At 31.9% G+C, this 57671-nt stretch carries 52 protein-coding genes (1 of these 52 running past the window's edge); 23 read left to right on the top strand and 29 right to left on the bottom strand.

Translation table 11 applies throughout. The annotated features are described in order from the left end of the window. A partial coding sequence (locus tag Q4517_RS11740; protein WP_303509542.1) for an S-layer family protein occupies positions 1-3521 on the bottom strand: 3521 nt, incomplete at its 3' end. Between the two features lie 984 nt (positions 3522-4505). Between Q4517_RS11740 and Q4517_RS11745 the strand changes: the two genes are divergently transcribed. The 8 genes from Q4517_RS11745 (at position 4506) to Q4517_RS11780 (ending at position 13775) form a co-directional block, all read left to right on the top strand. Beyond that, positions 4506-4952: a protein-disulfide reductase DsbD domain-containing protein gene (locus tag Q4517_RS11745; RefSeq protein WP_303509545.1), complete on the top strand. Its 447-nt coding sequence runs from the start codon at positions 4506-4508 to the stop codon at positions 4950-4952. A gap of 18 nt (positions 4953-4970) precedes the next feature. Continuing rightward, the gene (locus tag Q4517_RS11750) at positions 4971-6971 is read left to right on the top strand and encodes a protein-disulfide reductase DsbD (RefSeq protein WP_303509548.1); all 2001 of its coding nucleotides are present in this window, start codon (positions 4971-4973) and stop codon (positions 6969-6971) included. A gap of 537 nt (positions 6972-7508) precedes the next feature. Then, entirely contained in the window at positions 7509-7946 is a 438-nt protein-coding gene (locus tag Q4517_RS11755; protein ID WP_115900044.1) for a GNAT family N-acetyltransferase, read from the top strand. Position 7947: 1 nt separating this feature from the next. After that, on the top strand, positions 7948-8811 hold the full coding sequence (locus tag Q4517_RS11760) for an RNA polymerase sigma factor RpoD/SigA (protein WP_303509554.1): 864 nt from the start codon (positions 7948-7950) through the stop codon (positions 8809-8811). 143 nt (positions 8812-8954) lie between these two features. Then, positions 8955-10388: a sodium:solute symporter gene (locus tag Q4517_RS11765; RefSeq protein WP_303509557.1), complete on the top strand. Its 1434-nt coding sequence runs from the start codon at positions 8955-8957 to the stop codon at positions 10386-10388. Then, positions 10376-11509: an amidohydrolase gene (locus Q4517_RS11770; RefSeq protein ID WP_303509560.1), complete on the top strand. Its 1134-nt coding sequence runs from the start codon at positions 10376-10378 to the stop codon at positions 11507-11509. Before Q4517_RS11765 ends, Q4517_RS11770 begins: the two co-directional genes overlap by 13 nt. A gap of 2 nt (positions 11510-11511) precedes the next feature. Beyond that, positions 11512-12666, top strand: a complete 1155-nt coding sequence (gene alr / locus Q4517_RS11775) for an alanine racemase (RefSeq protein WP_303509564.1) — start codon at positions 11512-11514, stop codon at positions 12664-12666. 2 nt (positions 12667-12668) lie between these two features. Further along, complete coding sequence (locus Q4517_RS11780; RefSeq protein WP_303509567.1) at positions 12669-13775, top strand: alanine racemase; 1107 nt, start codon at positions 12669-12671, stop codon at positions 13773-13775. A gap of 71 nt (positions 13776-13846) precedes the next feature. On the opposite strand, the gene Q4517_RS11785 is transcribed toward Q4517_RS11780, so the two are convergent. The 4 genes from Q4517_RS11785 to Q4517_RS11800 form a co-directional block, all read right to left on the bottom strand. Further along, positions 13847-15094, bottom strand: a complete 1248-nt coding sequence (locus Q4517_RS11785) for an FAD-binding oxidoreductase (RefSeq protein WP_303509570.1) — start codon at positions 15092-15094, stop codon at positions 13847-13849. Between the two features lie 51 nt (positions 15095-15145). Beyond that, complete coding sequence (locus tag Q4517_RS11790; RefSeq protein ID WP_303509573.1) at positions 15146-16153, bottom strand: 4-hydroxyproline epimerase; 1008 nt, start codon at positions 16151-16153, stop codon at positions 15146-15148. A gap of 156 nt (positions 16154-16309) precedes the next feature. Then, positions 16310-17896, bottom strand: coding sequence for an aldehyde dehydrogenase (NADP(+)) (locus Q4517_RS11795; protein ID WP_303509575.1), 1587 nt, complete (start codon positions 17894-17896; stop codon positions 16310-16312). Between the two features lie 32 nt (positions 17897-17928). Next, a complete protein-coding gene (locus Q4517_RS11800) occupies positions 17929-18849 on the bottom strand; it encodes a dihydrodipicolinate synthase family protein (RefSeq protein ID WP_303509577.1) in 921 nt (306 codons plus the stop codon). Positions 18850-19005: 156 nt separating this feature from the next. On the opposite strand from Q4517_RS11800, the gene Q4517_RS11805 reads away from it, so the two are divergent. Both Q4517_RS11805 and Q4517_RS11810 read left to right on the top strand, forming a co-directional pair. Further along, positions 19006-19857: an AraC family transcriptional regulator gene (locus tag Q4517_RS11805; protein WP_303509580.1), complete on the top strand. Its 852-nt coding sequence runs from the start codon at positions 19006-19008 to the stop codon at positions 19855-19857. Between the two features lie 97 nt (positions 19858-19954). Next, positions 19955-20935 (top strand): type IX secretion system membrane protein PorP/SprF, encoded by a 981-nt coding sequence (locus Q4517_RS11810; protein ID WP_303509583.1) that lies wholly within the window; start codon positions 19955-19957, stop codon positions 20933-20935. Here the strand turns inward: Q4517_RS11810 and murI are convergent. From murI to Q4517_RS11850, 8 genes are all read right to left on the bottom strand, one after another. Continuing rightward, entirely contained in the window at positions 20932-21729 is a 798-nt protein-coding gene (murI, locus tag Q4517_RS11815) for a glutamate racemase (RefSeq protein WP_303509585.1), read from the bottom strand. The genes Q4517_RS11810 and murI overlap by 4 nt on opposite strands. Before the next feature lie 72 nt (positions 21730-21801). After that, entirely contained in the window at positions 21802-22311 is a 510-nt protein-coding gene (locus Q4517_RS11820) for an OmpH family outer membrane protein (protein ID WP_303509588.1), read from the bottom strand. A 36-nt stretch (positions 22312-22347) separates the two neighbouring features. Further along, on the bottom strand, positions 22348-23151 hold the full coding sequence (locus Q4517_RS11825) for an OmpH family outer membrane protein (RefSeq protein WP_303509591.1): 804 nt from the start codon (positions 23149-23151) through the stop codon (positions 22348-22350). A 61-nt stretch (positions 23152-23212) separates the two neighbouring features. Further along, entirely contained in the window at positions 23213-25756 is a 2544-nt protein-coding gene (bamA, locus tag Q4517_RS11830; RefSeq protein ID WP_303509593.1) for an outer membrane protein assembly factor BamA, read from the bottom strand. Continuing rightward, a complete protein-coding gene (locus Q4517_RS11835) occupies positions 25749-26501 on the bottom strand; it encodes an isoprenyl transferase (RefSeq protein ID WP_303509596.1) in 753 nt (250 codons plus the stop codon). The genes bamA and Q4517_RS11835 overlap by 8 nt, the downstream gene beginning before the upstream one ends. Positions 26502-26504: 3 nt before the next feature. Further along, a complete protein-coding gene (locus Q4517_RS11840) occupies positions 26505-27185 on the bottom strand; it encodes a DUF6089 family protein (protein ID WP_303509598.1) in 681 nt (226 codons plus the stop codon). 104 nt (positions 27186-27289) lie between these two features. Next, complete coding sequence (locus Q4517_RS11845; protein WP_303509600.1) at positions 27290-28186, bottom strand: NAD kinase; 897 nt, start codon at positions 28184-28186, stop codon at positions 27290-27292. 31 nt (positions 28187-28217) lie between these two features. Then, a complete protein-coding gene (locus Q4517_RS11850) occupies positions 28218-28877 on the bottom strand; it encodes a CBS domain-containing protein (protein ID WP_303509602.1) in 660 nt (219 codons plus the stop codon). Positions 28878-28936: 59 nt separating this feature from the next. On the opposite strand from Q4517_RS11850, the gene Q4517_RS11855 reads away from it, so the two are divergent. After that, complete coding sequence (locus Q4517_RS11855; RefSeq protein WP_303509603.1) at positions 28937-29650, top strand: pyridoxine 5'-phosphate synthase; 714 nt, start codon at positions 28937-28939, stop codon at positions 29648-29650. Positions 29651-29652: 2 nt separating this feature from the next. After that, complete coding sequence (locus Q4517_RS11860; RefSeq protein ID WP_303509605.1) at positions 29653-30423, top strand: alpha/beta fold hydrolase; 771 nt, start codon at positions 29653-29655, stop codon at positions 30421-30423. Positions 30424-30506: 83 nt separating this feature from the next. On the opposite strand, the gene Q4517_RS11865 is transcribed toward Q4517_RS11860, so the two are convergent. Then, positions 30507-30764 carry a hypothetical protein gene (locus tag Q4517_RS11865; RefSeq protein ID WP_303509608.1) on the bottom strand — a complete coding sequence of 86 codons (258 nt, stop codon included), beginning with the start codon at positions 30762-30764 and terminating at the stop codon, positions 30507-30509. Between the two features lie 146 nt (positions 30765-30910). Here Q4517_RS11865 and Q4517_RS11870 point away from each other — a divergent pair, with 146 nt between their 5' ends. Continuing rightward, complete coding sequence (locus tag Q4517_RS11870) at positions 30911-31297, top strand: hypothetical protein (RefSeq protein WP_303509611.1); 387 nt, start codon at positions 30911-30913, stop codon at positions 31295-31297. Between the two features lie 23 nt (positions 31298-31320). Here the strand turns inward: Q4517_RS11870 and Q4517_RS11875 are convergent, their stop codons facing one another. From Q4517_RS11875 to Q4517_RS11890, 4 genes are all read right to left on the bottom strand, one after another. Further along, the gene (locus Q4517_RS11875; protein WP_303509614.1) at positions 31321-31770 is read right to left on the bottom strand and encodes a redoxin domain-containing protein; all 450 of its coding nucleotides are present in this window, start codon (positions 31768-31770) and stop codon (positions 31321-31323) included. Positions 31771-31870: 100 nt separating this feature from the next. Continuing rightward, on the bottom strand, positions 31871-32449 hold the full coding sequence (locus Q4517_RS11880; RefSeq protein ID WP_303509615.1) for an NAD(P)H-dependent oxidoreductase: 579 nt from the start codon (positions 32447-32449) through the stop codon (positions 31871-31873). Between the two features lie 62 nt (positions 32450-32511). Further along, positions 32512-33078: a Crp/Fnr family transcriptional regulator gene (locus Q4517_RS11885; protein ID WP_303509618.1), complete on the bottom strand. Its 567-nt coding sequence runs from the start codon at positions 33076-33078 to the stop codon at positions 32512-32514. Between the two features lie 77 nt (positions 33079-33155). Continuing rightward, entirely contained in the window at positions 33156-33614 is a 459-nt protein-coding gene (locus Q4517_RS11890) for a hypothetical protein (protein WP_303509621.1), read from the bottom strand. Positions 33615-33817: 203 nt separating this feature from the next. Between Q4517_RS11890 and Q4517_RS11895 the strand changes: the two genes are divergently transcribed. The 4 genes from Q4517_RS11895 to clpX all read left to right on the top strand — a co-directional run bounded on the left by Q4517_RS11895 (position 33818) and on the right by clpX (position 37679). Next, positions 33818-34165 carry a phage holin family protein gene (locus tag Q4517_RS11895; RefSeq protein WP_303509624.1) on the top strand — a complete coding sequence of 116 codons (348 nt, stop codon included), beginning with the start codon at positions 33818-33820 and terminating at the stop codon, positions 34163-34165. Positions 34166-34297: 132 nt separating this feature from the next. Continuing rightward, positions 34298-35620: a trigger factor gene (gene tig, locus Q4517_RS11900; RefSeq protein ID WP_303509626.1), complete on the top strand. Its 1323-nt coding sequence runs from the start codon at positions 34298-34300 to the stop codon at positions 35618-35620. Positions 35621-35737: 117 nt separating this feature from the next. Then, positions 35738-36397, top strand: coding sequence for an ATP-dependent Clp endopeptidase proteolytic subunit ClpP (clpP, locus tag Q4517_RS11905; RefSeq protein WP_303509628.1), 660 nt, complete (start codon positions 35738-35740; stop codon positions 36395-36397). 43 nt (positions 36398-36440) lie between these two features. Then, entirely contained in the window at positions 36441-37679 is a 1239-nt protein-coding gene (clpX, locus tag Q4517_RS11910) for an ATP-dependent Clp protease ATP-binding subunit ClpX (RefSeq protein ID WP_303509629.1), read from the top strand. 75 nt (positions 37680-37754) lie between these two features. On the opposite strand, the gene Q4517_RS11915 is transcribed toward clpX, so the two are convergent. Continuing rightward, the gene (locus Q4517_RS11915; protein ID WP_303509631.1) at positions 37755-38669 is read right to left on the bottom strand and encodes a leucine-rich repeat domain-containing protein; all 915 of its coding nucleotides are present in this window, start codon (positions 38667-38669) and stop codon (positions 37755-37757) included. 130 nt (positions 38670-38799) lie between these two features. Between Q4517_RS11915 and dnaG the strand changes: the two genes are divergently transcribed. After that, positions 38800-40803, top strand: coding sequence for a DNA primase (gene dnaG, locus Q4517_RS11920; RefSeq protein WP_303509634.1), 2004 nt, complete (start codon positions 38800-38802; stop codon positions 40801-40803). A gap of 215 nt (positions 40804-41018) precedes the next feature. On the opposite strand, the gene nadE is transcribed toward dnaG, so the two are convergent. Beyond that, positions 41019-41807 carry an NAD(+) synthase gene (gene nadE, locus Q4517_RS11925; protein WP_303509636.1) on the bottom strand — a complete coding sequence of 263 codons (789 nt, stop codon included), beginning with the start codon at positions 41805-41807 and terminating at the stop codon, positions 41019-41021. Positions 41808-41899: 92 nt separating this feature from the next. Here nadE and gldB point away from each other — a divergent pair, with 92 nt between their 5' ends. Continuing rightward, positions 41900-42862, top strand: coding sequence for a gliding motility lipoprotein GldB (gldB, locus tag Q4517_RS11930; RefSeq protein ID WP_303509638.1), 963 nt, complete (start codon positions 41900-41902; stop codon positions 42860-42862). Next, on the top strand, positions 42862-43200 hold the full coding sequence (gene gldC, locus Q4517_RS11935) for a gliding motility protein GldC (RefSeq protein ID WP_303509640.1): 339 nt from the start codon (positions 42862-42864) through the stop codon (positions 43198-43200). The genes gldB and gldC overlap by 1 nt, the downstream gene beginning before the upstream one ends. Positions 43201-43228: 28 nt before the next feature. On the opposite strand, the gene folK is transcribed toward gldC, so the two are convergent. The 6 genes from folK to Q4517_RS11965 form a co-directional block, all read right to left on the bottom strand. Next, positions 43229-44359, bottom strand: a complete 1131-nt coding sequence (gene folK / locus Q4517_RS11940; RefSeq protein WP_303509642.1) for a 2-amino-4-hydroxy-6-hydroxymethyldihydropteridine diphosphokinase — start codon at positions 44357-44359, stop codon at positions 43229-43231. Positions 44360-44648: 289 nt separating this feature from the next. Then, a complete protein-coding gene (locus tag Q4517_RS11945; RefSeq protein WP_303509643.1) occupies positions 44649-46871 on the bottom strand; it encodes a polyribonucleotide nucleotidyltransferase in 2223 nt (740 codons plus the stop codon). Between the two features lie 182 nt (positions 46872-47053). Continuing rightward, positions 47054-47323, bottom strand: coding sequence for a 30S ribosomal protein S15 (gene rpsO, locus Q4517_RS11950; protein ID WP_047788611.1), 270 nt, complete (start codon positions 47321-47323; stop codon positions 47054-47056). 130 nt (positions 47324-47453) lie between these two features. Continuing rightward, positions 47454-48311 carry an acetyl-CoA carboxylase, carboxyltransferase subunit beta gene (gene accD, locus Q4517_RS11955; protein WP_303509661.1) on the bottom strand — a complete coding sequence of 286 codons (858 nt, stop codon included), beginning with the start codon at positions 48309-48311 and terminating at the stop codon, positions 47454-47456. Between the two features lie 50 nt (positions 48312-48361). After that, the gene (gene fbaA, locus Q4517_RS11960; protein ID WP_303509664.1) at positions 48362-49420 is read right to left on the bottom strand and encodes a class II fructose-bisphosphate aldolase; all 1059 of its coding nucleotides are present in this window, start codon (positions 49418-49420) and stop codon (positions 48362-48364) included. A 94-nt stretch (positions 49421-49514) separates the two neighbouring features. Then, positions 49515-51968: a BamA/TamA family outer membrane protein gene (locus Q4517_RS11965; protein ID WP_303509667.1), complete on the bottom strand. Its 2454-nt coding sequence runs from the start codon at positions 51966-51968 to the stop codon at positions 49515-49517. A 71-nt stretch (positions 51969-52039) separates the two neighbouring features. Between Q4517_RS11965 and Q4517_RS11970 the strand changes: the two genes are divergently transcribed. Further along, on the top strand, positions 52040-52774 hold the full coding sequence (locus Q4517_RS11970; RefSeq protein ID WP_303509671.1) for an RNA methyltransferase: 735 nt from the start codon (positions 52040-52042) through the stop codon (positions 52772-52774). A 203-nt stretch (positions 52775-52977) separates the two neighbouring features. Here the strand turns inward: Q4517_RS11970 and Q4517_RS11975 are convergent, their stop codons facing one another. From Q4517_RS11975 to Q4517_RS11985, 3 genes are all read right to left on the bottom strand, one after another. Beyond that, on the bottom strand, positions 52978-53592 hold the full coding sequence (locus Q4517_RS11975) for a deoxynucleoside kinase (protein WP_303509673.1): 615 nt from the start codon (positions 53590-53592) through the stop codon (positions 52978-52980). Positions 53593-53683: 91 nt separating this feature from the next. Further along, positions 53684-54364: a response regulator transcription factor gene (locus Q4517_RS11980; RefSeq protein WP_303509675.1), complete on the bottom strand. Its 681-nt coding sequence runs from the start codon at positions 54362-54364 to the stop codon at positions 53684-53686. Further along, positions 54357-55949, bottom strand: coding sequence for a sensor histidine kinase KdpD (locus Q4517_RS11985; RefSeq protein WP_303509677.1), 1593 nt, complete (start codon positions 55947-55949; stop codon positions 54357-54359). The genes Q4517_RS11980 and Q4517_RS11985 overlap by 8 nt, the downstream gene beginning before the upstream one ends. Before the next feature lie 120 nt (positions 55950-56069). On the opposite strand from Q4517_RS11985, the gene Q4517_RS11990 reads away from it, so the two are divergent. Together Q4517_RS11990 and Q4517_RS11995 are read left to right on the top strand one after the other, a co-directional pair. After that, the gene (locus Q4517_RS11990) at positions 56070-56912 is read left to right on the top strand and encodes a GLPGLI family protein (RefSeq protein WP_303509680.1); all 843 of its coding nucleotides are present in this window, start codon (positions 56070-56072) and stop codon (positions 56910-56912) included. Between the two features lie 84 nt (positions 56913-56996). Then, positions 56997-57671 carry the 5' portion of a GLPGLI family protein gene (locus Q4517_RS11995; RefSeq protein WP_303509683.1) on the top strand. It continues 180 nt past the right edge of the window, so 675 of the gene's 855 nt are visible here — the first part of the coding sequence; its start codon is at positions 56997-56999; its stop codon lies off the right edge, out of view.

Raw genomic sequence — 57671 nt, forward strand, 5'->3', positions numbered from 1 at the left:
GTACTTCCTGCAATACTTCCCCCAACCGAAGTAGGATCTACGGTAATGGTTGCCGTAGCCGAAGTCGCTTCCGCACAGGCCCCACTTTGTACTACCGCACGGTATTGCGTGGTAGTTGTTAGGTTGGTAGCCGTTAAAGTAGTAGTGGTATTGGCGATATCGGTATCGGTGGTAAAGTTATCGGTAGAACTCTCCCAGCGGATGATATTTCCTGTCTGTCCACTTACTGTCAGTGTGGTTGAGTTGGTTCCGGTACACACATTGGTACTTCCTGCAATACTTCCCCCAACCGAAGTAGGTATAATTGTAAGAGATACTTCATCCGAAGTTAAAGTCTGACAGGTATTAAGTGTACTGGTTACTACTAATCTATATTTATTAGTAGAAGCTGTTACTGGCGGGTTGGTTAAGGTTAATGCAGGAGTAGTTGTGTTACTATATATTCCTCCATTAGAAATATTATTCCAAGCTCCAACACCTGAAATTTGTTCTTGCCATTGATATACTAATCCTGTTGTAGTACTTGTACTACCACTATAATCAGGTGTGGTGGATGGCGCACTTCCTGTGTAACTAGTTGTACTTAAAGAGCTTGCTGTAGCTGTAAAAGTAACATTACTTCCTGAACATATAGTACTACTACTTGGTTGTGTGTCTATTTGTATTTGGGTAGCAATTATTTCATTACCTGTGGTTTCTTGTCCTTGATCACTTCCTATATCTGCTGCTCCAGAAGCATTAACAAGGTTAGGAACCCCATTACTATCTATGCCTCCTTGCCCCGCTATATCTATTCTTCCATTCCCGTCTAATTGACCCGAAGTAGCATTTTCACTTGCTTCTATTGCATCAAAACATCCATCATTATCACTATCTAAGTCTAAATGATTTGGTATTCCATCATTATCAGAATCTAAAAAACCACCACAAATTAAAGCTAAGTTAATAGGAGATTTTGTGTTTCCAGATTTTAGATCAAGTTTTAAAGATGTTGTGGTTGTTTTAACTTCCCAAGCTTCAGATGCTGAAATAGCACCTAAAGCATCAAAGTTCAAAACGCCACCAGAGTTAGAGTTAATAGTTAAATCACTATCTGGATCAGCTACTGTAAATTCTCCAGTTGAAGTTAATTCCCAAGTATCTCCTGAATCAAAATTTCCAGTTATACCAACTTCATGTTTTAAGGAAACTGTTACTGGGGATGAAAAAGTAAAAGTTGCTGTTCCTCCTTGAGTAATTAAGATATCTCCATTAGCATTACCTTGGTCTACTGTACCAGTTGTAGTAATTATTACATCTATTATTTTTTCTGTATCTTGATCATAATAAGTACCAGAGGTTAAGGTAGTTCCAATTCCTGTTAAATCTAATGGAGTTCCTGCACAAGCTAATGATTCTTCTGTGTCTAATATTCCATCATTATCATCATCTAAATCTAGCCTATCGGCTATTCCATCACCATCAGGGTCTGTTCCTGATCCATTAATAGTAATTACTAAATTGGCTGTATCAGAAGACACTCCATCAGAAATTTCATAAAAAAATGTATCTGTTAATGTTTGACCTACGAGTAAACCTGCTACTGCGGGGTTTGAAGTGTCAACAATATATTCATAGTCTCCATCTGAATTCATAACAATTGTACCGTAGGTTCCAGGATATGAAGTGTTAAGGTTAGCAGCATTGAGATTAGCTAATGATGTACCAAGTCTAATAGTAGTAACAGAACCAGAGCCTTGCCAGTAAATATCTGAAACACCAGCAATTTGCCCAAGAGGGTCAGAATCTGTAACATTAGGTCCATAATTATAACTTAATCTTAACTGATTAATTGGTTGTTCAAAAAATACATTAATATTTCCTGTAGCGTCACTAGGTATTGCACTACCTATCCCATAAAAAGTATTTCCTCCTGCATCGATTATTCCTCCAGTAGTGACATATTTGTATGAGGCATTTACTCCATTTAATGTTCCTTCAATTTTCATTTGATCTTGCCATGAACTTCCCTGAGAAAAATCGATATCTGTTAATAAAAATCCTAAATTGAATACTGGTTGATCAAAGTCTATGACTAAAACAGTGTCGTCAGTGGGATTAGTTGTACCATCTATATTATATAATAAATAACCAGTATGGCCTCCGTTGGTAGTATAGTCTACCGATTGATTAAAAGATGTACCAAATCCACCAGGGTCTAAGGTTGTAAATGAGAGACCTACACCATCTACAGTTTTAGATTTTCCATCGACGGTTTCTCCACTTGTAAAATTACTTTCCCAAAACAATGTTGATAAACCTCTGTCTACAGTATCAGAACCTCCTGTACCTGGGTCTATAATTACATTTCCTGTGGCACTTGCATCAATAAAAGCAGTTAGAGAGTCGGTATTGTCAATAGCGTCAGGAGCTTCATCTACACCATTAATTGTTATGGTTAATATACCATAATCTTTTATACCAATGGCATCAGCTACAGTATAAGAAATAATATCATCTAAACTCTCTCCGTTTCTTAAACCTGTAACAGAGGCATTTGTTTCATCTACATCATAAGTATAAGTACCATTAGCTTGTATTGTAATGTCTCCATATAAAGTAGTATAAGTGTTGTTAACAGCTGAAGGATAGACATCTACTTCTGTTACCGATATGGCGGTAGAGCCAGAATCGTTCGTTAAAACATTGCCCGTGATTGTCCCAGTTGAGTTTGCTGATATACTATTAGTTTCATCAACAACTGTTGGAGGAGTAGTGTAAATTCGTATAATGGTTTGTGCTGTAGTAGAATCTCCATTTGTGTCAAAGATGGTAATATCCATTGTGCGTACTCCATCCGTATATGGACTCTGCAGATCTCCATAAAACAAGGTGGATAAAAACGTTTCAAATTCAAAATTAGAGATTGGGTTCCCAGAGGTTTCTATAATGCTAAATGTTGTGTTTGTTAGTTGAGTTATCTGTATTGTAGAGCCTCCAATGGTATAAGTAAATGGTCCAGAAACAGGTATTTGTAACCATAATAAGTCAAAACCACCACCGTTATTAATAGCTAGCAATTCACCAAAAGGAAAATCAACAACGCCTGAAAAATTTATAGTTGCACTTAAAACCCCTGCATCTGTTGTGACTTGTGGATTTACTGTTAAAGGGAATACATTAGAAGTTGTTGGTTGTAGCTGAAAATCATAGTTGTTTCCAGAGGTTATGTTATTTAGGTCTAAAGTAGGAGCGGCCATCATCATGTTAAAAGAAGAAGAGGAAAATCTTTGCCTTGTTCTACTTTTATTGACTTTAGGTGTTTTTCCTGTCAACAAAGAACTAGTTATGGAGCTAAGAGGGTTATTGGAAGAACTTAGCTTCGTATCTTGTATTGGTTTGTAAGACAAAACTTTGTTAAGGTTGCCTTTTTTTAGGTTTTCTTTTACAAATACTTGACCATTAATAGTTAAAGTAAATGTTAATAAAATTACATATAGTATGCTTTTATATATATTATAGTGAGGGAGCTTATTTTTCATATAAAGCTAATTTTTATTTAAAATAGAGTATGATACAAATAAAGAGTATGGTAAACCATATTAACCATATTGATGGTGTGAATTATGTGTAAATTGGCTACAAAAACTATATAAAAATATATTAGAGTGTTTTTATAGTTAGTTAATTGTGGTTCGTAATTACGTGAAATTTGTATGGATATATTTTAGAGTAAATCCCATAAACTGTTTTGAAAGGATTGAAAAAACTCATTAAATATATTTTGTGTTTTTTTGAGAGTTTAGTAACTACCTCTTTTTTAAAAGTAGAGGTTTGAGTTTTACATAGAAGAATGCTAAAACCTAACGTAAACCTTACGTTAAACTTTTGAAAATAAAAGTGTTTCATGCTGGGAGACTTGGGTTTAGTTTATACTTATAATACTGTTATTTTATCTATAATTTCATTTAATGAGACAATTTAAGGGGGTAATTGCTAAAAAAAATATTTTTAAAAATATAGTATAAATATATGAAAAATATTTTAACATTTTTTTATGTTTTTTTAATTTTTTCTTATATGAGATTTGTTTATTGATAAAAAAGGATAGGGTATAAGGATAAAATGTTAATTGTTCTTATACAAGGGTGAAACATGTTGTTTTTATGAGTATAATAAAGATTTTCTAAGCGTTTATTATTTATAACCCTATTCATGGCAGTTGGTAGTATTTCGTTTACTGAAGTCTATGGTCTAGTAAAAGGCGGACTAATATTTACTTTTGAGGGATGCTTTTACTATTATCACTGTAGAGATTATGTGAGCATATAACCTTATAGATAAAGAATGAAACGTAAGCTAAAGACGTTATTAAATAATCATGAAAAAGTAAGGAAGTTTATTACATATGGTGTTAAAAATACATGTGCTTAATTGTTAATGTTAAACTTTTTTTAATCTTTTGTGTTTTAGCTAATAAAGGCATTACATTTACAGATTGAAGATAATGCAACTAAATAAAAACAATGAGAAAATTATTTTTAATCCTATTACTAGCTATTGGTAGTGTTACATTTGCTCAAGTTCATGAGCCAGTAAAATGGAGTACTTCAGTAAAAAAAATATCCGATAAAGAGGCTGAGTTAGTAGCAACAGCTACAATTCAAAAAGATTGGCATTTATATTCGCAAAATATTCCAAAAGGCGGGCCAATTCCAACGCTGTTCACTTTTGAAGGAGATACTCGATATCTAAAAAAAGGAAATACTAAAGAGGAAGAAGGACACGTTGTGGATGATCCAATTTTTGAAATGAAAATTAAATATTTTGACACTAAAGCAACCTTTACTCAAAAAATTCGTTTAAAAACTACAGAAAAACTTACTGTTAAAGGGACGGTAGAATATATGGTATGTACAGGAATGAACTGTTTACCACCAAAAGAAGTAGAGTTGACTTTCAACGTAAATTAATCTCCTTACCTCAACATGATGAAAAAAATATTAGCATTTTTGCTTTGTTTTACCATTGGATTTTCGGCAATGAGCCAAATTCATAATCCAATAGAGTGGAAAACGAGTGTAGAGAAAGTTTCAAAAACAACATATAACTTAGTAAGTACAGCAACGATTCAGGGAGATTGGCATTTGTATGCTCAAGAAGTCCCGAGTGGTGGTCCAATTCCAACAACTTTTACGTATGATGATGAAGGAGGGAAAATTAAAATTGTAGGAAACACTTTAGAACCAGAAGGAAAAATTAAATTTACAACACTTTTTGGTGAAGAAGGAATGAATATTAAATCCTTTGCTAACAAAGCGGTTTTTAAGCAAAAAATAGAATTGGTTGATGCTAGCATAACTCAACTAAATGCTTTTGTAGAGTTTATTGCTTGTACAGACGAAATGTGTTTACCTCCAAAAGAAGTAGACTTAGCATTTGATTTATCTAAAGCCATAGCTGTTAAAAATTCTACAGATGAAACAAAAGACACAAAGACAACAACAGAAGTAGCAACTTCAAAAGATTTTAAAAAAGAAGAAAAGAAAGGCCTTTTAGGAATTTTCTTTATAGCTTTTTTATCAGGGTTTGCAGCGCTATTAACTCCGTGTGTATTCCCAATGATACCGATGACGGTAAGTTTTTTTACGAAACAAAGTAAAAGTAAATCACAAGGAATAAGAAATGCGGTTATCTATGGATTGTGTATTGTTGTCATCTATGTGTTGTTAGGGTCAGTAGTAACTGCAGCCTTTGGAGCAGATGCTCTAAATGCACTATCAACGAATGTATGGTTTAATATAATCTTCTTTTTAATCTTGGTGATTTTCGCAGTATCTTTCTTAGGTGCTTTTGAAATTACGTTACCTAGTTCATGGGCAACTAAAGTAGATTCGCAAGCAGATAAAGGAGGTTTAGTGGGAATCTTTTTCATGGCTTTGGCTTTAGCAATTGTTTCTTTTTCATGTACAGGGCCTATTGTAGGAACTTTGTTAGTGGAAGCAGCTTCAAAAGGAGGAGTAGCTCCTATTGTAGGAATGTTAGGGTTCTCTTCGGCTATTGCTTTACCATTTGCGTTATTTGCAGCCTTCCCAGGGTGGTTAAATTCTTTACCAAAATCAGGAGGGTGGTTAAACACCGTAAAAGTGGTACTAGGATTTTTAGAACTAGCATTGGCATTTAAATTTTTATCAAATGCAGATTTAGTATTGCAATTACACTTGTTAGAAAGAGAAGTATTTATTGCTATTTGGATTGCTATTTTTGGAGCGTTAGCATTTTATTTATTCGGAAAAATACAATTACCACACGATAGCCCAATCAGTCATATATCTGTAGGAAGATTAAGTTTAGGGTTAATAGTGTTATCATTTACTATATATATGGTTCCAGGATTATGGGGCGCACCATTAAACTTAATAAGTGCTTTTCCACCGCCACAACATTATAGTGAATCACCTTACGGAGTTGGGTTTACAAAACAAGCAGTTGTAAGTTCGGGAAGTCAAGAAAATGGGCATGAGAATTTACCAGAGGGAGCACATTTAATGCCTCCTCACGATATTATGTCGTTTCATGATTATGATAAAGGATTGGCCTATGCTAAAAAAGTAGGAAAACCAGTACTGTTAGATTTTACAGGTCATGCTTGTGTAAACTGTAGAAAAATGGAACAAAATGTTTGGGTAAAACCAAAAGTTTTAGACGTGTTAAAAAACAAAGTGATCTTAATTTCTTTATATGTGGATGATAAACGACCATTAGAAGAAGATGAAGTGGTTGAATCTAAGTTAAACCCAGGTAAGAAATTAAAGTATATTGGTCAAAAATGGAGTGAAATGCAAACAATAAAGTACAAAGCAAACTCACAACCATTTTATGTGTTAATGAACCATGATGAATCAAATATAATTGATCCGATAGCTTATACGCCAGATGTAGATGAATACTATAATTGGCTTGAGAATGGGGTTGTTAATTTTAAAAAATAATTAAAAATTACCATATAAATAAAAAGCACTTTAGATTAATCTAAAGTGCTTTTTTATTGAAGTAAGTTTTGTCAAAGTTATATAAAATAATGTAAGAGGTTCTTTTACAGTAGCTGTTTTGAAATTATCTATAAAATTCGTACCTTTGTATGATATGGTAGATACTACACACGAGAAAAAAAATCAACGAGTTTTTACATTCAACTACCTTGTGTTCCGTAATCAATCGGACAAATTTATCCCACCAGGGTTCTAAATTTAATTTAATAGCTTCTCTTTTTTGTGAGAAGACTCTCTAATATATAAAACACTTTGTAGAGCTATTTACCAATTAAAATAGATTTATAAAATGTTTTTTTTGACCTTACGAATATCGATTTTAGATAATCGTACACTTTTCGAAAAAAGTATTCTGCATTAAAAAACAAACACTAAATAAAATAGGTTTTGTACTTACTGCTATTTAAGTTTCAATAGAAAATAACTAAAGAAGCTTATAATTATTACATACCTATTCTTTTTTATAAAATAAAAATTATGACAATAAAAACTTACGATGCATTTAATCGTATAACCCCCTTAGAAATAGAAAGAGTAACCAACTTTTTATACAAACACCTTGAAAAATATGGAGATGAAAAAACAGCAATTCGTAAAGCAATAGACTATGCTGCTAAGGAGCGAACAGGACTAGGAGGATATGTTTTTACAATAGAAGATAAAGATGATATTGTGGGAGCAGTTATAATAAATAAGACAGGAATGGATGAATATATTCCAGAAAATATTTTAGTGTATATAGCAACTCACAATGAGTATAGAGGAAAAGGCATTGGAAGGAAAATAATGACACACGCTATTGAAAATTGTAAAGGAGATATTGCTCTACATGTTGAAAAAGATAATCCAGCTAAGTTTTTGTACGAAAAGCTAGGGTTTACTACTCCGTATTTAGAAATGAGACTAAAGAGATAATATGAGACAGTTAAAAATAATAAAACAAGTTACCAATAGAGAGTCAAAATCTATAGAGAAGTACTTACAAGAAATTGGTAAGATTGATTTGATTACTGCAGATGAAGAGGTTGAATTAGCTCAAAAAATCAAAGCAGGAGACCAACGAGCATTAGAAACTTTGGTAAATGCAAACTTACGTTTTGTTGTATCGGTAGCAAAGCAATATCAAAATCAAGGGTTACGACTTTCTGATTTAATTAATGAAGGGAATATAGGTTTGGTAAAAGCAGCAAGACGTTTTGATGAAACACGTGGATTTAAGTTTATATCGTATGCAGTTTGGTGGATACGTCAGTCTATTTTACAGGCTTTAGCAGAACAATCTCGTGTAGTTCGTTTGCCATTGAATAAAATAGGAAGTATTAGTAAAATTAACAAGGCAGTTTCTAAGTTAGAGCAAAGCAATGAACGCATGCCTACACCAGAAGAAATTGCGAAAGTTCTAGAGATGACAGTTTCTGATGTAAAACAGTCTATGAAAAACTCAGGAAGGCATATTTCTATGGATGCGCCTTTAAAAGAAGGAGAAACATCAAATTTATATGATGTTATGAGAGCTTCAGAAGCGCCTAAGCCAGACAAAGACTTAATACAAGAGTCATTACGATTAGAAATTAGTAGAAGTTTAGAAACGCTTTCACCAAGAGAATCGGACATTATAAAATTATTTTATGGTCTAGGAAACTACCGACCTATGAGCTTAACTGAAATAGGAGAAACTTTTGATTTAACAAGAGAGCGAGTGCGTCAAATTAAAGAAAAAGGAATTAGAAGATTGAAACAAAGATCAAGAACTAAAGTATTACAAACTTATTTAGGTTAGTTTCAGTTTTATACAATTAACTCAAAATATGAGTTAGTGGTAATTAAAAAAAAGAATACACAAAACCATCTGTAAGCTAGAAGGGAGTAATTAAAAAAGGCTCAATACAAAGAGCAATTTTTAGTAGAGAAGGAAAATAAGATATGGACATACACATTATTGATCTATTAATTTTTATAGTATATTTAGTTTTTATGCTTGGAGTAGGAGTATATTTCATGAATAAAAACAAATCAAAAGACGATTACTATGTAGGAGGAAGGAACATGTCAGCAGGTCATATAGGATTATCTGTTGTTGCGACTGATGTAGGAGGAGGGTTTTCTATAGGGTTAGGAGGCCTGGGTTTTTTAATGGGACTCTCTGGTAGTTGGATGCTTTTTACAGGATTATTAGGTGCTTGGATTAGCGCCGTTTTTTTAATTCCAAAAGTATACCCTATAGCTAAAAAACATCATTTTTTAACGTTTCCAGAATCTTTAGCCTTTCACTACAATGCTAAAGTAGCATTAATGGCGGGAATTATTTCGTTAATAGGTTACATTGGTTTTACCAGTTCACAAATTTTGGCAGGAGCAAAATTAGCATCAGCTACATTTCCATCAATATCCATAACAAAAGCAGTTTTAATTATGGGAGTAATAGCTGTTGTATATACAGTTATTGGAGGAATAAAAGCAGTGATTTACACAGATACTATTCAGTGGATAATTCTTATGGTAGGTTTGATAGGTATTGGAATTCCTATTGGTTATATGGAAATAGGAGGATGGAACGGGATTCAAGAAATATTACCTGATAGTTTTTTATCATTAACAAATGTTACGTTTATTGATATGTTTAACTGGATAATAACCATAGTACCCATTTGGTTTGTTGGAATGACTTTATATCAACGAATTTATGCCTGTAAAGATGAAAAAACAGCAAAAAAAGCTTGGAGAATAGCAGGATTGTTTGAATATCCAATAATGGCATTTATGGGAGTTGCCTTAGGGTTATTTTCAAGAGTGGCCTACGAACAAGGAATGTTTGCAAGTATAGGATATGCACCAGGAGTAGAATTGGATGCAGAACTAGGTCTTCCGTTATTATTAAGAAGTATTTTACCAGTAGGTTTAATGGGGTTAATGATGTCGGCTTACTTTTCGGCAATCATGTCTACAGCCGATAGTTGTTTAATGGCAGCTTCAGGAAACTTAACTACAGATATTTTTGGATATTTTAAGAAAAGTATCAGTATAAAAAATTCACAATTAATAACCTTTTTAATAGGAGGTTTAGCGATTGTATTGGCAACAAAAATGCAAAATGTATTAGAGCTGATGTTGTATTCATATGCTTTTATGGTATCAGGTTTGTTAGTTCCTGTTTTAGGAACTTTATTACTAAAAAAGCCATCACCACTTGCCGCTTTTTATGCTATGATTTCAGGAGGGCTTACCACTTTATTATTAATTATCTTAGAGGTAAAATTACCTTTTGGTTTAGATGCAAATTTCTTTGGAATTACATTATCAGCCATTGTGTTTTCAACAATTCAGTTAATTAACAGCCAAAAAAAATGGAAAGCCTAAAGGAAGCTTTAGAGAAGATAAGAAAAGAATTACATACCTTTCCTGAAGTTTCTGAAGAAGAATACGAAACTAAGAAAAGAATACAAACTTTTTTAGAAGAGGATACTTCTTGTGAGATACTACCAGTGGCTAATACAGGACTATTAGCAATCTTCAATGGAAATAAAGAGGGTAAAACAGTTCTGTTAAGAGCAGATATTGATGCGTTACCTATTCAAGAAGTAAACACTTTTAAACATAAATCTGTAAATAAAGGAGTTTCGCATAAATGCGGACATGATGGGCATACAACAATTTTACTTGGAGTTGCAAAACTACTTACAGAAAAACCGTTGCACAAAGGAAAAGTACTATTGCTTTTTCAACCTTCAGAAGAAAATGGAAGAGGGGCACAGTCGGTTTTAAAAGATTTTTATTTTCAGCAATTTAATATTGATTATGCTTTCGCGCTACACAATTTACCAGGTTTTACCAAACAAGAAATAATTGTAAAAGAACAAGAGTTTACTAGCAATGTAAAAAGTGTTATAATTACTTTGGAAGGAAAAACAGCACATGCAGCAGAGCCAGAAAAAGGATTTAATCCAGCTAATGCAATCGCTGAAATTCTTCATTTTGTAAAACATGAAACTAAAAATGTACCTGAAGATTCTGATTTTTTCTTGGCTACCCCCGTGCATATAATTATGGGAGAAAGAGCCTACGGAGTATCAGCAGGATATGGAGAGGTACATCTTACTTTACGAAGTTGGAGTACAAGTTTAATGAGAGAGAAACAAAAAAAGCTTGAACAACTACTTCAAAAACTTGAAGAAAGAGAAACTCTTGGTATCAATATTTCTTGGTTTGAAGAGTTTTACGCAAATAAAAACAACAAAGAAGCTGTTGAGTATATAAAAAAGGCAGCTGAACAACTAAATTTATCAATTAAAGAAATAAATACACCTTTTAAATGGGGAGAAGATTTTGGGTTGTTTACGCAGCAATACAAAGGAGCTATGTTTGGTCTGGGAGCAGGAAAGAATACCCCAGCGCTGCATAATCCAGATTATGATTTTCCTGATGAAATAACAGTTACAGGAGCACAAATATTTTATAATATCTTAAAAGAAGTTCAATAATAATGACGCATACATCGTATTTAGAATTATCTGAATCAGCAATAAAAAATAATATTAACTTTATACGTGGAATAATAGGAGATAATACTGTTTTTTCATCTGTAGTAAAAGGAAATGCTTACGGTCATGGAATAAAAACCTACTGTATGTTGGCATATAAGTATGGTGTAAGACATTTTAGTGTTTCTGACGCAAATGAGGCTTTTGATGTAAAAAAAACACTACCTTTTGAAGATGTAACGATTATGATAATGGGAATGATTGAAAACAGTCAGCTACCATGGGCTATAGAAAATGAAATAGAGTTTTTTGTTTTTGAACTAGACAGACTAGAAAGAACAATTGAAGCGGCAAAAAAAGTAAAAAGAAAAGCCAAAGTTCATATAGAAATTGAAACGGGAATGAATAGAACAGGATTTGTTCCTAAGGAAGTTGTGAAAATTCTTAATTACGTTGAAAAACAAAAAGAATTTGTTGATGTAAAAGGAATTTGTTCTCATTTAGCAGGAGCAGAAAGCATTTCAAACTATAAAAGAATAACTGATCAAAAGAAAAAATTTAAAAACGTAAGAAAGAGAGTAAAAGATCTTGATTTGTTTAATCCAACATACCATTTAGCAAGTTCAGCAGCTACAATCCGCTACCCAACAACAAGGTTAGATTTGGTAAGAGTAGGTATTTTACAGTTTGGGTTTTTTCCTACAAAAGAAATATTGGTGCACTACTTAACCAAAGAAAAAATAGTAGAAAATCCGTTAAAAAGAATAATATCTTGGAAAACAGAAGTAATGGATGTTAAAACCATAAAAGCAGGTCAGTTTATTGGTTATGGTACATCGTATTTTACAAACCAAGAAACTAAGATAGCAATTATTCCTGTGGGATATTCTTCAGGGTATAGCCGCTCTTTAAGTAATAAAGGAAAAGTTTTAATAAGAGGACAAAGACATAAAATAGTAGGAACGATTAACATGAATATGATGGCGGTAGATATAACACATGCCGATATTATAGAAAAAGGTGATGAAGTTGTATTAATAGGAAGTCAAGGAGATGTTGAACTGACAGTTTCATCATTCAACGATTCAATACAAATCATTAATTATGAATTACTAACACGACTTCCTGAAAATTTACCAAGAATAATAACAAAATAATTATGGCAGAATTAATTATATATTCTGAAAGAATAAAAGATAATATAAAAAAGTTAAGTAGCTTTTTTGAAAAAAATCATATTGAATGGAGTTTGGTAACAAAAGTATTTTCAGGTGATAAAACATTCTTAAAAGCAATTCTAACACCTGATGTAACAGAAAAAATTAACTCGATAGGAGACTCTAGGTTAACAAGTTTACGAAACTTAAGAGAAGTAAATCCAGATTTACGAACGATATATATCAAACCTCCTGCAAATATCTATGCTGATGATGTAGTAGAATATGCTGATATTTCTTTGAATAGTTCCTTATCTACTATAGAGTCACTAAATGAAGCAGCTAAGAAGAAAAATAAAATTCATAAAATCATTATTATGATTGAAATGGGTGAGCTAAGAGAAGGGGTAAAAAGAGATGATATTTTAAGTTTTTATGAAAAGGTATTTAACTTATCTAATATTGAAGTAATAGGTATAGGGTCGAATTTAGGATGTATGTATGGTGTAGAACCTACGTATGATAAGTTATTACAGTTATCATTATATAAAGAACTTATTTCAGCAAAATTCAATAAAGATTTAAAGTATGTTTCTGGCGGAACATCAATTACGTTGCCATTGGTAGAAAATAAAGTTGTTCCAAAAGACATTAACCACTTTAGAATAGGAGAAGCAGCGTTTTTTGGGGTAAGCCCACTAGAAAATAAACGATTTAAGAATTTACATACTGAAACATTTGAGTTTTATGCTAATGTAATAGAGTTAGAAAAGAAAAAAATAGTGCCTGATGGTGTTATTAGTGAAGCAAGTATTGGTCACACTTCAGAGTACGATGAAAGTGATATACAAGAAACATCTTACAAAGCTATTTTAGATTTTGGATTATTAGATGTTGATAAAGATGATATTGAAGTAGAAGATAAAGATATTTCTTTTGTTGGAATTACTTCAGATATGATGGTGATTGATGTAGGGCTTAATAAAAATAAATCAGGAAAAACAAAATATAAAGTAGGTGATAAGGTTAAGTTTAAACTTAGTTATATGGGAGTTGCTAGACTTTTGATTTCTAAGTTTATAGATAAAGTTTACATAAAAAAGATTTAAAAGTCTGTTTTTTTATTGTTTGTTTTAAAAAAAACTCAAGAGCTATTATTTTAGTTTCTTGAGTTTTTAATTTAGTTAAAACGTTCAACATTAAAAGGAGTAATATCTAAGCCTGTTTTTTTATTAGCAATAATTTCAGACACTAATTTTCCAGTAGCAGGTCCTAAACTCCACCCCATCATAGCGTGTCCGGCAGCTATAATTACATTTTTAATTTTTGAAACTCTACCAATGTATGGTAACCCATCAGGAGAGCATGGGCGTAAGCCACTCTCAACCTTATCTATTTCTTTTTGACTGATGTTTAAATTGCTGTAATAACTATTACTAGCATTAACTATAGCATGTACTCTCTTCTTATTTATTTTGTTATTGATACCAGCAATTTCCATCATACCTCCAAAACGTGTAAAGCCATTCATTGGAGTTACTGCAACCTTAGCCTCTGTTAAAATAGCAGGGATAGTAATACCTGTATTGTTTTTTACATTAATACGATAACCTTTACCAGCCTGAACAGGAATGTTGACACCTAATTTTTTAGCTAGTTTTTGTGTCCAAGACCCGGTGGTTAAAATAAATTCATCAGCAACAATAGTGTTGTTTTTTGTACTAATTGATTTTACTGTATTGTTAGAAATATGAAAATCTAGAACTTCTTCATTAGATAAAAAAGTAACATTATTTTGTTCTAAATACAGTTTCAATTGTTTCATGTATTCACTAGGAGTCATATGAGCATCAGAATGGTAGTACACAGCTCCTTTAATATTCAGTTGAATATTAGGCTCTAATTTTTGAGTTTCTTCTCGGGTTAAATGTTCAACCTTTAATCCTTCTTTTATACCAAGTTTGCCAACATTCCATTCTTCTTCCCCCATTTTATCAGTTTTATAATACATCATCAATCCTTTATGTTGATAGTGGAAGTCAAAATCTTTTGAAGCTTTAATTTCTTCATATAGTTCTCTGCTGAACAAATTAATGTCTTTAATAACAGGAATAGAAGCAGCTACTTTTTTATGTGTTGCTGATTTTTTAAAAAACCAAGCCCATTGTAAGAAGTCATAATTTAAACGAGGTTTAATAGATAATGGACTGGTAGAACTGAGCATCCATTTTAAACCCTTTGTAATCATTCCTGGAGCAGCCAAAGAAACGATATGGCTGGGAGTAATAATACCTGCATTAGCAAATGAAGCTCCTGATGAAAAATCTGATTTTTCAATAACAGTTACTTTGTGTCCTTCTTTTTGAAGGTAATATGCGGAACTTAAACCTATAATTCCACCACCGATAATGATAATTTCTTTATTCATAAAAGAATCTCCCGACTATGCTCGAGATGGCATGTTGTTGATTATATAATATTAAATAACTTGAAAGCCATGGGCATAAGGATCATCTTCATCATCGATAAAAATAGTATTGTGTCCGTATACTTTTGCCCATCCTTGAATACTTGGAATAATGGCTAGTTTACCATCTAAAGTAGTTTCTTTTTCTACTCGACCAATAAATTTACTTCCAATAAAACTTTCATGAATAAATTCTTTTCCAAGTTGTAGTTTTCCTTTAGCGTATAATTGTGCTAAACGAGCCGAGGTTCCAGTACCACATGGACTTCTATCTATCGCTTTGTCACCATAAAAAACGGCATTTCTTCCAGAAGAACTAGGATCAATAGGGTTGCCTGTCCATAACATATGAGTTACATCTCTAATAGTATCATTTTCTGGATGAATAAATTGATTAGGATATTTTTCATTGATTCGCTCTCTAACTACTTGTGAGTATTGAATAATTTTAGAAGCAGTAAAATCGTGAATTCCTGAAAAGTTTTTTTGAGGATCTACAATTGCATAATAATTTCCGCCGTAGGCAACATCAAAAGTAATTTCTCCTAATTCAGGACAATCTATTGTTAAACCTTCAGAAGCTAAATAGCTTTTTACATTAGTTAACCGAACCCAGTCTACCTTTTTACCAGTTTGCTGATATTCAATTTCAACCAATCCAGCTGGTGCTTCCATTTTAATTTTCCCAGGAACTTTAGGAGTTACTAAACCTTCTTCAATAGCAATAGTAATGGTTCCAATAGTTCCATGTCCACACATAGGCAAACACCCAGAGGTTTCAATAAATAAAATAGCAAAATCATTTTCTGGATTATGAGGAGGAAATAAGATGCTACCACTCATCATATCATGACCACGAGGTTCAAACATCAGCCCTTTTCGAATCCAATCGTATTCTTTTAGAAAGTGTTGACGTTTTTCACTCATGTTGGCACCTACTAAGTTTGGGCCGCCACCAGTAACTACCCTAACAGGGTTTCCACAAGTATGTGCATCAACGCAAAAAAAAGTTTTTTTCATCTTAAATTGAATGGCCAGCTTGTATTCTGTAGTAGAAAAAACCCTTCAAATTTTTCTATTTTGGAAAGACGAAGCTGGCTTTATTTCAATTTCTTTAGATGCACCAAAAGTAAGACTTTGTACTCAGAGATTTTCTAAAGAAATTATTAAATTTTGTTATATTATTTCTTCTTTTGTTAGTGTACTGTTAACAGAACGTAAAATTTGTAAAGGGTTTTCGTTCTTTAACTCATCAGGTAATATATGGTTAGGCCAATCTTGATAACTGAAAGGGCGTACCCAACGTTTAATTGAATTAACTCCTACTGCTGTAAATCGACTATCTGTTGATGCAGGATAAGGACCTCCATGAACCATTGAAGGACAAACTTCTACTCCAGTAGGCACACCGTTAAAAATAATTCTTCCAACTCTGTTTTGTATGGCAGCAATTACAGTTGGATAGTTTGCGACTTCATTAGTATCAGAAATTACTGTTCCAGTAAGTTGTCCTTCTAAGGTTGAAATAATTTCTTCTAATTGCTCTTCGTTTTCACATTGAACAATTATAGAGTACGGTCCAAAAACTTCTTGATGTAAGGTTGGATTATTTAAAAATGTTTTTCCTTCAACAGTTGTAACTACTTGCGAAGCATAGTTAGTTTGCGTTTTTTCTTCATATTTAGCCACTATAGTTAAACCTTCTTGAGTTAGAGCTTTGGTTTTATTGCTCTCATAAGCTCCAACAATATTTGGATGTAGCATACAAGTAGGGTTGATTTCTACAATTTTATGTGCTAGTGAATTGATGAAGCTTGTTAAGTTTTCTCCTTTTAAACCTAAAATTAAACCAGGATTTGTACAAAATTGCCCTGTACCTAATGTAATAGAACTAGCATAAGTAGTAGCTAAACTTTCTGCTCTGTTTTTTAATGCTTGAGGGAGCATAATTACCGGATTAATACTTCCCATTTCAGCAAACACTGGAATTGGTTCTTCGCGTTTTGCAGCCAAGTCTAACAAAGCTCTACCACCGCGAATACTTCCTGTAAATCCAACTGCCTTCACCTTTGGATGCACAACTAACTGTTGTCCTACTTCAATACCACTGGAATTTAAGTTAGAAAAAACACCATTAGGCATTCCTGTTTTCTCAGCGGCTTTACTAATTACTGAAGCTATAAGTTCACCTGTACCTGCATGCATTGGATGCGACTTTACTATTACAGGGCAACCAGCAGCTAATGCAGAAGCAGTGTCTCCGCCAGCTGTAGAATAGGCAAGAGGAAAATTACTAGCACCAAAAACAACTACAGGGCCTAATGGAATATTCATTTTACGCAGGTCAGATTTTGGATTTGGTTCTCTATCTGGAATAGCGGTGTCAATAGTAGCTTCTATCCATGAGCCCTCTTCAACTAAATCGGCAAAAGAACGTAATTGAAATACAGTTCTTCCTCGTTCTCCTTTTGCACGTCCTTCTGGTAACCCAGATTCTGAGCAGTAAGTTTGTATTAATTCCTCGTCTAAGGCTAAAATTTCATCAGCAATAGTATTTAAAAACTCAGCTTTCCTTTTGCCAGAGATAACTCTGTACTTTTTAAATGCTTCAGAAGCCAAGTTAACAGCATCATTTATCTCTTCTTGAGTTGCTTCTGTAAAAATGTGCTTATTTTCCTGATTCAATTCAGGGTTGAATGTTTTATACGTTTTATTTCCTGATGCGATTAATTGACTTCCTATATAATTTTTTCCTGTAATCATGTTCAATAAATTAATGAGTAAATGATGAAATTTTAAATAGCTAACAATTTATAATCAGGTAGTGTTGGTCTGTTTTTTAAACCAGTTTCTATTACGTTTAAAACATGTTTACGCTCTTCACCAATTAAAGGTAATCTAGGAGCTCGTACGTTTTCAGTACCAATACCTGTAGCTACTTCTGCTAGTTTAATATTTTGTACTAATTTAGGGTTTATATCTAACTCTAACAACGGTAAAAACCAACGGTAAATCTCTAAAGCTTCTTGTATGCGACCTGCTTTTTGTAACTCGTAAATAGCAACTGTTTCTTTAGGAAAAGCACAAACTAAACCAGCAATCCACCCATCAGCTCCCATTAATAAGCTTTCTAAAGCTAACGTATCAACACCAGTCATTATTTTTAATCGGTCACCAAAACGGTTTTTAATTCTTGTAACGTTAGAGATATTTCTAGTAGATTCTTTAACTGCTTCAATATTATTACATTTTAATAACTCTTCAAACATGTCTAGCGTAACTTCAATTTTATAATCAACAGGATTATTATAAACCATAATTGGAAGTGAAGTATTGTTTGCTACTGCTTTAAAGTATTCAACGGTTTCTCTATCTCCAGATTTATAACGCATAGGTGGCAGCATCATTAATCCTTTTGCTCCATCCTCTTCAGCTTTTTGAGCTGCTTCAATAGCTCCTTTAGTGGTTTGTTCTGCTATATTTATTAGTACAGGAACCTGATTATTTACAAGATTGACAGTAGTTTTTGTCAATGTTCTTTTTTCTTCATCACATAGTGTACTGGCTTCTCCTAAAGTACCACCTAATACTATTCCATGAACGCCAGCATCAAGCTGTGCTTTTATATTTACTTCAAACATGTTTAAGTCTAAAGTATCATCGTTTGTAAACTTTGTAGTTACTGCAGGCATTACACCTTTCCAATTTATACTCATTGTAATACTATTTTTTGTTGCAAAGTTATAGGGAAGAGAGCGTGGGCTTTAACTTCAAATTATCATATAATAATACTATATTATCCTATATAGTATTTTTATGGCTTTATATTAATAGTATTTGCATATTTTTGAATTAGAATAGTAGTTTTACCAATGAAAGTTTTACCTTTTAAAATACCAAAAACTCAAAATATTGGATTGATTTATCAGGAAGATAAAGAGCAATATTTTTATGATAAACTTCATCAGCACGAAGAAATACAGTTATGCGTGATAGTTAAAGGTGAGGGAACATTAGTTGTGGGTGATACTATTAATAAATATTCGTCTGGAGATGTTTTAGTTATAGGAAGTAACCTGCCACATGTTTTTAAAAGTGACGCTTCTGTTATTAAAAAGTCTTTTATGATTTCATTATTTTTTACAAGAGGTTCTTTCGGAAAGGACTTTTTTTTACTGGATGATTTTAAAGAGTTAATTCCTTTTTTTGAAAAATCAACATCAGGATTTAAACTCATTGAAAATAAAGATAAAGTGATGAAGATTTTTTTAGATTTACAAAAATCAAACAATCTTAATCGCTTTATCGGACTACTTCAAGTTTTAAAAATAGTAGTAAACTCAAAAACAGTTGAGCTGGCGAATTTTGTTTATCCGAAGAGGTATACAGATAACGAAGGAAAGAGGATGCGTAATGTAATGGATTTTACAATGAATAACTTTGAGAAGAGTATAGATTTATATAAAATAGCAGAAAAAGCGAACATGACACCTAATGCTTTTTGTAGGTATTTTAAACAGCGAACTAATAAGACGTACTTTACCTTTTTAAATGAACTACGTATTGAAAATGCGTGTAAGTTATTAAACTCTGGAAATACGTTATCAATAAGTGAAATAGCTTATCAATGCGGTTTTAATAACCTATCTAATTTTAATCGAAAATTTAAAGAAATTAAAGCAATTAGTCCATCAAAATATAGAAAAAATTCGGGTTTTAAGTAGTTAGACTGTTGTATTATAGTAAGAAAACATATATATTCTCAAAATATATAAAAACTGTTGATTATATTTGGTGGGGCTATTTATTTACTTAAACTTAATGGGGAAAAGAATTACGTATTTATTATTTTTAGTATTATCAATCATTACTGAACTATCTGCACAAGAAACATTACCAATTTATACAGATTATCTGTCAGATAATGTATATTTATTACATCCAGCTGCTGCAGGTATAGGCGATTGTGGAAAAATACGATTGACAGCACGCCAACAATGGCTAGGGGTGGATGATGCTCCAGCTTTACAAACAGCGAGTTTTCATACAAAACTAGGAGAGTATTCTAATACAGGATTAGGGGTAATTCTTTTTAATGATAAAAACGGGTATCATTCTCAAAAAGGTGTTCAAGGTACCTATGCATATCACATAGATATGGGAAATGAAAATCTTTTTAATCAATTATCTTTTGGATTGTCTTTTTCTGTGGTTCAGAATGAAAGAGACCAACGAAATTTTGTGAATGATCCTACTGTTAGCCAAATAATAGAAAGTGATTTTTATTTTAATGCTGATTTTGGTATGGCATATCATAAAAATGGATTATCGTCTTATTTTACAGTAAAAAACATCTTTTTATCAGCAAAGAACAATTTAAACCCTGATTTTGAATCATATAATCTTAGAAATTATATTTTAGGAGGAGGGTATTTTTTTGGAGATAAAGAAAAACTACAGTTTGAACCATCTTTCATGTTTCAATATAAAGAACAAACTGAAGAAAAAATAGCAGATATAAACTTTAAAGTCTACAAGACATTAAATGAAACTCAATTTTGGGCGGCGTTATCTTACAGAAGAAGTTTTGGAGGTAATGTTTTTGGAGATTCTCAATATATAACGCCTATAGTAGGGGTTAACTATAAAAAATGGATGTTTGCTTACACTTATACACAACAAACGGGTGATGTAGTTTTTTCAAATGGAGGATTTCATCAATTATCTTTAGGAGTAAACTTGTTTTGTAGAAAAAGAAGAGCAGCTGCTTGCCCTAATATAAATGGTAGTTTTACGTATTAAAAATCTAAGAAGCTAATTTTACTGTTTTCATAGTCTTTAAGCATAGTTTCTAAAACACTTGTATCTTTATTGATGTAAAACGTATTATTAGTCAGCTCATACTTATCAGTATTAAGAAGATTTTGTTGTAATAAAATGCTTTTAACTTGTTTAGCAACAGCTTCACCAGAATCTATGATTTTTACTTTGTCTCCAGTTATTTTTTGTATTTGAGGGAGTAGGTAAGGATAATGTGTGCATCCTAAAACAATATAATCACACTTTTGTTCTAGCATAGGGTTTATATATTTTTCTAATAAAAAAGTCATTTCTTCAGAGTGAATCTTACCATTTTCTATTAATTCAACTAAACCTTCTCCAACTTGTTCTATGATGTTAATTTCATCGTTTAAACTAGAAGTAGTTTTTTCAAACAAAATACTATTTAAGGTACCTTTTGTTGCAAGTATGCCAATTGTACCCGTTTTGGTATTTAACGATGCTGGTTTAATAGCAGGTTCTATTCCAATAAAAGGAATATTATAATTACGTCTTAAATATTGGATTGCATTAGTCGTAGCTGTATTACAAGCAACAACGATAATTTTAGCTCTATTATTAATTAAAAACTCGGTGTTTTTAATCGATAAATCAACTATTTCTTGTGTTGATTTTTGACCATATGGAGCATTTTTACTATCGGATAAGTAAATAGTATTTTCTTTTGGTAATAGTTGATGAATTTCTTTCCAAATAGAAGTACCACCAATACCAGAATCAAATATACCAATAGGTTGTTGTGCAATAGTTTTCATACGTTATAGCAAAAATAAAAATCCTGCTGTTTAAACAGCAGGATTTTTATATAAAATATATGTATTCTTTTTTTAGAACCCTAATTTAGCTTTTACAGCATTGTAAATGTCTTCTCCTTTATCGTAAACGATTAAACCTTTACCTGGAGCAGCATCAAAAACATAGATAATTCCTTTTTCAGCAGCAACGGCTTTAATAGCATCTTCAGCTTTCTTTAAAATAGGAATAGTTTTTTCTTGATATTTTTTCTGCATATCTTTACCAGCAGCTTGTTCAGCTTGAGCTATTCTTTGTCTTTCTTGTTGAACTTCAATAGCTCTTTTTTGATTTACTTCTTGTGTTTGACTTTTACCTTCAGCTTCATATTTTTTCATTTTAGCCTCTAGCTTTTTATACATTGTCTCAATGTCGTCACGGTATGTTTTGTTTAGTTTTTCTAATTCTGATTTCATAGCTTTTGTAGCAGGCATTTCAGCTAATAATTTATCAGTGTTAATATGTGCAGTTTTTTGTGCATTTGCCACACCACCTAATCCAATCGTAAAAATTGCAACTAATAATAACGTTTTTAAATGTTTCATCTTTGTTTAATTTAATTAATCTATTTTATTCTTGATTTATTTGTTCTCTTTTGTTTCTTCTCCTTTTTTCTTTCTAGCCTCTTCTTGAGCTTTTATTAAGGCCTTTCTTTTTTCTTGTAAAAGCTTTTTTTTATCAGCTCTTTCTTTTAAACGCTGTTTTCTTTTTTCTTCAATTTGTTTAATCTTAGCAAGCCTATCAGCTTCCTTTTTCTTTTTTAATTCAGCTCTTTTAGCTATTTTTTCTTTTTGTTCATCACTTAAATTATCATTTTTAAGTAATGACTTTTTAGCTTCAATTTTATCTTTTTTTGCTTGTCTTCTTTGGTCGATATTAATCATTTGTACAACAAGGTCGCTAATATCGTGTTTTTTGTTTGAATATAACATAACTAAATCGCCAGATTTGTCGAAAACAAAATCGTACTTTTTTCTAGATGCAATTGTTTGTACAGCGTTGTATACTTGGTCTTGTACAGGTTTTACTAATCGTTTTCTTAAGTTATACATATCACCATTTGGTCCAAAATATAAAGACTCTAACCTTCGTAAAGATTCTTGTTTTATACTAATATCTTCTTCACGTTCTTCGATTAAATCCTTAGTCAAAATGGCTTTTTCGTTAGTCAAATCTGTTTTTAAAACTTCAATAGCACGAGCTTCTTTGTCTAATTTAGTTTTCCATTTTTCAACTTTGGCATCTAAAGAGTTTTGTGCTTCTAAGTATGCAGGGATACTTTGAAGAATGTACTCCATATCAATATAAGCGATACGTTGATTTTTTTGTGCAACGGTTATACTTGTTATAAGTAAAAGAACGATTAATAAAATATTTTTTTTCATCTTGTATAATGTGTTTAGAAAAAACCGTGCCAAAACCTAGACGCATTATAAATGCATGATTTTAGAACTGTCTTCCAATTATAAAATGCGTTTGCCAACCTGATTTTTCAGTTAAACCTGGTAATGAATCGAAACCATGTGCGAAATCGATACCTAATAATCCAAATGCAGGCATAAATATACGAACACCTACTCCAGCTGAACGTTTTAATTTAAACGGATTAAACTCGCTAAAATTGTCATAAGAATTACCTGCCTCTAAAAACCCTACTGTGTAAATAGATGCAGACGGTTTATCTGTAATAGAGTAACGTAGTTCTAATTGAAATTTGTTGTAAATAGCTCCACCATCAAGAGAAGAAATACGATTATTCTCATAGCCTCTCAAACCTATTGTTTCACGTCCATCTAATTGTCCTTGAGCAATACCATCTCCTCCAACAAAATACCTTTCAACAGGAGTTAACCCTAATTCATCATTATAAGAACCTAAGTAACCCATCTCAAAATTAGACATTAATACTAATTTGTTAGCTAGAGATGTGTACCATTTACCTTTTGCAGAGATTTTGTAATATTCTAACCATTTGTACTTATCAGCTAAGTAGGCTTGACGCTCATCGGGTGTTGGATTTGTAGGCTCTGTATAATCTTTTCCGTTAACTAGTGAATAAGGGAAAGTAGCTTTAGCTTTTATTGTAAACTCAGAACCGTACGTAGGGAAAATTAAACTAGGACCAGCAGAGTTACGACTTAACGCAAATGTATAAGCTAAGTTGTTTAAATCTCCTTGACTAAGAATATTATTAGAAGAACCTACTCGGTATCCATAATCTTGTAGTTCAATTCTTTGATAACTTATGTTTTGAGAAAGCGTAAAATAGTCATCAGGCCACTTTAAACGTTTTCCTAGTCCAATAGAGGCACCAATAATACTTAAGCTCTCATCCTTGTTTACGTCATAAGTTGTGTAATCAAAACGATACTGATTTGATAAGTATACAGAGAAAGATAGTGATTGTGGTGTTTTACCTCCTAACCACGGTTCTGTAAAAGAGAAACTATAAGTGTTATATGTTCTACTGGCTTGTAAACGCAGAGATAGCTTTTGTCCGTCTCCCATAGGAAGTGGTTTGTAAGCTTCTTTGTTGAAAATATTTCTAACAGAGAAATTATTAAAAGATAAACCTAGAGTACCAATGAAAGAACCTCCACCATAACCACCTTGTAGTTCAATTTGACTTCCTCCTTTTTCAACAACAGAAAAATCAATATCTGCTGTTTTATTTTGATAATTAGGCTTAACATCAGGAGTTACATTGGTATCAAAGAAACCTAATTGTCCTATTTCACGAATAGATCGAATAATGTTTTGACGACTAAATAAATCTCCAGGCTTAACACGTAATTCTCTATAGATTACATGGTCGTTTGTTTTGTCGTTTCCACTAACTGTAACTTTCTTTATAGTTGCAGGTTCATCTTCTCTGATACGAACTTCAACAGTAATAGAATCATTTTTCACTTTCGTTTCTACAGCATTTATTTGAGAAAATAAGAAACCATTATTATGATATAATGTTTGAATGTCTTGAGAGTTAGGAGTACCATCACCAGAAATTCTTTCTTTTAAAACTTTTCCGTTATAAATATCTCCTTTATCAATTCGTAAGATGTTACTCAATTGCTCATCTGTATATTCTTTGTTTCCAATAAAAACTATTTCATCAAAACGGTATTGACGACCTTCTTCAACCTCTATTTCAAGGTTTATGGTGTTGTCATCATTCCAAACAACATTATCCGATAAAATTCTAGCATCACGGTATCCGTTTTCGCTATATTTTTCAAGAATACTTTTTAAATCATCTTTATAATCATCTAGAATATACTTTGAAGCCTTCCAGAAACGACCAAAAATTTTACGTTTGGTATTTTTCATTGCCCCTCGTAAAGAAGCATCAGACATAGCTTTGTTACCAGTAAAGTTAATGTCTTTAATTTTTATACGACTACCTCTGTCAATAAAAATAGCCATACTAACGGTGTTAACATCAGTAGTGTCTTTTTTTGTGTCTAATGTTACTTTTGTTTTTAAGAAACCTTTATCAGTATATTTCTTTTTAATAAAGTTACGTGTAGTTACAATAAGGTTGTCTGTAACCATGGCCCCTTTTTTTAATTCAGTTTCTTTTTTTATCTCTTTAATTTGTGATTTTTTTACTCCAGAAATAATAACATTAGTTAATTGAGGTAACTCAGTTACATCAAATTGTAGGTATACAGTTTCTCCATCACGTTTAGATAAATATACATCTACTTCACTAAACTGTTTGCTTTCGTATAGTTTTTTAATAGCACTTGTAAGTTTATCTCCAGGTAACTTAATTGGTTGTCCATCAACTAAACCAGTATATATTCTTACCGTTTGTTCGCTAAATTTTTGTAAGCCAGTTACAGTTATACCTCCAAGAAAGTATTCTTTTCCTTTTTCGTAGGAAATAATATTTGTGACAGTACTGTCTTTAGGAGTTGTGTCTTGTGCTTGAGTACTCACCGTAAATAAGGTGATAAAAAATACTAGTAAATACGAATATTTATTCATTGGTTTCAATCTGTTCGCTGGTTTTTCCAAATCTTCTTTCTCTATTTTGATAATCAATTATTGCATCGTAAAGATGTTCTTTTCTGTAGTCAGGCCATAATACATCTGTAAAATACAACTCAGCATATGCCATTTGCCAAAGTAAATAATTGCTTATTCTTTGTTCCCCACTTGTACGTATCATTAAATCAACGTCGGGCAAATTAAACGTATATAAATGATTATTTATAATTTTCTCGTTAATTTTTTCAATTTCTATCTCGTTATTAACAACTTTTTTTGAAATGTTTTTGATTGCATTAACAATTTCTTCTCTTGAACCGTAGCTTAAAGCAAAGGTTAAAGTGATTTTAGTGTTGTTTTTAGTTGCATCAATAACTTTGTTCAACACTTTTTGGGCATTGCTTGGTAAATTTGCTAAGTTACCAATAGCATTGACCTTTACATTTTTACGTTGAAATTCGGGGAGTTCTTTTTTAAGGGTGGTTACTAGTAAGCTCATTAAAGCATCTACTTCTAACTTTGGACGGTTCCAGTTTTCGGTAGAAAAAGCATACAAGGTTAAAAATTTTACGCCTAGTTCAGAAGCTGTGTCTGCTGTTTCTCTTATAGCTGTTAAAGCATTTCTATGCCCAAAAACACGCTGCATTCCTTTACCTTTTGCCCATCTACCATTACCATCCATAATAATAGCAATGTGGTTTGGTACGTTTTGTAAATCAATGCGCTGTAGTTTTTCTTCCATAGTTTATTCTGCTATTCCACCAAAACAAGGTGGTCTTCCAAAGGTATACACAATGGAAACCCCTGAGAATACATACCAGTCGTTTCCGTTACCCCCAAAGTCTAATGAGTTTATTTTGTCTGTTGTAAAATCTATATCGTCCACAAATGTAAATCGCACACCTGTTTCAAATGCAATGGCTAAATTATCTGCTAATCTTCCTTTAAGCCCTATACCTACGGGTATGGTATAAGAAAATTTGTTTTTTAAAAGTATTGTATTACTAGAGGAGGTTGGTTCAGGACTTTTGTAATTAAAAGCGGCAACTTCAGCTAAAATATAAGGTGTAAATGTAGTGCTGTAATTATTAATATTATAGTCAAAGAAATTAAATTCTACCCCAACAGCAAACTCATGTATGGTGTTAGAAAAGCTCGTTCCTCTGTTTTGACGAAAAGTATTATCAGCATCTTTGTCATTACCAGATACAGGTATATATGTGTAAGTTCCTCTTAAAGCAATTCTAGGATTTAGGTTGTATTTATATACAAGCCCACCTGAAAACTCGTTAGGATGTATGTAGTTTGTACTACCTATATCACCAACATAGTTAGAGCCACCGGCAAAGAAACCAATTTCGTGTGTTTGTGATTGTAATGATGTTACTACACAAGCCAATAATATTAATAAAATAAGTCCTCTCATTGTAAAATAGCGTGCAAATATAGGGAATTGAATTTGCTTTAAAAAGTTAATAATCCGTCTTTTTGATTAACTTTTTTTTTACGGTTTTATTGTAATTACTATCGTTATAACGATTCATTTCGTATATCTTCTCCCCATAAAAGTTTTCCTCGCAAGGTATTTAAATAAGATTGATTTTTGGGTAAAATACTTTTTATGGTAAATGGCGCTTTCTGTATTTTGATCTCAGTTCCTAAGGGAACAGTGGTGATACGTGAGTCTAGAGATATTAAAAAATCTTTTTCTCTAGCACTAACTTCCAAAAGAATATTTGTGTCATCAGGAATTACCATTGGCCGTGCATTTAAATTGTGTGGCGCAATAGGAGTAATAACAAAACTCTTTGAATCTGGTAAAATTACGGGGCCGTCACAACTAAGTGAATACCCTGTAGATCCCGTTGGTGTTGCTATAATTAACCCATCAGCCCAATAATTAGTCAAATATTCGGTATTTAATGAGGTTTTAATGCCAATCATAGACGTTGTATTTCTTCGGGCAATGGTAACTTCATTAAGTGCAAAGTTAAGTTCAGAAAAATCTTCTGTAGCAGGAGATGTTTTTATTTGTAATAAAGACCGTTCTTGAAGTGTATATTCTTTTTTTAACATTAAATTAATTGCCTCTTCAATTTGATCTTTTTGAATTGTAGCTAAAAAACCTAAGCGTCCAGTGTTTATTCCCATAATAGGAATATCTAAATTTCGAATATAGGTCACAGCTCTTAAAATAGTACCATCTCCACCTATGGTAAACATCACATCAAAGGTGTCTGATAAATCATTAAAATGTGCGTAGGTAGGATATTTTTTATTTAATGAATTATTTTCAATAAATAAATTATAGAATTGTTGTTCAAAAAAAACAACAATGTTATTTTTTTCTAAAACAGTTAAAAGAATTTTTACTTCTCTTTCTGCTAGTGTAGTATAAGCTTGTCCGTAAATAGCGACTTTTTTCACTTTTGAAATGTTTGTTTGGTTATTGAAAAAACTACATGTCTAAGTACTTCCTTAAATAGGCGGCTCTATCTTTAAGTTCTTCTAAATAAAAATCATCTTCATGTTGCGTAATAACGTTGTAACCGTATCTACGAAATGTTTGAATGATTTCATTTATTTCTTCAGAAACAATTTTTAGTGTAACCTCAACGCTATTTATGTTTTCAGAAGAAATATATGCGCCTAGTAATTTGCCATTACTAGCCTCAACTATTTGCGCTACTTGCCCCATAGAATAATCTGTTTTATTCTTGTCAATAATTAAAGTATCACTTTCATTATGTAAAAATGGACTATTAGCAAAAGCGTCTAAAATATCACTCAATTCATAATAGCCTACATAATGTAGGTTTTTATCAATAACAGGAATTAAATTTGAGTCGTTATCAGCAAATAAGGCAATTAAATCGAGTAGTGTAGCATTTTCATTTGTGTAGAAATGATCTAATAAGTAAGAGTACTCTCTAAGTATACGATTTTTATTTTCAATAGTTTGAATATCACTTTCAGGCAAGCAACCTACTAACCTGTTGTTTTCTACAACAGGAATATGAGTTATAGGCAAATCATTACATATCTTTTGGGCACTTTTTACGGTGCTGTTTAGCGTGAGTGCTTTAATTTCTTTTAATATAAAATCGTTGATTTTCATTACTACGAATATAGTTTAAAATGTTGGAATGCGTTACCTTTGTAATCTAATTTTACAACATGACAAAGTTAAGTGTTAATATTAATAAAATAGCTACACTCCGTAATTCTAGAGGTGGAAATGTACCTAATTTACTAAAAGTAGCAACCGATATACAAGATTTTGGAGCGGAAGGAATTACGATTCACCCAAGACCAGATGAACGTCATATTCGTTACCAAGATGCTTATGATTTAAAATCTATTGTAACGACTGAATACAATATTGAAGGTAACCCAATTGATAAGTTTAAACAAATGGTGTTAGAAATTAAGCCAACGCAAGTAACATTGGTTCCTGATAGTGTAGATCAGCTTACTTCAAATGCAGGTTGGGATACCATAACACACCAATCGTATTTACAAGAAGTAATAGCAGAGTTTAAAAATGCAGGAATAAGAACGTCAATTTTTATTGATACTGATTTAAAACTGATAGAAGCTGCTGCAAGAACAGGAGCTGACCGAGTTGAATTGTATACCGAGGAGTTCGCTACGCAGTACGAAAAAGGGAACAAAGAAGCGATAAAGCTGTACGCAGAAGCTGCTGTTTTAGCAAATGAAGTTGGTTTAGGTGTTAACGCTGGTCATGATTTAAGTTTAGATAATATTCAATTTTTTAAACAAAACATTCCTCATTTGGCTGAAGTGTCTATAGGGCATGCGTTAATATCAGAAAGTTTGTATTTGGGCTTAGAAAATGTTGTGAATATGTATTTGCATCGTTTGCAATAATTATGGAGGAAATACTACATTCAAAAATAACTGGAGAAGGACAGCCGTTACTTATTTTACATGGATATTTTGGTATGGGTGATAATTGGAAATCACATGCTAATAAATTTGCTAAAGACGGGTTTGAAGTGCATTTGATAGATCAACGAAATCATGGACGAAGTTTTCATGCGGAAGCTTTTGATTACGAATTATTGGTCGGTGATTTGTATAATTATATTCAACATCATAATCTTGAAAAAGTTGATTTATTAGGGCATTCCATGGGAGGAAAAACAGCAATGTTGTTTGCAACCGAATATTCTGAATTGGTGAATAAGTTAATTGTAGCTGATATCTCCCCAAGAATGTATCCGCCGCATCATCACGAAATTTTAGCAGCGTTAAACTCTGTAGATTTTTCGGTACAAACATCACGTAAGTTAGTGGATGAAAAACTGGCTGAGTTAATTCCAGAAAAAGGAATCCGTCAATTTTTGGCAAAAAATGTATACAGAAAAACGAAAGACAAATTAGCATTTCGTTTTAATTTAAAATCGTTAACAGAAAATCATAGTGAAGTAGGGGTAGCGTTACCTTCTTTTACAATTTTTGAAGGTGAAACGTTGTTTTTACGTGGAGCAAATTCAGGATATATTTCAAAAGAAGATGAACCATTAATCCAAGCACACTTTCCAAAATCAGTGGTAAAAACTGTAGCCAATGCTGGGCATTGGCTACATGCTGAAAACCCAAAGGATTTCTATGAAGAAGCTATAGTTTTTCTACAATAAATAAGTTAAAAAGCGAGGAGGAATTTGTCAATTCCTGATTTCCTCGCTTACAATACTCGCCCCCCGGCGAAAAACAAAAAAAATTAAGGGAAATCTCTGTTTATTTTATTTATCAAATTAGTAATATTACTGTCAGTTGTTTGTTGGTCTTTTAAGTGGTTATAAAAAACAGCTACAATAGCTTCTTCAATAGTTAAATTTTTTCTCTTACCTGAATATACTTTTTGTATGGTTTCTAAAGAGAAATCATAACCATTTTTGCTCAGGTAGTTTTTTACCTTTTCGCGGTATTTAGGCGGTTTAATTTTTTCTAATTCTTTTCGTTGTGTAGCAGTTATCATAAAAACTCAAGTTGTTTTTTAGAAGTTGATAGCACTTTTTAATTTATATTTGTACGTATTGTGTACTTATTACGAAGTAAAAATACAAACAAAAATCTAAACACGAAAACAAAATTAAATAAAATTTAGAAAAAAGTTATTTTTTAATGAGCGATTTTGTAGATGAAACATATAAACGAGTAGAGGAAGTAATTAATTACAAAAGGCTTAATATTAGGTCTTTTGAGGAGATTATTGATGTGTCTAACAATTCAGTTGGTACAGCGATAAGAAGAAAGTCGTCATTTAAAAGTAATGTGTTAAACAAAATTCTACATTCTTTTCCAGAAATTAATCCAACATGGTTGCTAACAGGTAAAGGAAAAATGCTTTTAACAAACAATAGTGTAACAAATGCTAACGAGCCAGCTTCTAAATACAATTTATTAGACATAAAAGGCAAGGTAAAAGATAACTTAATACACTTGTTGTTAGAAGATGAAGAAGTAAAAGAGGCAATAGCAACGCAAGTATCAGAAGTTTTGAAAAAATAAATGCAAAATATTTTACCCTAAAACTAACCTGCATTTCCGGTTAAACTCTCTAAAGCATAGTACAGCCTATTTTGTGCGTTGTCTTGAGAACCAAAAATAGTTCGAAACACTTCACCTTTAGGAGTTAATAATACCCACTGTGGTGTTCCTTCTGAATTAAAAAAATCATACATTTTGTGGTCGTTATCTATATAAATAGGGAATGGAATCTCGTTAACGGTAAAAATACTAAGAATGTCTTCCTTAGAAACATTGTTACTGCTAAAATTACTATGAATACCAATAACTTCAATATCTTCATGGGTTTGCTTGAATTTATAGGCAAGTGGAATAGCTCTACCAGTACAGCCTAAACAAGCATTGTTGTAAAATAAAAGTAATAGAATTTTGTTAGCATACTTTTCAAGTAAATCAACTTTGTTTTGATCAAAATCGGTGACTTTTACAGATGTTATAATATTGCTAGTGTCCATTTAGGTTTTTAATAGAAGTTTCAGCAAAGTTATTTAAAAACAAGAAGTCTTTGAGCCTCTACAAGCTAAAAACATTCTTTAGCTTGTAGAGTAGAGTTTGTTATTGTAGGTTCTTGCCTAATGTGTATACTTTATTTAGCCACAAATTTCTTTGTTTAAGGGTTGAGTCTTTTATTGCTGATAAGAACGTAGTTTTTACAGGTTTAATACCACAAAACTCCAATGTTCCTTTTTTAAACTGCCTAATAGCAGGTCTTTTCATAAAAAGATAATCATACCAACCAGGGGTGTCAGAAGTAATGATAAGTCGAGAGGTTTTACCTTTTAAAAGCTTTTCAGGAAATGGTTCACCTTCAATAGGTTGGGAAGTGATGCCAGGTAAAAAAGCTCTGTCGATAAAGCCTTTCATCATTGCAGGGTAACCTGCCCACCAAACAGGAAAGAGCCATACAATATGATCTGCTTTTTTAATTTTAGTTAAAGACGCTACTAAATCAGGTTCAAGCTCGGTTCTTTTTCGGTAACCAAATTTTAGATTCGGGTTAAAGTTTAAGTCAGTTATGGTTATTTCTTCAATAACAGCGTCAGTTTCCAAAGTACCTTTTTTGTAGGAAGCTGCTAGTGCATGGTTAAAGCTTTCTTTATCAGGATGTCCGTTTATTAATAAAATATGCTTCATAATATAGTTAAGATTATGAAGCAAAGTACGGGCGGTTTTACAAGCCTAAAAAGGACAATTGTCTAATAAAAAACTGATTTTCTAATTCGGCTTAAATGTCGTTGTGTAATTCCTAAATAAGAAGCTAAGTACTGTAATGGGATAGTTTTTAAGTAGTTTGGATGCGTTTCTAACAGTTTTTTGTAACGGTTTTCAGCGCTTTCATTTTGCAAAACAAAAATCCTGTTTTCAAGATTTATATATTCTTGTTCTGCAAATATTTTAAAAAGACGTAACCAATTGGTGCTTGAGTTTTCTAGTGATACAAATTGTTCTTTGGTGATGCTATATAGTTCAATATCGGTTAACGCTTGAATGTTCTCGTTGGTTTTTGTTTGAGAAATAAAAGACGAGTAAGCGGTAACAAATGAGTTTTCGGATAAAAAACAATAGGTAGCTTCTTTTTCATTTGAAGAATGATAAAACGACCTAAAAATACCCGAAGCTATAAAAGCAACTTCTTTACAAGTGTTTCCTTCTTGAATAAAAAAATCACCTTTGTTAAGTTTTTTATACCTGACTAACTTTACAAAGTTGTCTATTTCTTCTTCGGTAAGAATATTATAGGAGGCTAAGTATTTTTTGAGCATTTTATTGTTTTGATAAAGATGATTTAGGGTGTGACATGTTTAAAAGAAAGTAAGGGGATGAAGGATAATAATTATATTTAATTGTGTTTTTTATTAAGAAAGTCTAATTCTGTCAAATACTTTTTTGTTGAGTGTTTATTGATTATGAATTGCGACCATTTATCAAGTAAAATAAGTTTGTTAGTTTCTTTTATGTTCTCAAGTAAGGGTCTAGTATCAATAACTTTAATGTCTTTAGGGATTTTGTATTCTATAAATTCGTCTTTTGTATTGTTGAATTCTGAATTTATTAACGTTAATTGTTGTATTTCTTTTGTTGTTAATGGGTTTAAAATATATTCCCAACCTTCAAACTCAGCAATTACCTCGTAGAGTTCTTCATTTTGATATTGACGAATAACTTTGATACCTCCATTGGCATGAGAATTTCCTAGAATTAAACCACCTAAAGTACCGTCAACTATTCCTCCACCTTCTGTTATAGGTTTTAAATCGTTTAAAGTGAACATTAATTTTCCGTCTTTTTTTACAGGCATCTTATCATTTTATGAATTAAAGTATATCAAACGAATTTAAAGTAAATCCCTTAAAAACTAAAACAAAGTTTTAAACCTGCCAAAACAGCAGACTTCTGTTTTTGGTATGGTTGTGGTAAGTTGTATGTTGTGTTACGAATTACTAGTTTCAGTGAAAAAAAGAGTAAATTTATAATTCATAACCAATTAAATAAAAAAGAAAAATGAAAATATTTTTAAAAGTATTATTAACGGCATTGGCAGTAATTATTTTGGCAAATATTTTACCAGGAGTAACAGTAGCTAGTTATACAACCGCAATAATTGTAGCAGTAGTAATTGCGTTGTTAAACCTGTTTGTACGTCCGTTGTTAGTGTTTTTTACACTACCAGCAACCATTGTCACGCTAGGGTTGTTCTTGTTTGTAATTAATGCGGTTATTATATTATTGGCAGATAAATTAGTGTCAGGATTTGCAGTTAGCGGATTTTTTACAGCACTCTTGTTCAGTGTATTGCTGTCAATTTTCAGATCAATAATGTTTTCACTATTAAAAGAAGGAGACGAATAAGTAACCTAAAACATTAAAAACTAGAAAATAAGGGAAGTAAAAAAGATAATATTCTTATAGCTAAAAGTCTTGGTTATCAATAAATAAAGTAGTAATTTTGCACCCGATTTTTTTAAGAAACAGATTTTTAAGATGAATATAACAAAAGAAAACGTAGATGCATTAAATGCAGTTGTAAAAGTTGATATTGTTGCAGAAGATTATCAAGATAAAGTAACAAAAGTATTAAACGATTACCGTAAAACAGCTAACATTCCTGGTTTTAGAAAAGGTAATGTACCAATGGGAATGGTAAAGAAGCAGTACGGAAAATCAGTAATGATTGATGAGGTAAACAAGCTTTTACAAGAGTCGTTAAACAAATTCTTAGTTGAAGAGAAGTTAGATATCTTAGGTAACCCATTACCAAGAGTTCAAGAAGATTTCAATTGGGATGCAGATAAATTCTCTTTTGAATTCGAATTAGGATTAGCGCCTGAGTTCGATGTAAACTTAAAGCCAAAAAATAAAGTAACTCAATATAACATTGTTGCTACTGACGAGTTAATCGAGAAAGAAATTGAAAACATTCAATCTCGTTATGGTAAAATGTCTGCTAAAGACGAAGCTACAGAAGAAACTAATGTTACTGGTACTTTCGTAAACGAAGAGAAAGAAATCAACAAAAAATCTACAATTTCTGTAAAAGATATTAAAGGAAAAACAAACTTAAAAAAGTTTGTAGGTGCTAAAGTAGGAGATGTTTTAGAATTAAAAACTAAAAACTTATTCGAAGATGAGCACAAGTTACAAGGAGCTATAGGAGTATCTCACGATGAGGTTCACGATTTAGACATTTCAGTAACATTTACTATTGAAGAAATTACCGAAATAGAACCAGCAGAATTAGATCAAGAGTTATTTGATAAATTATTTTCTGACGGAAGTGTAAAAACTGTAACTGAATTAAAAGAAAAAATTAAAGAAGACGCAGAAAAGCAATTCCAACAACAAGCAGATCAACAATTGTTAAACGCAATTACTGAGAGCTTAGTTGATAACACAAAATTTGATTTACCTGCTGAATTCTTACAAAAGTGGTTACAAACTGCTGGAGAAAAAGAATTAACTTCTGAAGAAGCTGTTGAAGAATATAATAAGTCTGAGAAAGGATTACGTTACCAATTAATCGAAGGAAAGGTTATGAAGGATAACGATATCAAATTAGACTATGCAGAGTTAGTAGACTATGCAAAAGGATTTATTAGAACTCAAATGGCTCAGTTCGGAAACATGAACCCAGAGGAAAAAGAGTTAGATGATATCGCTGGAAGAATCTTACAAAACCAAGACGAAGCTCAAAAATTACAATCTCAATTAATAAGCCAAAAATTATTAGCTTTTTATAAAGAAAACATGAGCTTTGATACTAAAGAAGTTTCTTACGAAGATTTTATTAAAGAAGTATACAAATAACAGTTAATTACTGATGATATAAATAAAACCTGAATGTACATTCAGGTTTTTTTAGCCATTAACTGTAACAAAATAGTTCTTATATTTACATCTTTATAACCCAAAAACATTTTAAAAATGGATTACGGAAAAGAGTTCGAAAAATACGCAACAAAGCACCACGGAATAAATAGCAATTACTTAGGAAAAATAACAAGTAGTTTAACTCCATATATTATGGAAGAACGCCAAATGAATATTACTCAAATGGACGTTTTTTCTCGTTTAATGATGGATAGAATTATCTTTTTAGGTACAGGAATTAATGACCAAGTAGCTAATGTAATTCAAGCACAATTATTATTCTTAGAAAGTGTAGACGCTAATAAAGATATTTCAATTTATATCAATTCACCAGGAGGTGGAGTATATGCTGGTTTAGGTATTTATGACACCATGCAGTTTATAAAACCTGATGTAGCAACCATTTGTACAGGTATGGCAGCATCTATGGGAGCTGTGTTAATGTGTGCGGGAGAAAAAGGAAAACGCTCAGCGTTGCCACATTCTCGTATTATGATTCACCAACCATTAGGTGGAGCACAAGGACAAGCTTCTGATATTGAAATTACAGCTCGTGAAATTTTAAAATTAAAAGATGAGTTGTACGAAATCATCGCTAAGCACTCAGGTCAAACAGTAGAAAAAGTAAACAAAGATTCTGATAGAGATTATTGGATGAAGGCTGACGAAGCGAAAGCTTACGGAATGGTAGATGAAATTTTAACTAGAAAATAATAAACAGCTAATAGCAGTGAGCTGTTGGCAATAAGCTGATAAGATGTCGAAAGAAGAAAATTTACAATGTTCCTTTTGTGGGCGTAAAAAACCAGAAACCGATTTATTAATCGCAGGTTTAGATGCACATATATGTGATAAATGTATTGAGCAAGCCCATGGAATTGTAGAAGAGGAAATAGCTGAAGCAAAAACAAGTGATTTATCAAAAGACCTTACCTTAAAAAAGCCAAGAGAAATTAAAGCTTTTTTAGATGAATATATCATAGGGCAAGATCAAACCAAAAGAGCTATGTCTGTAGCAGTCTATAATCACTATAAAAGATTGTTACAAACTAGGGATGATGAAGATGAAGTTGAGATTGAAAAATCAAACATCGTTTTAGTAGGAGAAACAGGAACAGGAAAAACCTTAGTAGCTCGTACAATTGCTAGAATGTTAAACGTACCATTTTCTATTGTAGATGCCACCGTGTTAACGCAAGCTGGTTATGTAGGAGAAGATGTAGAAAGTATTTTAAGTCGTTTGTTACAAGCTGCTGATTACGATGTTGAAAAAGCAGAAAGAGGTATTGTATTTATTGATGAAATAGATAAAATTGCTCGTAAAGGTGATAATCCGTCAATTACACGTGATGTTTCTGGAGAAGGAGTGCAACAAGCTTTGTTGAAGTTATTAGAAGGATCAGTTGTAAATGTGGCTCCTAAAGGAGGAAGAAAACATCCAGAGCAAAAGTTTATTGAAGTAAATACCAAAGATATTTTATTTATTGCTGGAGGAGCTTTTTCTGGTATAGATAGAATTATTAGTAAGCGTTTAAATATGCAAGCGGTAGGGTATAGTGCTTCAGTAGAAGAAGATAAAATAGATCATGATAACTTATTACAATACATTACACCTTTAGATTTAAAGTCGTTTGGTTTAATACCAGAAATTATTGGTCGTTTACCAGTATTAAGTTATATGAATCCGTTAGATGAAAAAACGCTTAGAGCTATTTTAACAGAACCTAAAAACTCAATTATAAAACAGTATACTAAGTTGTTTGCAATGGACGAGGTGACATTTGAAATGACTGAGGAAGCATTACAGTTTATTGTTAGCAAAGCGGTAGAGTACAAATTAGGTGCTCGTGGGTTACGTTCGTTATGCGAAGCTATTTTAACCGATGCAATGTTCGATATGCCAAGTTCTGATGAAAAAGAGTTTAAGGTAACAAAAGAATATGCTGAATCGAAATTAACAAAATCGGCATTAAAAAAATTAAGAGCAGCGTCTTAAATATTATATTTTCTGAAGAAATAAAAAAGCCATCAAATTAATTCTTTGATGGCTTTTATTGTCTAAATAAAGCTATTATTCTGTTTTACGTAGCTTACTGTATTGTTGAATCCATTTAGTAATTTCTTCATCTTTAATGTCATATTTATACATAAGATCTTCTCTTATTTGCTTTAAATATGTTTCATTTAATACACTTTTTTCATATTCAGAAACAACTAACTGTATAAAGCTTTCAGCATACTTTTGCACAGGTTTTTTAACTTCTTTAGGTTTGTCTTCAGTAGTTTCTACTTTCTTTTCTTCCTGTTTTACAACAATCTCTTCAGTAACTTTATTGTCAGCAATAACACCATTACTTGTTGCATACGTGGTTTTTTCGTCTTTATACCATCCTTGTGGAATGTTAGCTAATTGTTTTTCACTAACGATGATAGTTTTAATCTTATTTCCTGTAACATCCATACTTTCTAAATTAGGACAGTTTGAAACATCTAACGTAGTAAGTTGATTGTAACTAGCATATAAACTTTGAATGTTAGGGTTTTTACCAAGTATTAATGAGGTTAATTTGTTATAATCACAACTTATATAGGTTAAGTTATGGTTTTTACTTACATCTAAACGCTCAATTTTATTTTCGCTACAGTTTAAGAAACTTATAGAGGAACTTTGCGATAAGTCAATTTTTTTAATTTCATTACCAAAGCAATCCAAACGTTTTAAATTAGGAAAACTCTCTAAACCAGTTAAATCTTTAATTTTTGAATATACATTAGGTAAATCTTTGTTTGTAACAGGATCGTTAACATTTAAGTTGGTAACATATTCTGCATCACTAATTGTTATACTACCGTTTAAACCGTTAGAATCAATTTTTAAATTAATCAAGCATTCTTCTAAGCCAATATCAGGAATACGAATGGTTTCTTGAGAATAAACATTAAATGCAAAAAATGTTGCAAAACAAAAAGGGATAATTGTTTTCATTATAAGGGGAAATTTTTGCCAAAATTATGTAATTATATGTTTTTAGCAAATTAATTTTGCCTAGAGTTTTGTTATAGTAAGATAACTTTTAAAACTAGTAGTATATTTGTTTGCTGTATTTATATAGTATATGATAACCCAACAAACCATAGATAGAGTTTTTGAGAGCGCTCGAGTAGAGGAAGTGATAGGAGAATTCGTTCAGTTAAAAAAATCAGGGAGTAACTTTAAAGGGTTAAGTCCGTTTACTGATGAACGCACCCCTTCGTTTATGGTATCGCCGGTAAAACAAATCTGGAAAGATTTTAGTACAGGGAAAGGAGGGAATGCGATTTCTTTCTTAATGGAACACGAGCATTACACTTACCCTGAAGCAATACGTTGGTTAGCAAAAAAATACAATATTGAAATAGAAGAAACCGAGCAGTCTGATGAGGAAAAGCAACAGATGAATGAGCGTGAAAGCATGTTTTTGGTTTCTAAATTTGCCAAAGATTACTTTCACGATGTGTTGTTAAATACTCAAAATGGAAGAGCAATTGGGTTGTCTTATTTTAAAGAAAGAGGATTTAGAGAAGATACTATTGAAAAGTTTGATTTAGGATACTGTAAAGACGAATGGGACAATTTTACCAAAGCAGCACTGGCTAAAGGTTATGATTTAAAATATCTAAAATCTACTGGTTTAACCATTGTAAAAGAAGGAGGAGCAGAAGATAGAAAGTTCGACCGCTTTAAAGGGCGTGTGATGTTTCCTATCCATAGTATGTCGGGACGTATTTTAGGTTTTGGAGGAAGAATACTTACCAACGATAAAAAAGCTGCAAAATACCTGAATTCTCCTGAGAGTGACATCTATCATAAAAGTAAAATTCTTTACGGTTTATACCAAGCTAAAAAAGAAATAGCTAAGGAAGACAACTGTTTTTTAGTAGAAGGATATACTGATGTGATTTCGTTTCACCAATCTGGTATTGAAAATGTGGTAGCATCTTCAGGTACTGCATTAACACCGGACCAAATTCGTTTGGTGAATAGATTAACACAAAACATAACCGTGCTTTTTGATGGTGATGCAGCAGGTGTTAGAGCTTCACTTCGTGGAATTGATTTAATTCTTGAACAAGGAATGAATGTTAGGGTAGTAGCCTTTCCTGAAGGAGAAGACCCTGATAGTTTTGCCAAAGCACACTCTAATGCTGAATTAAAACAATATTTAGAAGAAAAATCGCAAGATTTTATTGAGTTCAAAGTTTCTTTATTAATGAAAGAAGCGGCGAATGATCCTGTAAAAAAAGCAGGATTAATTAGAGATATTGTTACAAGTATATCCAAAATCCCTGATGGTATTCAGCGAGAAGTATATGTGCAAGAATGTGCTCGTGTTATGGATATTTCAGAGAGAGTGTTATTCAGTGAGCTTGCTCAATTGCTAAAAAAAGGAGCAATAGCAACGAGAAAGAGTGGTGTAGGACAAGACTCTAATCAACCACCTCCAGATTATTTCCAAGAACAAACTTCTATGGAAGCTATAAAAGGAGGGAAGGGAAAGTTACAGCAAAGTATCAATCAATTAAATATTCTAGAAAAAGAAGTGATTAGAATATTGTTATTGTATGGTAACGAAGTTGTTGACTTTGTGAACTGGGTAGATGCTGTTGACGAAAGAGGTCGTCCTTTTTTAGAAAAGGAAGAATATCAAAATACGGTTTCAAACGAGTTGTACTTAAACTTACAAGAAGACGAAATAGAGTTCACCAACGAAATATTTCGATTAACCTACTATGAGTTAATTCATCAATTAAATCAAGAAGAAAAAATTAAAGTAGATCATTTGGTAATGCATGAAAACCCTCAAATATCTAGCTTAGTAACGAATATTTTGATGGATGAAGAAAAATATAATTTGAGTGATTGGGAGCGTAAGGAAGTTTTTGTAACAGAAACAGTTAAAATTCTTCCAAAGTTGGTAACAGATGCTATTTTAAACTTGCGTAGAGTTTTAATTGAAGAAAAAATCAAAGAAATTATGCAAGAAAGTCAAGAACAAAAAACAATACCTAACCTAGAAGAAATAGGGAACTATACAGGGTTGAAAAAGCGTCTTTTCGAAAAACTGAACCGCGTAATTTAAGGCTGACAAATTGCTGAATGTTTAGGATTTTAAGAGTCTTAACATTTTTTTTGTAACTTTACTCGTGAAAAGAACAAGAAACCAAAGAAAAAATGAGAAAGTTGCTGCAAATTCTAGAGCTGCTTAGATTACTAGTTATATTGCCTTTTAATATATCTAACGGGCAAAAAAAGAGTGCTTACCAAAGGATTAAACGACAAATGATGTCGGTTAACTTACTTTAATTCTTTAGGTATTTCACAAATAGGAATAGGAATCATTTTATGCTGATTAATTCGGTTAAGACGCGTATATATTTTATATACCTCTAACTCTCTGTCAGAAAAATCATTTACAGTTTTTCCTGTGTCTTGCATTTGCATAGCCCATTCTAATTCATCGTATGAAGCTCCAATTTGGTCTTCATCTGTTCTGCTATCACCAAATAAACCATCAGTAGGTTGTGCTTTTTGAATAGAAGAAGGAACATCTAAATATGCGGCCAATTCATAAACTTCAGACTTTACTAAATCGGCAATTGGACTTAGGTCTACACCACCATCACCATATTTAGTATAAAAACCTACACCAAAATCTTCTATTTTATTTCCTGTTCCGGCAACTAGTAAACCATGTAATCCAGCAAAATAATATAAAGTTGTCATACGTAAACGAGCACGAGTGTTTGCTAGGGCCAAATCTACTTTAGGAGAAGGCTCTACTGGAGGAACCACCGTTTTAAAATCTTCAAAAGTAGAGGTTAAGTCTGCTTCCACTTCACTCACATTACTAAAACGCTCTTTTAATAGTTTAATGTGTTCGTTCGCTCTACTTACGTGACTTTTTGCTTGATGAATTGGTAACTCAACACACAACGTAGGTAAACCAGTTTTAGCACATAATGTTGAGGTAACTGCACTATCAATTCCACCAGAAATCCCTACAACAAAACCATTTACTTTAGCATTAGTAGCATAATCTTTTAACCAGTTTATAATGTGTTCAGCAACCTTAGGAGTGTTCATTTTTGTGATATTTTAATAGTTTACAGTTAAGTTGTAAAAACTAATTTAGTAATTTCGACGTTGTAATTTAGAATGTAAATATACTAAAGTTCATGAGAAAAATTTTAGCACTAGTTAGTTTAGCTCTTATAAGTCTTTCATGTAAAAATGATGAAAGTAATAAGTTAAATGTTGATGTGTCAAATATTAATGTAACTATTAATTTAGAACGTTTTGATATTGATTTTTATACAACAAAACCAAATGAATTAAATAAGACAAAAGAAAAGTACCTTATGCTCTTTCCGTCACAACCAGATAGTGTTTGGATAAATAAGATTAATAATAAAGATGAGCAGGAGTTATTTACTGAGACACAAAAAGTCTTCTCTGATGTTGTAGAAGAAAAGGAGCAATTAACATCACTGTTTAAGCATGTAAAATATTACAATCCAAGATTTGTAAGCCCTAAAGTGATTACCATGCTAACAAATATTGATTACAACAATCGAATAGTTTATAATGATAGCTTATTGTTGATTTCTTTAGATTCCTATTTAGGAGAAGAACATGAATTTTATAATGACTACCCAGCCTATGTAAAACAAAATAATACCAAAGAACACATTGTTGTAGATGTTGCTAAAGCCATTATTAGTAAACAAATGTTACCTAGTATGGCAAGGAGTTTCATAGATAAAATGATTTACAGAGGAAAAAAAATGTATTTGTTAGATGCTTACTTACCTAACGTACCTGATGCTGTAAAAATAGGATATTCACAAAAAAAACTTGATTGGGCAAAAAGTAACGAAGAACAAATATGGATGTATTTTATAGAAAAAGATTTGTTGTACAGTACAAGTAAAGATGTTGACAAACGTTTTCTAGATTTAGCTCCATTTTCTAAGTTTTATATGGAACAAGATAGTCAATCACCTGGTAGAATAGGAGAGTGGATTGGTTGGCAAATCGTACGTTCGTACATGCAAAAGAATGATGTATCTTTGCATCAATTATTACAAACAAGTGAAGAGGAAATCTTCAAAAACTCAAGATATAAACCAAAAAGATAATGGCGATAGAGCACACATCAAAAATAACATTTAAAGTAGGATTAGATGAAAACAAAGTTCCTGAAGAAATTACTTGGAATGCGGAAGACGGAGGTATAAAAGATGAAGCATCAAAAGCAATTATGCTATCTGTTTGGGATCACAAACAAAAAGATACTTTACGTATGGATTTGTGGACTAAGGATATGCCTGTAGATGAAATGAAGCAGTTTTTTCATCAAACCTTGGTGTCTATGGCAAATTCTTTTGAAAGAGCAACAAACGACGAAAAAATGAGCGCAACCATGCGTGATTTTTGTGATTACTTTGCTGAAAAGCTAGAGTTAATTCAGAAATAAAAAAAAGCAGCTTTTAAAGCTGCTTTTTTTATGCTTTGTAGTTTTTTATCTTATTAATGATAGTTTCATAATCATCAGGGTTGTTTACAAAATCTAAATCCGAAACATCAACAATTAGAATGTTTAAATCAGGTTGTGTTTTGATAAAATTGCTATAACCATCGTGAATTTTTTGTAAGTAACTCGCTTCTATATTTTGCTCGTAATCGCGTCCACGTTTTTTAATGTTATCTAACAAACGTTCTGTATTTTGATACAAGTACACATATAAATCAGGCTTTGTGATTTCTTTGTACATTAAATCAAACATTTTTCGGTATAACTTATACTCATCACTGTGCAACGTAATTTGTGCAAAAATGAGCGATTTAAAAATGTAGTAATCAGAAACAATAAAGTTTTTAAATAAATCGAATTGCGCTAAATCATCAGAAAGTTGTTGGTAACGGTCAGCTAAAAAACTCATTTCTAAAGGAAAAGCATAACGATCATTGTCATTATAAAACTTCGGTAAAAACGGATTATCAGCAAAACGTTCTAATACTATTTTCGCATTAAACTCGTCAGACATCATATTGGCTAATGAAGTTTTTCCAGCACCAATATTACCTTCAATAGCGATATAATTATACTTTTCAGTAATAGGGATAGGTCGCTCTAGTTTTTTATTAAGCTTTGTGATTTCTGAAGTATCAGTACAATTCTCTAGACAGATATACAAATGTTTTTTCTCTATAGGGTGGATAACATTACGTGCAATCTCAACCAAAGGAACCAGTGCAAACTTACGTTCTAACATTCGTGGATGTGGTACGATTAAGGTTTTAGAAAAGATAATTTCATCATCAAATAATAAAATATCTAAATCAATTAACCTATCAGAATATCCTTCGGTATTTTTTCGAGTTCTTCCAAGTTCTTTTTCTATAGAAAGTAGTCTAAGTATTAATTGTTCAGGAGGTAAATATGTTGAAACTTTAATACAAGTATTAAAAAAGTTATTGCTATCAAACCCCCATGAAGCCGTTTCGTATACAGATGCTACTTTTAATACAGCGCCTACCTTATCAGCAATTGAGTTGATTGCTTGCTGAATGTTTGCAAGCTTATCTCCTTGGTTGGTTCCTATAGAAATATATGTAATTCGTTGTATTTTCATGAATGGGATGCAAAGAAAACTAAAACTAAAAAAAGAAAAGCTAAAAAAAGATTTTTTATTTAAATATATTTTTAAAAATAGGGTAGGGTATTTTATTTTTCAACTGTTATAGTGTTGGATTTCTTTATAGAGTAAGATTTTCATATGATTATTGGGGAATGATCTGAAACAACTCTAAGTAAAAGACTGCTAGTTTTAGTAGTCTTTTTTCTTTATTAAAAAGTATATAAAACAAAAAAAGCAACCAAATTTAAATTTGGTTGCTTTTTTATATATCTAAAAAGAATTTTTATGATTCCTTTTTCTCTTGTCTAGGTTTTCTATCGTCACGGCGATTATCGCGGTTACGATTATCACGACCTTTATTGTCTCTAGGTGGTCTAGCTACATAACCTTCAGGTTTAGGTAGTAAAGCCTTTCTAGAAACTTTCTCTTTACGAGTTTTAGGATCAGTTCCGAAATATTTTACATCTAAAATATCTCCTAAATTAACAACATCAGTAACATTGTTAGTACGTTCCCAAGCTAACTCACTAACGTGTAATAAAACTTCATTTCCTGGAGCCTCAGTATATTCTACAACAGCACCAAAATCTAATAACTTCACTACTTTTACTTCGTAAACAGAACCTTTTTCAGGTTTAAACATCATAGACTCGATACGAGCGATAACTTTATCAATTCCTTCAGGACTTGTTCCTAATATCTCAACGATTCCCTCTTCAGTAACAGGGTCTTCGTTGATAACAATAGTAGTTTCTGTTTCTTTTTGTAACTCTTGAATGTGTTTTCCACCAGGTCCAATAAATGCTCCAATCATATCGTTAGGAATCACTCTAGTAACCATTTTAGGTGCATGAGCTTTCACTTCTACATTAGGAGTAGCAATGGTGTCTGTTAGTTTTTCTAATATATGTAAACGACCATCACGAGCTTGTTTTAATGCATTTACTAAAATTTCGTAACTTAATCCTTTTACTTTAATATCCATTTGACAAGCTGTAATACCGTCAGCGGTTCCCGTTACTTTAAAGTCCATATCTCCTAAGTGATCTTCATCACCTAAAATATCAGATAAAACGGCATAACGATCACCATCAGAAATTAATCCCATTGCGATACCAGAAACAGGTTTCTTTAATTGTACACCAGCATCCATTAATGCCATGGTACCAGAACAAACGGTTGCCATAGAAGAAGAACCGTTAGATTCTAACACTTCAGATACAACTCTCACGGTGTATGGGCAATCAGCAGGAATCATTCCTTTTAGTGCTCTTTGCGCTAAGTTACCATGACCAACTTCTCTACGTGAAGTTCCTCTTAAAGGACGTGCTTCTCCAGTACAAAAAGGAGGGAAATTATAATGTAAATAAAAAGTTTCTTCACCTTCGTAAGAAGGCATATCTATTTGGTTAGCCTCTCTAGAAGTCCCCAAGGTTACAGTTGCTAACGCTTGTGTTTCTCCACGTGTAAAGATAGAAGAACCGTGTGTAGACGGTAAGTAATCAACCTCACACCAAATAGGTCTAATATCTGTAGTTGTACGCCCGTCTAAACGCAATCCTTCAGCTAATGTTAACTCTCTAACAGCATTTTTTTGTGCTTTGTTAAAGTATTTTCCAATTAAATTACCGTAGTCTTCAATTTCTTCTTCAGAAAAAGTAGCTATAATTTCTTCTTTTACTTCAGAAAAAGCTAAACCTCTTTCGGCTTTTGACGTTCCTTTTTTAGCAATGTCATAACATTTAGCATAGGCTAAATCGTTAATCTTTTTAGCTAACTCTTCATCTTCTCTTTCTGCCTCGTATTCACGAGTTTCTTTTTTACCAAAAGCTTCTGCTAAACGAACTTGAGCTGCACATTGTACTTTAATTGCTTCGTGTGCGAATTTAATAGCATCTGCCATTTCTTCTTCAGAAATCTCATCCATTTCACCTTCAACCATCATTACAGAATCTGCTGAAGCTCCAATCATCATGTCGATATCAGATTCGGCTAATTGTGCTCTGTTTGGATTAATTACAAATTCTCCATTTACTCTAGCAACACGTGCTTCAGAAATTGGGGTTTCGAAAGGAATATCTGATAATTGAATTGCAGCGGAAGCAGCTAAACCAGCTAAAGCATCTGGCATTACTTCTTCGTCATGAGACATTAATTGAACCATTACTTGTGTTTCAGCGTGATAGTCTTTTGGAAATAAAGGACGTAAAACACGGTCTACTAAACGCATTGTTAATACTTCTCCATCACTTGGTCTTGCTTCTCTTTTAAAGAAGCCTCCAGGGTAACGTCCTGCAGCTGCAAACTTTTCTCTGTAATCTACTGTTAATGGTAAAAAGTCAACATCAGATTGCTTGTAGTTAGATACTACAGTACATAATAACATTGCTTTTCCCATCTGAACAACAACTGAACCGTGTGCTTGTTTTGCTAATTTACCGGTTTCTAACGAGATGGTTCTTCCATCTCCAAGGTCTATGACCTCTCTAAATACTTTTGGAATCATAAATTTTAATTCTAATGTTTTTGTTTTGTTTGTTGTTGTGTTGTTGTTGCTCCAATGGAAAATCAAAATTGTTGTTAGTAATTTTGAGCTTTTTATATATAAATTTCTGTTTGTTAGTCAGAAATAAATTTCATGTAAAAATAAAAAAGAGGCACGTTTATAGAGCCTCTTTTTTTGTAGAATTATTTTCTAATTCCTAATTCTTTAATAATCGCACGATATCTGTTAATCTCTTTTTTCTTTAGATAATCTAACAAGCTTCTACGCTTACCTACCATACGTACTAATGAGCGCTCTGTGTTAAAATCTTTACGATTTTTCTTTAAATGCTCAGTTAAGTGGTTAATTCTGTGCGTAAATAACGCGATTTGACCTTCTGCAGTACCAGTATCATTTGCTCCTTTACCGTGTTTTGCGAAGATTTGTTCTTTAACTTCTTTTGTTAAATACATGCCAATATTATTTAAATGATTATTATGTACTCAATGCATTCACATTGAAGTTGCAAATGTACGATTATTTTTTGGAAAGGAAATGGAAAAAGTTAGAAAGCAAAAAAGCTAGCAAACGCCAGCTTTTTTGTTATGCTCTTACAGGTTGATTCTGTGTTAAATCTATATATAAGTTGATTTGTTTTTTTAAGTCTTTTCGCTCAAAAATTGCATCTAAGAAGCCATGCTCTAATAAAAACTCTGAACGTTGAAACCCTTCAGGTAAATCTTTACCAGTAGTATCTTTTACAATACGAGGGCCAGCAAAACCTATTAACGCATTTGGTTCTGCAATGTTAATGTCTCCCAACATAGCAAAAGAAGCTGTCGTTCCTCCTGTTGTAGGATCGGTACATAAAGATATGTATGGAATTTTGGCATCTGCTAATTGTGCAAGTTTAGCAGAAGTTTTAGCTAACTGCATTAAAGAAAGCGAAGCTTCCTGCATACGAGCTCCTCCTGATTTAGAAATCATTAAAAAAGGAATGTTGTTTTTGATTGAGTAATCAATAGCTCGTGCTATTTTTTCTCCAACGACACTACCCATAGAACCTCCGATGAAAGCAAAATCCATAGAAGCAACTACTAAATCTTTTCCCATTGATTTACCTACGGCAGTACGTACAGCATCTTTTAATCCTGTTTTTTTCTGAGCTGCTTTTAATTTTTCAGGGTACTTTTTAGTGTCTTCAAACTTTAAAGGATCTTTAGCTGATAACTTAGGATCTAATTCTTTGAATTTATTATCATCAAAAAAAATTTCAAAATATTCTTTACTACCTATACGCACGTGGTATCCATCTTCTGGACTTACGTATAAATTCTTTTTTAACTCGTCGGTATCAATTATTTTTCCACTTGGGGTTTTATACCACAAGCCTTTAGGTGTGTCTTTTTTTTCTTCTGTTGGGGTTTGAATCCCTTTGTCTTTACGTTTAAACCAAGCCATAATTTAGTTTTTTATTCTTTAGTTGTTTGGTTTTCCTTTTTCAAAGAATATTATAATGTGTTTACATTATTTAAATCTTCAAAAGCTTTCTTTAATCGAGCCTTGAAGGTTTGTTCTCCTTCACGTAACCATTTACGAGGGTCATAATACTTCTTATTAGGAACATCACCTCCTTCAGGGTTACCAATTTGAGATTGCAAATATGCAGATTTTTCTTTCATATAATCACGAACACCTTCGGTAAATGCATATTGTAAATCAGTATCGATATTCATTTTAATAACTCCGTAGCTAATTGCTTCGCGAATTTCTTCTAAAGTAGAACCTGATCCTCCGTGAAATACAAAGTCAATTGTATTGTAGGGAACGTTATATTTTTCTGAAATATACTCTTGAGAATTCTTTAAAATTTTTGGAGTTAATTTTACATTTCCAGGTTTGTATACTCCGTGGACATTTCCAAAAGCAGCAGCGATTGTAAATTGTGGGCTAACTTTCATTAACTCTTCATAGGCATAAGCTACTTCTTCTGGTTGTGTATATAACTTAGATACATCTACATCAGAATTATCAACACCATCTTCTTCACCACCAGTAATTCCTAATTCAATTTCTAAAGTCATTCCCATTTTACTCATACGAGCAAGGTATTCTTTACAAATTTCAATATTTTCTTCTATTGGTTCTTCACTTAAATCAATCATGTGAGAACTGTATAAAGGTTTTCCTGTTTCTCTATAAAATTGCTCACTAGCATCTAATAAACCATCAATCCAAGGTAATAGTTTTTTAGCTGCATGATCGGTATGTAAAATAACAGGAACTCCATAAGCTTCTGCTAATAAATGTATATGTTTAGCACCTGCTACTGCACCAGCAATAGCAGCCTTTTCGTTGTCGTTTGTTAAGCCTTTACCTGCATTGAATTGAGCACCTCCATTAGAAAATTGGATTATTACAGGCGAGTTAAGTTCTTTAGCTGTTTCTAAAACACCGTTAATAGTGTTTGATCCAACAACATTAACAGCAGGTAAAGCAAAGCCTTTTTGTTTTGCTAATTCAAAAATTTCTTGAACTTCTTTTCCGGTGGCAACTCCAGGTTTAATCATTTTTTATTTGTTTAGTAGTGTGTTACATAAATTATGGAACAAATCTACACTTTTTTATACAAGTTGCGATAAATTTTTAATAGAAAGTACTTTGTTAGAAGGGGTAGTTTATACCGATATTTAGTACAGAGTTAGAGAAATTGAAGTTTTGAAACCACTTATTTTTAGTTAGATACGGTTCGTGCGCTTTGAATCCTAAATCTAGTCTAGCAATTAAAAATTTAAAGTCATAACGAAGCCCAAAACCAGCTCCTACAGCCATATTTTTTAACGATTTAAAACCATTAAATTTAGCGGGATCATCAACAAAATCCGTGTTAGTTATGTCCCAAATATTTCCAGCGTCTACAAATAAAGCAGATTTTAAAGAACCAAAAACGTTAAAACGGTATTCAAAGCTAGTTAAAAACTTCAAACTACCGATGTTGTATTCAAGAACTGGAGCTCGTGTACCAGGACCTAAATCATAGGTTCTCCATGCACGTATATCGTTAGAACCTCCTGCAAAATAACTGCGAGAAAAAGGAACTCCAGAATTATCGTAAGTAAAAATAGCTCCAAGAAAAGTTCTGTGTGCTAAAACATTGTTGTCACCTAAATTCCAATATTTTTTATACTCAATATCTGTTTTAAAATATTGAGCAATAGGAATTTTAAAAACAGTTTTTTGCCCAGAACTATTGGTCTTATTTGATAAAAGTCCCATAATGTTCCCAGAGTTAGCAATTCTAAACTTAAAAAAAGAAAAGCTAGCATCTTTAATGCTTTCTTGATTATTATAGGTATAACTGTAGGCTATTTCTGGAATTAAAAAGTCGGAAGTTACAATATTATATCTGTTAGCAAGGTTTAAGACATTTTGAAACTCAGTTGGGTTTGATGCTGCAAAATTAGCATCAGTAAGAACGCCTGAAATGAAGTTAATTATTTCACCAGAGTTACTAGGTGTATTGTCTGGAAATGTATATGAAGGGTTATAAATCTCAGCAACTTCAGACAATTTTCGATATTCAGAATTATATATGGAAAAATAATTATCAACATTCAGGTTTCTAATATATTGAGTATTTAATAACTCTAATTGAATAGACTTTCTTTTGTTATAGTCCCATTTATAATCTATACCAACAGATATGTTTTGTTTATCTAATCCTATATTTTTTTGAATACCTATACCTGAGTAGAACTTAGTTCTAGGAAACATTCTTTTTGGAACCAATTTATGTAATCCGAAAGGAGCCATAAATCGAGGAACTTCTAGTGAAATATCTGAACCTATTTCCCAACCAGGTCCATTATTAGAGTTAAAATAAGAACCAAAAGCAGAGAATTTAAAAAGCTCAGCACCTTTAAATGTATTTCTATTGGTTAATGAAAATTTTAAAGAAACATCAAAGTTACGAATATTGGAACGTGATAACTCGGATTCAAAACCTAAAGTGTATTTCTCTATAGGGGTTAAATATACATTTGCTTCTAGCTCGTTTTCACTTAATTCATTATATCGAATAGAGGTTGCTTTGAAGTTTTTTAATCCTCTTAAGTGGGTACGAGTTAAATTTCTAAGAGAATCACTATAAACAGTATTGGGTTTTATAAATAGCGACTGTGATAAGTACTTAGGGTTGTATTTTAATTTTCGAAGAGCGTAAAAGTTAATTCCTTTATAAGAGGTGGTGTCCTTGTGTTTAGAGTTTCTAGTACTATAAGTATAGTCGGTAAAAACATTTACTTTCTTTAGCTTTTGAATTTGAAAAGGAACGGTTTTGTCGGAAATATTAATATCTACGTCAGTTTTTTCATAGTTTTTTAAAGTATCATTTTCAAATGAAATATAATTTTCATTAAAATGATAGACTCCTTTGTTTCTAAAAAGTTTTACAAGTCGATTTGCTTCTTTTATGAAGTTGTCATTTTTATAATGATCTCCAGATTTTAAATAGCTTTTGTCTTTTGTTAGTTGGTATAAAGAATCTAAAACAGGTGATGTAATAAAGGTTTTTATGGTGTCTAAATAAGAAGGATTTCCTTTTGTAATATGATAACTAACTTTTCCTTTCTTTTTACCGATAGTATCCTTTTTAGAAGAAACGTTGGCTCTAAAATATCCTTCAGTTTGATAGTAAGCTTTTAAATTATCTACAGTCCTACTAGTTTTTTTGTCATCAATTATAATTGGAGCTTGTCCACTTGTTAAAAACCAGTTATTAAACCCAATAAATGTTTTAGCTACAGCAATACTTTGTTTTTCAGAGAAAATATTTTTGTAAAAGTTATAGGTTTTTGGATGTTTTTTAGCCCATTCACTAGGTGTTTTAGGTGTTTCAGGATTCCCTAAATTATAAAAATGCAATGATAAAGGCATACCTAGAGCCTTAGCGTTAGGACGTTGCATTAGTAGTTCAGTAATATTACCACTAGAGTTTTTTACACTGTCAATATATACCGTGTTTTTGGCTAGCAATAACTCGTTTTCTTTAACATATTTAATCGTGCTACATGAGCTGAATAAGACTACTAATAAAAAGAAGAAAGAAAGTTTTTTCATTAACTTTACACCTCGTATTAAGAATCAAAAATACTATTTTTTAGTGGTTTTAGAGTGTTAAAAACAATTTAATGAGTTTATCTAAAAACAATATAAAGTTAATAACTAGTTTACAACAAAAAAAGTATAGACAGAAGCATCAATTATTTGTTGCAGAAGGAGTGAAGGTGGTTAATGAATTACTTGCGTCTTCTTTAAAGGTAGAGCAATTATATACTACTGATGAGTCATTTATGACTTTAAAAGAAGTAGAGGTTGTTTTGATTTCTGAAAATGAGTTGAAAAAAGTAAGTACTCTAAAAAAACCAAATAAGGTATTAGGTCTGTTTAAGATTCCGAAAGATGAAGAAATTAATAAAAACAGTTTTATTGTTGCTTTAGATGGAGTTAACGACCCAGGGAATTTAGGAACAATTATCCGTCTATGCGATTGGTTTGGGATTTCTGAGTTGGTATGTTCTAAAAATACGGTTGATTGTTATAATCAAAAGGTGGTACAATCTACTATGGGATCGTTAACAAGAGTTCAGGTTTCATACGTTGACCTACCTGAATTTTTAAAGAGTACTTCATTGCCTATTTATACAGCAGATATGGATGGTGAAAATGTATACACTACATCATTACCTAAACAAGCAGTTTTAGTAATGGGAAATGAGGCAAATGGAATTTCTCCTGAAATTGCTGATATTGTAAAAAACACTGTAACCATCCCAAGGTTTGGGGAGTTACAACAAACTGAAAGTTTAAATGTAGCAACAGCAACAGCTATATTACTAAGTGAGTTTAAAAGAGAATTAACTTAACTGATAAAACTAAATCGCTATTGCTTGATTTTTTCAGAAAAAGCTTCTAATTCTTCTTTATAAAGAGCGTCAGTGTTTTGGTGAAAATTGAAAGATAGGTTAGTTAGTTCTTGTTATTTTAAGAGAGAGTTAAAAAGAGAAACCCTTTGTTCTTTACTAAAGAACAAAGGGTTTGTTATTATAGTTTTTAAGCTCTTTAAAACTTAAAATAATCCATTTATTTGAGCATCTATTCTGTCAATAATAGAACCTAAGTCTTCCTGATTATCAACAAAATCTAAATTATCTACATCAATAATTAATAACTTTCCTTTAGTATACTGGCTAATCCAAGCTTCATAGCGTTCATTTAATCGACTTAAATAATCGATACTAATAGAGTTTTCATACTCCCTGCCTCGTTTATGAATTTGACCTACTAATGTAGAAATATCTGCACGTAAATAAATTAATAAATCAGGTGGAGTTACCAAGTTTTCCATTAATTCAAATAGAGAAGAATAGTTGCTATAATCTCTATTTGTCATTAATCCCATTGCATGTAAGTTGGGTGCGAAAATATGAGCGTCTTCGTAAATAGTTCGATCTTGAATTATTTTTTTACCAGATTTACGTAGCTCTAGTACCTGACGAAAACGACTATTTAAAAAGTAAACTTGTAAATTAAAAGACCAACGTTCCATTTCGGCATAAAAGTCATCTAAATACGGGTTTTCATCAACTGATTCAAAATGAGCTTCCCAATTGTAGTGCTTTGCTAATAATTTTGTTAAAGTGGTTTTACCCGCGCCAATGTTCCCGGCAATTGCTACGTGCATAATTATTTGTTGTAAAGTGTTTTTTTATATTGCTGGCACTGCCAGATTAGGGGACGGTAAAATTACATAAAAAAAGGAACTCATAAACAATTTAACAGATCAATTTATAACCATAGCCTCTTATGTTTATAATTTGAATATTCTCATCGTGTTTTAGCTTCTTTCTCAGCTTAGAAATAAAAACATCCATACTTCGAGCATTAAAAAAATCGTCATCTCCCCATAATTTTTTTAAAATAAAAGACCTGTCTAAAACTTCATTTTTCTTTTGTGATAGGTGGAATAGTAATTCAGATTCTCGATGTGTTAATTTTTTACAATCATTATTAAAAGACAAAACTTGCTTGGTGTAGTTAAAAGTATAATTACCAATGTTAATTGCGTCGTAGTTCTTTTTTAACTCAACTCTGTTTAACAATGAGTGAATACGAACAATTAATTCTTCCATTGAAAAAGGTTTTTTAAGATAGTCATTTCCACCGTGCTCAAAACCTTCAACAACATCTTTAGCTTGCGATTTTGCAGTTAAAAAAATAATAGGAAGATGTTTGTTCTCTTGTCGAATCTCTTTAGCTAGTGTAAAACCATCTTTTTTAGGCATCATTACGTCTAAAACTAAAATATCAGGAGGATTTACTTGATAAATTTCATAAGCTTCTTCTCCATTAAGAGCATGAAACACTTTAAAATTTCTAGTTTCTAAACTTTCTTTTACAATTTGGCCTAAACTAGGTTCGTCTTCTGCCAACAACACTTTAATAGTTTTACTCATTATTTAAAACAATTTTAAAAAGGGTATTATTCGGTTTTGAAATTAAGGATATAACACCTTTATGTTTTTCAATAATCTTTTTAGTATAATATAAGCCTATCCCAAAACCTTTAACGTCATGGGTGTTTCCTTTAGGGATACGGTAAAATTGATCGAATATCTTTTCTTGTTGATTTTTGTCAATTCCCTTACCGTTGTCTGCTATAGTTATTTCAATAGCGTTTAATACTTGGTTAATATGTACCTCTATTTTGTTTCCGCCATATTTGATCGCATTATCTAATAAGTTTGAAATGGCATTCTCAAAATGAAATACATCAATATCTGTCACTATTTCATGTTTGTTTGATGAGAATTGAATTGTCTTTTCAGAGTTGGTAAACTGATGTTTTTTAGTGTTGTTTTCTATTAACTCAACTAAATTGACAGGTTCTTTCTTTAAAAGTAATTTTTCGCTATCAAGGGTAGCAGTTTCTAATAACTTTTCAACCATTAAATGTAGTTTTTCTATTTGTACAGATGAAATAGAAATGTATTTTTTAGTTTTTTCTTTGTCATCTATAGCATTAAAATTATTAATAGCTTCTAGCGCAGTTGAAACAGTAGTTATAGGGGTTTTAAATTCGTGAGTAATGTTGCTTATTAAATCATTTTTAATTTCAGCCAGTTCTTTTTGTTGATTGATAATTTTTAACAGGTAAAAAAGACTCATTACAACAGCTAAAGAAAGGAGAAGAGATAGAATAATTCCTGTCGAACTTCTTTTAAGAATCTCACTTGACGGATTCTCATATAATAGGGTTAGCTTTTCATCACTTTTAACATAAGTAGACTTAGCATCACTTTGTAGGAATTGTATAGATACTCCTTCCTTTTTTGATGAGTAAAATAGGGTGTCATGTTTAAAGTGATTTAAGTAAAAAGGAGTTGAAATACCTTTAGTTGTTAATTGTTTTTTTATAATTGAATCTAGTTTTCCATGATTTAAAGCATCATTTTGAACAGAAATAAAAATGGTTTGTAATCCTTTTATTAGCTTTAAGCTATCGGTAGCTTTCTTTCCTTTAAAAACTTTTACCTCTTTAATTCCAGAAGAGTCTATATGAATGCCAGATGTATGGGGTTTATTAAATTGAGTAACCTGAGTGATTTTAGAATATTTTTCAGGGGTTGAATCTTTAATTTTATTTTCTATATCAAGTAAAAGTGAGTCAACAAAATAAGAATTCATCTTTTTAAACTCTTTTGGATCGTCTGTTTTAATGTCAAAAGAAGAAATTTCAAACTCTATACTGTCCTTCTTTTTATCAACTTGTGAAGAGAAGACCTCCTTCCAAATATTTTTATTGCTGAGATTGCTTTTTGAAGTTGTTTTACCAGATTCTACGATGGCAAAAAAGTTTTGTTTGGTTAAAGCAGCGTAATACTCTTCAACAGCATTATCTAAACTTAATTGAATTTCATTTATAACACGTTGTTTGTTTTGTTGATAGTTTTTATAGTTCCAATAAAACTGAATCAAAATTGTGACAATAATTGTAAGGCTAATTAAATATAGTACCCAACGATGTTTTTTTGTGTTCATGTTTCAAAGATAGAATGTTAAAACGAATAAAAACATCGGTTAACATTCGTTAACATTCATTAACTCAAAAAGATAATGTAGCTAAGCATATTTGTAGTGTTTAATATAAATACTAAAAAAATGAAAAATGTTACATTATTCATATTGTTGTTAAGTGCATCAATGTTTTCGCAAAATTTTCAAGGAAAAGCTACTTATAAGACTCATCGAAAAATCGATTTTAAAATAGATAATGATAAAAAGGGTAAGGGAGCTCCAAACTCAGAAATTCAAAAAAAAATACAAGCGCAATTAATGAAGCAGTTTCAGCAAACCTACACGTTAAATTTTGATCAATCAGTATCTACCTACAAACAAAACAAAAAACTTTCTTCACCCCAAGCTCAAGTAGGAGGAGTGCAAATTCAAGTGATGGGTAGTGGAGGGGGAAATGATGTGTTGTATAAAAACATAAAAGATAAAAGGTATGTGAACAAAACTGAGATAAGCGGTAAACGTTTTTTAATAAAAGACAGGTTAGAAAACTTTGATTGGAAAATGACGGGAGTAACTAAGAATATTGGAAACTATACTTGTTATAAGGCTACTAAAACAAGAAAAGAAACCAGAACGTCAATGTCTATGACTGATGGGGAAACAGAAGAGAAAAAAGAAGAAGTAACTATTGAAACTGTGGCTTGGTATACTCCAGAAATCCCTATTAGTAATGGTCCAGGACAGTTTTGGGGTTTGCCAGGATTGATTTTAGAAGTACAAGATGGAAAACAAACGATTGCGTGTACAGAAATCGTTTTAAATCCGTCAGAAAAAATAGAAATAAAAGAACCTACCAAAGGTAAAAAGGTTACTCAAAAGGAGTTCGATACTATAATGGATGAACATACTAAAGATATAAAGGAACGTTTTAGAAACAAACGAAAAAGTAAGGATGGAAATTCTTTTCAAATAGAAATACAAGGATAGTTAGACTGTGTTAAACCTTTTATGTTTTTGAAAGTCTAACTCTTAACTACAAAAAGTTATAAGTATCATTTAAAAACGAAAGTAATGAAAGGTTTAGTTACAGTTCTTCTCTTATGTGTTTCCGGTACTGTTTTTTCACAAACTAATTTTCAAGGAAAAGCAATTTATCAATCAAAGACAACTATAGACCCTAATTTTGGAGGTCGACAATTATCTGAAGAACGAAAGAAACAAGTTTTACAACGTATGAAAAGCATATTAGAGAAAACATATGTTTTAAATTTTAATAGAAGTAAATCTATCTATAAGGAGGAAGAAAAGCTAGAAGCTCCTGGTACAGATAAAGGGTTTCGGTTTGGAGGTTTTACTGGTGGAGGAATAATTTACAAGGACTTTAAGGAGAGGAAGTTGCTAGAGTCTACAGAGTTTTTTGGAAAGAAATTTTTGATTTCAGAAAATAGAGAACAGCCAACATGGGAACTTGGAGAGGAAACAAAACAAATAGGCGATTATACATGTTTTAAAGCAACCATGGTAAAGAAAGCGACAGGTTTTGATTGGGGGAACTTACGAAGAAGAGGTAGAGCTACTAAGGTAAAACGAGATACTTCTACCGTTAAAAAAGTGACTAAAAATCTTGAAGTTCCCAAAGAAGTTTTAGTTACAGCTTGGTATACACCAGAAATACCCGTAAGTAGCGGGCCTGGGAATTATTGGGGTTTACCAGGACTTATATTAGAAATTAATGAGGGGAGAACC

It is taken from the genome of Tenacibaculum sp. 1_MG-2023 (assembly GCF_030547425.1).
Classification (GTDB): domain Bacteria; phylum Bacteroidota; class Bacteroidia; order Flavobacteriales; family Flavobacteriaceae; genus Polaribacter.

Bases quoted from the DNA above. Each gene is read 5' to 3' on its own strand.
- Q4517_RS11745 (WP_303509545.1), top strand. From the start codon at position 4,506: ATGAGAAAATTATTTTTAATCCTATTACTAGCTATTGGTAGTGTTACA.
- Q4517_RS11750 (WP_303509548.1), top strand. From the start codon at position 4,971: ATGAAAAAAATATTAGCATTTTTGCTTTGTTTTACCATTGGATTTTCG.
- Q4517_RS11755 (WP_115900044.1), top strand. From the start codon at position 7,509: ATGACAATAAAAACTTACGATGCATTTAATCGTATAACCCCCTTAGAA.
- Q4517_RS11760 (WP_303509554.1), top strand. From the start codon at position 7,948: ATGAGACAGTTAAAAATAATAAAACAAGTTACCAATAGAGAGTCAAAA.
- Q4517_RS11765 (WP_303509557.1), top strand. From the start codon at position 8,955: ATGGACATACACATTATTGATCTATTAATTTTTATAGTATATTTAGTT.
- Q4517_RS11770 (WP_303509560.1), top strand. From the start codon at position 10,376: ATGGAAAGCCTAAAGGAAGCTTTAGAGAAGATAAGAAAAGAATTACAT.
- alr (WP_303509564.1), top strand. From the start codon at position 11,512: ATGACGCATACATCGTATTTAGAATTATCTGAATCAGCAATAAAAAAT.
- Q4517_RS11780 (WP_303509567.1), top strand. From the start codon at position 12,669: ATGGCAGAATTAATTATATATTCTGAAAGAATAAAAGATAATATAAAA.
- Q4517_RS11785 (WP_303509570.1), bottom strand. From the start codon at position 15,094: ATGAATAAAGAAATTATCATTATCGGTGGTGGAATTATAGGTTTAAGT.
- Q4517_RS11790 (WP_303509573.1), bottom strand. From the start codon at position 16,153: ATGAAAAAAACTTTTTTTTGCGTTGATGCACATACTTGTGGAAACCCT.
- Q4517_RS11795 (WP_303509575.1), bottom strand. From the start codon at position 17,896: ATGATTACAGGAAAAAATTATATAGGAAGTCAATTAATCGCATCAGGA.
- Q4517_RS11800 (WP_303509577.1), bottom strand. From the start codon at position 18,849: ATGAGTATAAATTGGAAAGGTGTAATGCCTGCAGTAACTACAAAGTTT.
- Q4517_RS11805 (WP_303509580.1), top strand. From the start codon at position 19,006: ATGAAAGTTTTACCTTTTAAAATACCAAAAACTCAAAATATTGGATTG.
- Q4517_RS11810 (WP_303509583.1), top strand. From the start codon at position 19,955: ATGGGGAAAAGAATTACGTATTTATTATTTTTAGTATTATCAATCATT.
- murI (WP_303509585.1), bottom strand. From the start codon at position 21,729: ATGAAAACTATTGCACAACAACCTATTGGTATATTTGATTCTGGTATT.
- Q4517_RS11820 (WP_303509588.1), bottom strand. From the start codon at position 22,311: ATGAAACATTTAAAAACGTTATTATTAGTTGCAATTTTTACGATTGGA.
- Q4517_RS11825 (WP_303509591.1), bottom strand. From the start codon at position 23,151: ATGAAAAAAAATATTTTATTAATCGTTCTTTTACTTATAACAAGTATA.
- bamA (WP_303509593.1), bottom strand. From the start codon at position 25,756: ATGAATAAATATTCGTATTTACTAGTATTTTTTATCACCTTATTTACG.
- Q4517_RS11835 (WP_303509596.1), bottom strand. From the start codon at position 26,501: ATGGAAGAAAAACTACAGCGCATTGATTTACAAAACGTACCAAACCAC.
- Q4517_RS11840 (WP_303509598.1), bottom strand. From the start codon at position 27,185: ATGAGAGGACTTATTTTATTAATATTATTGGCTTGTGTAGTAACATCA.
- Q4517_RS11850 (WP_303509602.1), bottom strand. From the start codon at position 28,877: ATGAAAATCAACGATTTTATATTAAAAGAAATTAAAGCACTCACGCTA.
- Q4517_RS11855 (WP_303509603.1), top strand. From the start codon at position 28,937: ATGACAAAGTTAAGTGTTAATATTAATAAAATAGCTACACTCCGTAAT.
- Q4517_RS11860 (WP_303509605.1), top strand. From the start codon at position 29,653: ATGGAGGAAATACTACATTCAAAAATAACTGGAGAAGGACAGCCGTTA.
- Q4517_RS11865 (WP_303509608.1), bottom strand. From the start codon at position 30,764: ATGATAACTGCTACACAACGAAAAGAATTAGAAAAAATTAAACCGCCT.
- Q4517_RS11870 (WP_303509611.1), top strand. From the start codon at position 30,911: ATGAGCGATTTTGTAGATGAAACATATAAACGAGTAGAGGAAGTAATT.
- Q4517_RS11875 (WP_303509614.1), bottom strand. From the start codon at position 31,770: ATGGACACTAGCAATATTATAACATCTGTAAAAGTCACCGATTTTGAT.
- Q4517_RS11880 (WP_303509615.1), bottom strand. From the start codon at position 32,449: ATGAAGCATATTTTATTAATAAACGGACATCCTGATAAAGAAAGCTTT.
- Q4517_RS11885 (WP_303509618.1), bottom strand. From the start codon at position 33,078: ATGCTCAAAAAATACTTAGCCTCCTATAATATTCTTACCGAAGAAGAA.
- Q4517_RS11890 (WP_303509621.1), bottom strand. From the start codon at position 33,614: ATGCCTGTAAAAAAAGACGGAAAATTAATGTTCACTTTAAACGATTTA.
- Q4517_RS11895 (WP_303509624.1), top strand. From the start codon at position 33,818: ATGAAAATATTTTTAAAAGTATTATTAACGGCATTGGCAGTAATTATT.
- tig (WP_303509626.1), top strand. From the start codon at position 34,298: ATGAATATAACAAAAGAAAACGTAGATGCATTAAATGCAGTTGTAAAA.
- clpP (WP_303509628.1), top strand. From the start codon at position 35,738: ATGGATTACGGAAAAGAGTTCGAAAAATACGCAACAAAGCACCACGGA.
- clpX (WP_303509629.1), top strand. From the start codon at position 36,441: ATGTCGAAAGAAGAAAATTTACAATGTTCCTTTTGTGGGCGTAAAAAA.
- Q4517_RS11915 (WP_303509631.1), bottom strand. From the start codon at position 38,669: ATGAAAACAATTATCCCTTTTTGTTTTGCAACATTTTTTGCATTTAAT.
- dnaG (WP_303509634.1), top strand. From the start codon at position 38,800: ATGATAACCCAACAAACCATAGATAGAGTTTTTGAGAGCGCTCGAGTA.
- nadE (WP_303509636.1), bottom strand. From the start codon at position 41,807: ATGAACACTCCTAAGGTTGCTGAACACATTATAAACTGGTTAAAAGAT.
- gldB (WP_303509638.1), top strand. From the start codon at position 41,900: ATGAGAAAAATTTTAGCACTAGTTAGTTTAGCTCTTATAAGTCTTTCA.
- gldC (WP_303509640.1), top strand. From the start codon at position 42,862: ATGGCGATAGAGCACACATCAAAAATAACATTTAAAGTAGGATTAGAT.
- folK (WP_303509642.1), bottom strand. From the start codon at position 44,359: ATGAAAATACAACGAATTACATATATTTCTATAGGAACCAACCAAGGA.
- Q4517_RS11945 (WP_303509643.1), bottom strand. From the start codon at position 46,871: ATGATTCCAAAAGTATTTAGAGAGGTCATAGACCTTGGAGATGGAAGA.
- rpsO (WP_047788611.1), bottom strand. From the start codon at position 47,323: ATGTATTTAACAAAAGAAGTTAAAGAACAAATCTTCGCAAAACACGGT.
- accD (WP_303509661.1), bottom strand. From the start codon at position 48,311: ATGGCTTGGTTTAAACGTAAAGACAAAGGGATTCAAACCCCAACAGAA.
- fbaA (WP_303509664.1), bottom strand. From the start codon at position 49,420: ATGATTAAACCTGGAGTTGCCACCGGAAAAGAAGTTCAAGAAATTTTT.
- Q4517_RS11965 (WP_303509667.1), bottom strand. From the start codon at position 51,968: ATGAAAAAACTTTCTTTCTTCTTTTTATTAGTAGTCTTATTCAGCTCA.
- Q4517_RS11970 (WP_303509671.1), top strand. From the start codon at position 52,040: ATGAGTTTATCTAAAAACAATATAAAGTTAATAACTAGTTTACAACAA.
- Q4517_RS11975 (WP_303509673.1), bottom strand. From the start codon at position 53,592: ATGCACGTAGCAATTGCCGGGAACATTGGCGCGGGTAAAACCACTTTA.
- Q4517_RS11980 (WP_303509675.1), bottom strand. From the start codon at position 54,364: ATGAGTAAAACTATTAAAGTGTTGTTGGCAGAAGACGAACCTAGTTTA.
- Q4517_RS11985 (WP_303509677.1), bottom strand. From the start codon at position 55,949: ATGAACACAAAAAAACATCGTTGGGTACTATATTTAATTAGCCTTACA.
- Q4517_RS11990 (WP_303509680.1), top strand. From the start codon at position 56,070: ATGAAAAATGTTACATTATTCATATTGTTGTTAAGTGCATCAATGTTT.